Here is a 56,070-nt window from a genome sequence, read left to right as displayed (position 1 = left end):
GCGGCCTTCGCCGTCGAGACCGAGCCGAATGCAACGGCGGGTGGCCGGTTCTGTCCGAAGATTGCGCTGGCGCCCTGTCTTGAGGACGCAGGATGCTGCCATCGAACCCTCGGCGAAATCCGCATTGGAGAGACGCGCATCATAGGTTCTGCAAGTATTGCGTCAGCGGAGCAATGGTCGCGCTGGAATCCATGCCGCGAATGAAATCGAGCACGGTGTTCGACGCCTCGCCATCGACCGCCGTGACCTGATCGAGGAACTTTCGATCCAGCGCCGCGTAATCGGCGACGTCGGTCGAATCCATCACCTGCTCGCTATAGACCTGGCCATCCGCCATCTCCACCGTGACCTGCGCCTGTCGCCTGGGAAAGCGAGCGGTCGCTTCGTCGCTTTCGACGACGCTCACCTTCCTGGCCAGTGAGAGGACTTCGGAGCTGCGCAGGATCTCGGGCCTGAATTCCGCCAGGGACACGCGGCCGAACTTGATGGCCACGGCGATACAATACGGCAGCGAGAACTTGGCTTCTGTCTCGCTTGCCGATTTGAGCGCGGCCGTCAGAGATACCGCGACGTGATAGGTCTCGACCCGGACGTCCTTGATCTGATCGGCCTTCGGCGAATGCTTCCGCAATAGCGAGAACAGCGCGTCCAGAGGCGAATTGGTATGCCCACACGAGGCATAGACCTTATAGAATGCGGTGTCGGACAGCAGCGTCGCTTCGCTCGGCGCCTGGATATCGAAGGCTTCCTCGCGGCTCGTCGCTTTGAGAAATCCCTTGTCGCCGGCGATCGCCTGGGGCGACCCCGTGAAGCCCTTTTGAGCCAGCATCGCGGCATGGATCCCGTTCTGGCAGGCATGACCGACATTCAGGGCCTTGGCATGCGTGCCGAACGACGCCACCAGGCCGCCGGTGAGTGTTGCGGCGATGCCCAGGGCATTGCTCGTTTGCGCCGCAGTGAGCCTCATCAGGGAAGCGGCCGTCGCGGCAGCGGCGAAGGTGCCGCAGGTGCTGGTCGTATGCCAGTAGGCGTAATGGGATGGATTGACCGCCCGGCCCAGCCGGATGAAGACGTCGTATCCGAGGATCAGCGACTTCAGAAAATCGGCACCGGTCGCCTGTCGCGCTTCTCCCAGCGCCAGGGCGACCGGCAGCGTCACGGAGCCGGGATGGCCGATCGCTTGCCGGTGGCCATCGTCCAGTTCCGAGACATGGCCGACGATGCCGTTGACCATGGCGGCGCTGGCGGCCGGATAGAGTCCCTCGGCCCCGATCATGGTGGCCTCCGGCCGACCACCGGTTTGACCGAACACGTTGCGTGCGATGCCGCACGCGTCATAATCGCGTCCGGCCGCCGCGCACCCCAGCCAGTCGATCACGCGGTACTTGATATCGGTGACCAGGCGCTGCGGAATACGGTCCATGTCGCATTCGCAAACGAAGCGCGCGAGATCGTCTTGAAGGGATTGGTCCATCTCAAACCTTCCGGATTGGCTTGCCAGCAGCGAGCCGGTCCTTCTTGGATCCCGTGGCTATGCCGCTCTGTTCCGAGCGGCGGAAATCACGACGAGCCGATCGATAGCTCTCGGGAAACGCCATGTTCCCCCGCGAAAGAGGTTGTTCCGGAAGGCGGCGTCGCAGCCGCCTTCCGAAGGGATGCCCTGCGACCCTCAGGGCAACACCAGCACGAACGTGAGGACAAAGGTCACCAGCGTGCACAGGATCAGCTGGATCGCGTTGCGCTTCACGATCTGGAAGGGTGACACCCCCGCGATGCCGGCCACGGCCACGATCGCGCCGGTCACCGGCGAAAGCGTGCGTCCGATGCCCGTCATGATCTGCAGAGGCAGCAGCATGGCCGCCGCGGGGATGCCCAGCCTGGCCGCGATCTCCGGGATCAGCGCGGCGAAGGAGAAGAACGGCGCGTTTCCGGATCCCATCAGGAAGGCGACGATGCCGATGATGAGGCCCATGACGACGATCATGAAGCCGGCTCCAAGGTTCGCCGTCTCCGCACCGGCGATCAGCGAGTTGACGGCGCCCGTCGCAATCAGCCCCTCTCCGAAGACTTGTCCGGCGACGATCAGCGCCACCACGACGGCGAGCTGCGTTCCCATGCCCTCAAAGAAGTTCTTCAGCCCACCCAGGACTTCGAGCGTATTGCGCCGCCGGGCGAGATCGAACAGCATCGCGATCAGGACGCTGAGGACGATCGCCGTCGGCACGCCGACCTTGATGTCGACGCCGAAGCGGCCGAGCACGATCGGGTTGAACGCCAGCAGGATGGCCAGAGGAATGATCGGAAGCAGGGCGTAGATCTTCGGAACGCCCGTCTGCCCACCGTCCAGTTGCTCATTGCGGAACCGCTCCCGCAGGATCAGATCTTCCGGGTCGGGACCCTCGCGGCGCTCCCAGAACCGTTGCACGAAATAGTGCGACACGAGCATGACGAGCAAGAGCGGGACGTAGATCTGCAGCTGCCAGTTAAAGAAGTACTCGGCCCAGGTTATGCTGGCGGTCTTTGCCGCCAGCAGGCAGTTGGCCGAGCCCGGCCCCAGATCGAAGAAGCGGCTCGACCCGATGATGGCGACCGCCGTCATGCGGGAAACGCCCGCGCGGATCATCACCGGATAGAGGGTCACCATCAGCATCAGCGCCAGCCCGGATGCGCTGGGAATGGCAAATCCGATGAGCTGGCTGACCACGAAGCCCATGCAGGCCAGCAGGTAGGGGGATTTGATGTATCGCAGTGGCCCGCCGACCACGGAATAGAGCGCCTGTCCGGCCGACAAAGTATCCATGTACTTTGAAAAGCCGCCCATCGCCATGATCGACAGGCCAAGTCCGCCAAGATTGTCGGACATGATATTTTCGACGACCAGGAAGATGTCGAAGAAACGACTCCCGGTCGACTTTTCCACGCTGAGGCCCGGATCCAGGTCCAGCAACACGGAGGCACCCAGCAAGACGACGCCTGCACAAAGCAGAACCGCGGTTGCATAGCCCTTTCGAGCGATCATCCAGGCGACCCAGACGATCACGATAATAGACAGTAATAATCCCATGTTGACCCCCCCAGAGAACAACTTCTGAAAGTTGTCCCCGGCGAATACCTACTTCACAGTTTCTTTTGGCGATTCGGCGATGGATTTGTCGGTCAGTTCCTGGCCGATGCCCGGGAGATCGGGAATCTCGTACACGCCGTTCTTCGGCAGATAGTCGTACTTGCAGGTGTTCCTGTTCCCCTCCAGGAGCGCATAGCGGTGCAGTTCGTGGATGCCGAAGTTGGGAATGGCGCATTCCAACTGCAGGGAAGCCGCCGTCATGATGGGCCCGCCGCAGACATGGATCTGGCAGGTCGTATCGTAGATGTGGCCCATGTCGCAGATCTTCTTGGCTTCGCTGAAGCCTCCGCAGGTGCCGAGATCCGGCTGGATCAGGTCAATGATGTGCTCTTCGAAGAAGGGCCGGAATCCCCAGCGCGTGTAGATGCGCTCGCCCGCGGCGATCGGGATGTTGACGTTCTCTTTGACCTGCTTGAGCTGCCCTGGATTGAGCGCCATCACGGGTTCTTCGTAGGCGGAAATGCGAAGGTCTTCGATCATCTTGCCGAAGCGGATGGCCGAGGCGGTGTCGGTCAGCGCATGCGCTTCCACGATGATGTCCATGCCGTCGCCGACGGCCTCGCGGATCGCCTGAAGGCGCTTGTAGCCGACCATGAGGTCGCGGTCGGCGAAGACGCCCGTCAGGTCGCGCGTTTTGGCCCGCCCCTGTTCGTCGATCTCGTTCACATCGACTTTGATGGCGTCGTAGCCCTCGGCCAGCGCCTTTTCCGCCGCCGCCGCGTACTGGGCAGGCGTGGTCAGGATTTCCTTCTTGGCGGCACCGCCCCAGCCGAACTGCAACTGGCTGGCATAGGTGCGCAGCGTGTCGCGGAATTTACCGCCGAACAGCTGATAGCATGGGACGTTCAGCGCCTTTCCCTTGATGTCCCACAGCGCGATATCGATGGCGCTCATGCCGGCCGAGACGACCGTGCCGCCGCCCTGACCCCAGAAGGTCTTCTTCTGCATCTTGTCCCAGATCTTCTCGGTCTGCATGGGATCCATGCCGATCAAGAGGCTGGCGAGATCCTTGGCCATGCCGAAGCCGGCCGAGGCGCCGACACCATAGGCCATCCCGACTTCGCCGAAGCCGGAAATGCCCTCGTCCGTGTTGATCCTCACGACCACGGGACGCCATTTCGCGACGGCGGACTGCAAGGGATTTGCGACGTCTATGACGTCGACACTGACAATTTTCATTCTCTGTCTCCCACCAACGGATGCGACCGGAAAATTCGAATACGCGAGCGGCTCATTGGGCTTGCGTATTAGCTATTATATATAATATATGATTTTGAGACGAGCAACACCGCCGCCGCCTGTCCGCATGTGACAAACCGTCAGGGGCCCTCCAATGACATCCAGCGTCTTCGACTCATCCCTCCTCCAGAACGTCTGGTCGACACCTGAAATGCGGGAGGTCTTCTCCGAGAAGAACCGCATGCAGAAGTGGCTCGACTACGAGGCCGCGCTGGCCATCGAGCAGGGCGCGCTGGGGATCATTCCGCAGGAGGCCGCCGATGAGATCGCCGAGCGCGCCAAGGTCGAGTATCTCGACCACGCCCTCATTCTGAAGGAGACCGCCCGGACCAAGCACGCGCTGGTGCCGACCGTGCGGGGGCTCGAGCACGCCTGCCGCAACGGGCACGGCGAATACGTGCACTTCGGCCCGACCACCCAGGATGTCGTCGATACCGGGCTCATGCTCCAGCTCAAGCAGGCCCATGCGATCATCAAGCGCGATCTCAAAACGATCGGCCAGCATCTCTATAGGCTCAGCGAAGAGCACCGGAACACGCCGATGACCGGCCGCACGCTGGCCTTGCAGGCGCTCCCGATCACCTTCGGGCACAAGGCTGCGATCTGGCTGACGGAGCTATGCCGCCATCATCAGCGGCTGGTCGACCTGGAGAAGCGGACCTTCGTGGGCAGCGTGGTCGGCGCGGTCGGCACCAAGGCCTCCTTCGGCGAGCATGCCGACGAGATCGAGCAGCGCGTGCTGGCGCGGCTGGGCCTCGATGTGCCGGAAATCTCATGGCAGCCGGCGCGCGACCGTTTCGTGGAGTTCGGCGGGGTCCTCGGCATGATCTGCGGCACCCTCGGCAAGATCGGTCACGAGATCCTGCTTCTGGCCCACAACGAGTTCGACGAATTGCACGAGCCGTTCGACCCGGGACAGGTCGGATCCTCGACCATGCCGCACAAGCGCAATCCGGCGGTCAGCGAGAACGCCGTCACCGTGTCGACGGCGCTCAAGGGCAACATCAACCTGCTGCAGGACATGCTGCGCCAGGAGCACGAGCGTGACGGCGCCCATTGGAAGATGGAATGGAAGATCATGCCGGAGATCTGCCTGATGACCTCCATCGTGCTGCAGAACATGGAGTTCGCCCTGGGCGGCCTGCAGGCGAACGAGAAGAAGATGCGGGCGAACATGGACATTCTCGGCGGCTTCATGCTGTCGGAGCGCGTGATGTTCGTTCTCTCCGACAAGCTCGGCAAGCAGACCGCGCATGAGCTCATCTACGAGGCATCGCGGCGCGGAATGGAAGGCGGCGTTTCCTTCCACGATGCGTTGTTCCAGGATGAGCGCATCCGCGCCGTGCTGACCGACGAGGAACTGGCGGCCGTGCTCGACCCGACGACCTATATCGGCCAAGCGCCGCAGGCGACCGATCGCGCTCTGGCCGCCGTCCGCAAGACCGGCTGGCTGGACTGATCCGGTCGGCGGCCTCCGCTTGCACGACCGCCACGGTCTCTCCCAAGGATCGAGCCCCGGCCGGTGGCCGGCGTTCGATCCTGTCGGGAACGGCCGTCAGCGCGCCGTCGACGCGGGTAGTTCACGCCGATAAGAAACTTGCCGCGATCCGATGCGAGCAAGGCGAGGACTTCCGCGATGTCGTCGGTTTCTTCGACGCGACCAAGCGGAACGTATTGGAACCACGCGTCGCCCGAAATTGGAAATTGTTGCCGCAGGGCGTCAGAGTTCGGGGTCGAGATGGGTCCGGGCGACATCACGTTCACGCGGATACCGCTCGACCCAGTTCGACGGCAAGCGTCCGGGAGTAGTAGTCCCGGCCGGCCTTTGCGGCCCCATAGCGCACGTCGAAGGGGAAGGGCATCGTCGCAGCCGTCGACGAGATGTTGACGATCGCAGCAGCCTTCGAATTTCGGAGCGTCGGCAGAACTGCGTTGGTGAGACGCACCGCGCGAGAGGATTGAGGTCCAGGTCGCGCTGCCATTCCTCGCCGGGGATCGTCTCTGACCCTCCAAGAGAGGCCCGCGAACAGAGCCCAGGGGCATCGTCGATTTCGTGGCCGCTGCCCTGGCGGATCCCGACTCGGCTCTTCATAATAACTTGAGCAACACCATGCGCTCCGCTGGCCGGCGCCTTCTGCTTCGCGCTCAAAACGAGGGATCGGTGCGAACCGACATCGACGGGTCAGACCTGTTCGCCTTGATCGTCGCGGCCGGATGGCTCGGCGATCAACCTTCGTTTGCGTCCCCCACCGATCATCTTCGCGACATTATCGTCGGCGCGCTCCTGACGGATGGCTCCAACCGTCGTTGACGGCGCTGATGCGGCCGTGGCGCCAACCAAGGCGACGACACGACGGCGCTGCGAACGCAAGATTCCGCTACCGGTATCAAGGTTTCCTTTTTTGAATAAGGATTTCGCATCGACGCGCTGGAATTCGTCCACCCCGATCTCGTCGACGTCTCGAAAATCGGCAAAGCCCGCCGACAGGACAGGGCAATGAGCCGCGCCGATCCTGAAGCATCGGAAGAGCGGACGATCAGTCATCCAGGACAACTATTCCGAATCGGAATGCGGCAAGTCCGAAATGGCGCTGGACTCAATGACCTCACGGGCTAAAGTTCGAAAATTAGACAAGCCTATAATTTGACCAGACGAGACCGAGTGGTTCATTCCGAGAACGCACAAGACCTTGTTTCGGCCGACACGCAGATCGGCCCGGCACCGTACCGCGTGTTGCGGCTGCAGCCGGATCGTCTGCATGACCTTCATCTCGAAGAGCATGGCAATCCTCTCGGCCTTCCGGTTGTGGTTCTACATGGTGGGCCAGGCGCGGGTCTGTCGCGCAAGCAGCTGACGACCTTCGATCCCGAGGTCTTTCGCATCATCACCTTCGACCAGCGCGGCGCCGGTCGATCCCTCCCCAGCGCCGAGATCACCGATAACACCACGGCCCACCTGATCGCCGATATCGAGTTGATCCGCACCCATCTGGGCATCGAGCGCTGGCTGGTCGCCGGCGGCTCGTGGGGAAGCTGCCTGGCCCTCGCCTACGGCGAGGCTCATCCCGAACGCTGCCTCGGCTTCCGCCTGCACGGCATCTTCCTGGCCGACGACGAAGATATCGACTGGTGGTTCTACGGCTCGCGCAAGATCTTTCCGGACCATTGGGAGGTCTTCGCCGAATTCGTCGCCGAGGAAGAGCGGGACGATCTGCTGGGAGCCTACTATCGGCGGCTGACGTCGGGCGATCCGGACTTGGAGATGGCGGCGGCTCTCAGCCTGCGCGGCTTTTCCGGCAGGACGCAGACCTTTCGCCCCGATCCGGCCCATGTCGAGCGGCTGCTGCAGCCGAAAGCGGCGCTGGCGGTGTCGCGCCTGTTCACCCACTACTGTGTCAACAGGGGCTTTCTGCGGCCCGGTCAGCTGTTGGGCGAGATCGACCGCATCCGCCATTGCCCCGCCGAGATCGTGCAGGCGCGCTACGACACCGTCACCCCTGCCGCAACAGCCTGGAAGCTGCACAAGGCCTGGCCCGAAGCGCAGTTCACGATCGTCACAGAGGCCAATCACCAGTCCACCACCGGTCCGATGGCCGAGGCTTTGAGCGCGGCCGCACGACGTCTCGCGCAACGCTTACGCCAGAAAGATCCGCAATCGTCGAAGGAGCCGAGCCTTGGCTGAGCAGACCATGTCCGTATCGACGACGAGCATCGAGTCCTATGTCGAGATTCGCAGTGCGACCAGCCCGGCCGTGTCGCCCGACGGCGAGGTGATTGCCTATCTCAGCGACGAAAGCGGCTTTGCGCAGATCTGGACGAAGCCGGCATCGGGCGGTCAGGCACGACGGCTGACCGACATGTCGGAGCCGGTCGGTGCGCTCGCCTTCAATCCCCAGGGGAGCGATCTCGTCTTCACGGTCGACGATGGCGGCGACGAGCGGCATCAGATCTGGCTCTTCCCCGACGGCGCCGACGCCCCGCTGGCGTTGACCGAAGACCCAACGACCGTCCATGTCTGGGGATGCTGGTCTCCCGATGGCAGCACCATCGCTTTCGGGTCGAATGCGCGTCTGCGCACCGGCGTGGACATCCACCTGATGGACGTCGCCAGCCGGGCCACGCGCTGCGTGCTGGAGGCCGACGGCTATCGCGAGCCCTTGGCCTTCTTCAAGGACGGCAAGGCCCTGTTGGTGCGCGATTCGCGGCGCGCCTCCAAGGATCAGGACCTCTACCGTCTCGACCTCGAAACCGGTGCCTACGAGCCGTTGCTTCCTCACACCGGACGCGCCTGCTATCCCGTCGCCAAGATGCTCAAGGACGGGAGCGGCCTGCTGGTCGCCACCGATCGACTGCGCGATTTCGTCTCGCTCTACGAGGTTTCCTTCGGCAGCGACGCGCTTCGCCCGGTGATCGAGGGCGAGGACTGCGACGTCGAAGCCTTCGCCGTCTCGCCGGACAACGCGCGATTGGCGATCGTGGTCAACCGTCGGGGCTGGAGCGAACTGATCCTGAAGGATCGTGGAAGCGGGCAGGAAACCGTCCTCGCCGGCCATCCGCAAGGGGTGATCTCGTCGCCGGCCTGGACGCCAGACGGGGGCCGTCTCGTCTTCGCCCTGGACGGCGCCTCGGCGCCGCCCGCCGTCTGGGGCTACGACCTGGCCGCCCAGCGCTTCGAATGCCTGGCCCGTCCCGAAACGCGCGGTGTCGAGTCGGCCGGCTTCGTCGAACCCACCGTCGAGACCCTCGCCAGCTTCGACGGGCTCGAGATCGGCTATTTCCTCTATCGCCCCGGCGGCGAGGCGCCGCCGGAGGGCCATCCCGCGATCGTCATCGTGCATGGCGGTCCCGAAGCGCAGTGGCGTCCGACCTTTCGCGCCGACATCCAATACCTGCTTGCGCAGGGGATCGCCGTCGTGGCGCCCAACGTGCGGGGCAGCACCGGCTACGGCCGCCGCTTTCACGAACTGGATGATCGCGAACGGCGCCTGGACAGCGTCGCCGATCTCAAGGCGGTGCGCCTGGCGATCGGCGAACGGTCGGATATCGACGCGAGCCGCATCGCGGTGTTCGGTCGCTCCTACGGCGGTTTCATGGTGCTGTCGGCGCTCACCGAATATCCGGATCTCTGGCGCTTCGGCGTCGAGTTTTACGGCATCGCGAACTTCCTGACGATGCTGCAGACGACCGGCCCCTGGCGGCGCACGCTTCGGGCCGCGGAGTATGGCGAGCCCGACGAGATGAAGGCGTTGCTGGAGCGCTTTTCGCCGATCAACCGGATCGATGAGATCGCGGTGCCACTGCTGATCGTCCAGGGCATGGACGACCCCCGCGTCCCGCCGGGCGAAAGCGAGATGGTGTTCTCGTGCCTGCGCGGGCTCGGACGAACCGTCGACTATCTGCGCATCCCGCATGCCGGCCACGGCTTCCCGCGCCTGACCGACCAGCGCACCGTCTTCGGCGCGTTCGCCGAGTTCGTGCATCGACACCTTTGATGACGTCGTCGCGGCGGGTGCCCGACCACGAAGGCCAGCCGCACCATCCAGGTCCTTTTCGATGGATCAGCAGAAGGAGAGCAATCCGATGAAAGGCAAAGGACTTTCGATCCCGATCCGCTCCGGCGCCGTCCTGGCCATTGCTGCCAGCCTGGCGTGCGGGATGGCCCCCGCATCGGCGGAAACGCCCGGCAATGCCTTGGTCATGGCGTACAACATTGATGCGATCAGCACCTTCGACCCGGCGCAGATCGGCGAGGTCGTGACCAACGAAATCGTCGCCAACACATGCGACACACTGGTCGACTCGGCGCCCGACGACGCCAGCGAATTCGTCCCCGCGCTGGCCAAGAGCTGGGACGTCTCAGACGATTCGCAAACGATCACGTTTCATCTTCAGGACAATTTGCAATTTCCCTCCGGTGAACCGGCGACGGCGGGTGACCTGGCCTGGAGCATGTATCGCGTCGTCGATCTCGACTTCGGCAACGCCGCGACTCTCAACGAATATGGCTTCACGAAGGACAGCATTCGGGATCTGGTCACCGCTCCCGACGACAAGACCTTGGTGATGAAGCTCGACAAGCCTTATCCGGTCCAGTTGATCCTCGGCGCGATCGCCGCGAACCGCGTCACCGCGCTACTCAACAAGGCCGTCTTGCTCGAAAACGAGATCGACGGCGATCTGGGCAATAAATATCTGACCACGGCGACCGACTGCGTCGGCCCCTATCATCTGGTGGCCTGGAACCCGGGTGAAGCTGTCGTCCTCCAGGCCAACGACGTCTATTGGGGCGAGGCGCCAAAGCTGCCGCAGGTCATCATCCGCCACGTCGCGGAGTCCGGGACCCAGCGGCTGCTTCTGGAAGAAGGCGATGTCGACGTCGCCCGCGACCTGACGCCCGAAGATCTGCAGGATCTGGAGGACAAGGGCGAGGCGCAGGTCGCGCGGGCTCTGAAGCCGCAGCTCTTCTATTGGACCTTCAACAACACGAACGATGTCTTCTCCAACGAGAAGGTGCGTCTCGCGATGCGCTACCTGATCGACTATCAGGGCCTCGCCGATACGGTGATGAAGAATATCGGCACGCCCAGGGCCAGCTTCGTCCAGCTCGGCGCGTTCGGTGCCTTGGACGAGAAGGAGGGCGAGCCCTTCTCGCTCGATCCGGACAAGGCCAAGTCCATCCTGGAAGAGGCCGGCTATCCGGATGGCTTCGAGGCCGACATCATCTTGGGTACCGCGCCCTACGCCGCACCGGTCGCCCAGAGCATCCAGGCCAACGCCGCCAAGATCGGCGTCAAGCTCAACATCGAGCAGATGGCGAACGCGCAGCTCTTCAGCCGCGTACGCGGGCGCGACTTCCAGACGGCGCTGATCGGCTGGATGACCAGCGTCTCCGATGCCCATGGCATGGCGTCCCGGCACATCTTCAACCCCGACAACAGTCTGGAAGCACAGGCGACGCAGTATCCGAGCTGGCGGGCCGGATACTTCTCGGAAAAATCCAACGAGGAGGTCAACACCGCGCTGTTCGAGCAGGATCCGGAAAAGCGCAAGCAGCTCTATCATGACCTTCAGAAGGAAATGATGCAGTCCGGCCCGAACGCCTACATGTTCCAGACCTACGACGTCGCCGGCGTCAGCAACGACCTGAAGGACTGGACGTGGAACGGCTTTCGCGTGTTCTACGATCTGGCCTCCAAGTAACGCAGATCGCTCGACGGCCGGCGGGGGGGTGCGCCGTCGGCCGATCCCACGGCGCCGTGCTGGGCTTGCATTCGCTCCGCCGCGGCGCCAGCCTGCCAGCCAACCGTCCTGCCTTCGTCCGGAGACATGAATGCAGAGCCAGTCGACCCTGAGAGGCTTTCAGATCGCCCTGCCGGGACGGAGCAAGCGGTTCGTCCCGGCGCTGAAGACGTCGGGACGGACCCTTTTGTCAATCCTCGCCACTCTTTTGGGACTGGTGACGCTGACCTTCTTCATCGGCCGCATGCTGCCGCTCGATCCGGTCGTCGCGATGCTGGGCGACAACATTTCCCAGGCGACATACGACGCCATGTACCACAAGCTCGGCCTGGACCAGCCGCTGATCGTCCAATACGCGATGTATGTCGGCAATGTCGTTCGCCTCGACTTCGGCGATGCGCTCATGTCGGGTCGACCGGTCGTCGAAGACATTGCGCGCGTCTTTCCGGCCACGATCGAACTGGCCAGCGTCGCGGTGGTCATCGGCACGGGTCTGGGTATCCCCGCCGGCGTCGTCGCCGCCATGTACCGCAACACGGTGATCGATCATGCCATCCGGATCGCCAGCCTCCTCGGCTATTCGACACCGAACTTCTGGCTCGGCCTGATGGGTCTCCTCGTCTTCTACGCCGGGCTGCACTGGGTCGCCGGGCCGGGGCGGGTCGATCTGACCTATGCCTATTCGATCCCCTCGATCACCGGATTCCTGCTCGTCGACACGGCGATACAGGGCCAGTGGAGCGCGTTCTGGAACGCCGTATCCCACATCATCCTGCCGGCCTCGGTGCTCGGCTTCGGAGCCATGGCCTACATCTGCCGCATGACGCGCAGCTTCATGATCGAGCAGCTCGGTCAGGAATACATCATCAGCGCCCGTGCAAAGGGTCTGTCCTGGGCGCGGACCGTCTGGATCCACGCGTTCCGCAACGTCCTCGTCCAGGTCATCACCGTGGTGGCGCTCTCCTATGCCTTTCTCATGGAAGGCGCCGTGCTCACCGAAACGGTGTTCGCCTGGCCGGGCTTCGGGCGCTATCTCACCAACGCCCTGATGGCCGGCGACATGAACGCCGTCGTCGGCTGCACGCTGCTCGTCGGCATCATCTTCGTCGTGATCAATCTGATCAGCGACGTCCTCTATCGCATCCTCGACCCGCGGACCCGATAGGAGAGGCCATGAGCGATCAATCGATGCCCAGTGCGGCGCGGGTCGGGCCTCTGCGAGGCTGGCTCGCCGCACCGGTTCCGGCCTCCGCGGGCCAGGCCCGTGCGCAGCAGGCCTGGCGAGCCGCCAAGCGGCTCGGAGCGAACGGCTCGGCGCTGATCGGCCTGGCGATCATCCTGCTCGTGATCGGCGCAGCGATCTTCGCGCCGCTGATCGCCACCCACGACATCTATGCGCAGGATCTGACGAACCGCCTGATGCCGCCGTCCTCGGAGCACTGGCTCGGAACCGACGAGCTCGGCCGCGACATCTTCAGCCGCATCGTCTTCGGTTCGCGCATCACCCTCTATACGGTGTTTCTGGCGGCCGCCATCGTCGGCCCTGTGGGACTGCTGGTCGGCACGACGTCGGGGTATCTCGGCGGCTGGGTGGACGTGCTCCTGATGCGCATCGTCGACATCTTTCTGGCGTTCCCGAGCCTCGTTCTGGCGCTGGCCTTCGCGGCCGCGCTCGGACCGGGAATCGAGAATGCCGTCATCGCCATTTCGCTCGCCGCCTGGCCGCCGATCGCCCGCCTGGCGCGGGCCGAGACGCTGACGATCCGCTCCTCCGACTATGTCGCCGCCGTACGCCTGCAAGGCGCGAGCAATGCCCGCATCATCGCCAGCCACGTCGTGCCGATGTGCATTCCCTCGGTGATCATCCGGCTGACCCTAAACATGTCGTCGATCATCCTGACGGCTGCCGGTCTCGGCTTCCTGGGGCTGGGCGCACAGCCGCCGAGCCCGGAATGGGGAGCGATGCTGTCCACCGGGCGCAAGTTCATGATGACGAGCTGGTGGCTGGCGGCCATACCCGGCTGCGCCATCCTGTTCGCCAGTCTGGCGTTCAATCTCTTCGGCGACGGCCTGCGCGATGTTCTGGATCCGCGTGATGGCTGAGCCGCTGATCGAGGTGGACAATCTGAGGGTCGGCTTCCGGGCGGCCCACGGCGTGCAGGAGGCGGTGCGGGGCGTCTCGTTCGCCATCGGCCGCGAAAAGCTGGGCATTGTCGGCGAATCCGGGTCGGGCAAGTCGTTGACCGGCCGCTCGATCATGAAGCTGCTGCCGAGAAAGGCCATGCTGACGGCGGACCGGCTGCGTTTTGCCGGTGTCGACCTGCTGGCGGCCTCCGAGCGGCAGATGCGCCGGATCCGCGGCAACCGGATCTCGATGATCCTCCAGGATCCCAAATATTCGCTCAATCCGCTGATGCCGATCGGCCGGCAGATCATGGAAGCCTACCGTCTGCATCAGAACGCCAGCCGCGGCGAGGCACGCCAGCGCACCCTGGCCATGCTCGAAGCGGTGCACATCCGCGATCCCGAACGGGTTTTCGACCTTTATCCGCACGAAGTCTCCGGCGGCATGGGGCAGCGCGTCATGATTGCGATGATGCTGATTCCAGAGCCCGACATCATCATCGCCGACGAGCCGACCTCGGCGCTCGACGTCACCGTGCGCCGGCAGGTCCTGACCGTCCTCGACGAACTGGTCACGCGTCGTGGCACCGGGCTGATGTTCATCAGCCACGATCTCAATCTCGTGGCCGATTTCTGCGATCGGGTTCTGGTGATGTACGCCGGCCGGATTCTGGAGGATCTGCCGGCCAAGGACCTCGGCAAGGCGCGTCATCCCTATACGCAGGCGCTGCTCGACAGCCTCCCGAGGCTCGACCACCCGGTGGACGAGCTCAAGGTTCCCTCGCGCGATCCGGCCTGGCTGACGGACCCTGTGCCGGGAGCCGCACTGATATGATCGGTTCTGCCAAAAGGCTGCTGGATGTGGTCGGACTGTCCGTGGCCTTCGGTGCCCATGACAGCCGCGTCACCGTCGTCGACGACGTCTCGTTCGCGATTGCCGAGAGCGAGGCTTACGGATTGATCGGCGAATCAGGCTGCGGCAAATCCACCATTCTGCGGGTACTCGCCGGCCTCAACCCCAACTACGAAGGAGCGATCCTGTTCGGCGGGCGGGAGGTTGCGCCCAAGCGCGACAAGGCCTTCTTCCGACACGTGCAGATGGTGTTCCAGGATCCCTACCAGTCGCTGCATCCGCGCAAGATCGTCCAGCAGGTGCTGCGCGAGCCGTTGCGGATCCATCGCCTGGATCGTCAGGAAGAGCGGGTCTCCGAAGTGCTCGATGCCGTGGGACTGGGACCATCCTTCCGCTACCGCTACCCGCACGAGCTCTCGGGCGGGCAGCGCCAACGCGTGGCGATCGCCCGCGCCCTGATCATGGAGCCGAAGCTGCTGCTGCTCGACGAGCCGACCTCGGCGCTCGACGTCTCGGTTCAGGCGGAAATTCTCAACCTCTTGAAGGCGCTCCGGCGCGAGCGGGGCCTCACCTATCTGATGGTCTCGCACGACCTTGCCGTCGTCAGCCATCTCTGCGAGCGGATCGGCGTGATGCACAAGGGGCTCATCATCGAAGAGCTGACGGCCGACGATATCCGACATTCGAAGGCGAGCGATCCTTATACCCGCGAGTTTCTGCAGGCCAGCGTGGAAGCCGTGGCCCGCCACCAGGAGGTCCAGCCATGACGCTGCAGTCGTCTGAAGATCGATCGCAGGCCGCCGACGAATCCGCCGGCGAATGGGAGCGCCTCGTCGATCCCCAGACCGCTGGGTGGTCGAGCGACGGGATCGCCGCCGTCAAGGCGTTCGCGGCCCGGCAGGCGACGGATGCGCTATTGGTGCTGCAGGGCGGCCGCATCGTCTTTTCCATCGGCGATCTCGGCCACAAGTTTCTGTGCCACTCCATCCGCAAGAGCTTCTTGAGCGCCATCGTCGGCGAAGACGTCGCGCGGGGCACCATCGATCTCGAAGCGACGCTGGCCGATCTCGGAATCGACGACAAGCTCGGCCTTGGCGAGGTCGAGAAGCGCGCGACGGTCTACGACCTGCTCACCGCCCGGTCCGGCATCTATCACCCCGCCGGCTACGAAACCGAATGGATGCGGCTGATCAAGGAAAAACGCCACGCCCACGCGCCCGGAACGTTCTGGTGCTACAACAACTGGGATTTCAACGCACTCGGTACGATCTTCGCGCAGCGGACCGGACATAACATTCACCAGGCCTTCGAGGAGCGCATCGCGCGGCCCGTCGGCATGCAGGATTTCGACCTGGGATCGGAGCATCCCGACGGCTGGATGGAGCCCTTCGAGATCAGCGATCATCCGGCCTACCCGTTCCGCATGTCGACGCGCGACCTGGCGCGATTCGGTCAGCTCTTCCTGCAGGGCGGCCGATGCGGCGACCGCCAGGTGTTGGAACGCGACTGGGTCGTGGAGAGCGTCCTGCCCTATTCGCATGCCGGGGCGCGTGGCGCCTATGGCTACATGTGGTGGCTGGAGCGCGACGGCGTCTTCCTTCCACAGGTCGTGACGCCGACAGGCAGCTTCGCAGCGGTCGGCGCGGGCGGTCACTACTGTCTTGTCGTTCCGGCACTCGACATGGTCGTCGTCCACCGGGTCGACACCGACATCGAGGGGCGCAGGGTCGAGCGCGTGGGCGTCGGACGCCTGCTCAAGCTGATCCTCTCCGCCTGCAAGGACTGAGGGACGAGCCGTCGGCGCGGCGCATCGGAGCGAGCCGAGTGTTCCACTCTCCGGCCGTCCGGCTGGGCGACTTCAAAGCGCGACAAGCGCCGGATAGCGCCGGGCCATCTCGGCGGCGAACGCGTCGACGGCCGCGGGCGTGCGGCCGGCCCGGTCGAGCGGCACCAGCAACTCGGCCGCCACGCGCGCCGGACGCTCGGTCATCAGGACGATGCGGTCGGCGAGTTGCACGGCCTCGCGCACATTGTGGGTGACCATCAGCACGGTCACCTGTCGGCTGCTCCAGAGCTCCACCAGCAGCCGGCGCAACCGCTGCGCCGTGGCCTCGTCGAGCGACACGAAGGGCTCGTCCAGATAGAGGATCTCGGGCTGCACCGCAAAAGCCCGCGCCAGGGCCGCCCGGCGCTGCTGGCCGAGCGAGATCTGACCCGGATAGCGGTCGCCGAGATCGCCGAGCCCGACATCGGCGAGCGCCGCCTTCACGAGAGCGTCGCTCGGCTCCGCTGCGCCGCGGGTCGCCAGCGCGACATTCTGCGCCAGCGTGCGCCATGGCAGGAGCCGCGGCTCCTGAAAGGCCGCGCCGAGACGCGCGGTCCGCAACGCGGCGTCGATCTCGCCTTCGTAGTGCTCGTCGAGTCCCATTAGGATGCGCAACGTCGTCGTCTTGCCGCAGCCCGACGGACCGATCAGGCAGGTGAAGGCATTTCGGGGGAGGGCAAACGCCACATCGTCCAGCACCTCGACGGTGTTGCCATCGGCGTCCACATAGTGCTTGCGCCGGATGTGCAGCCGAAGGCGCCGCGGTTCGTGCATCGTCACGTCAGGCGGGCCTCGATCGCCAGCGATAGGCGCGGGCCTCGGTCGGCTGCACGGCCAAGAATTCGATCGCCAGCATGACCGCCACGAACGCCATCGTGTAGCCGAGGATGGCGCGCACGTCGAACATCTGGAAATAGAGGTGGATCTGGAAGCCGACGCCGTTGGAGCGGCCGAGCAGTTCGACCACCAGCACGATCTTCCAGATCAGCGACAGGCCCGAGCGGGCAGCGGCCGCGAGATAGGGCAGAAGCTGCGGCAGCATGATGTCGCGATAGATGCTCTTGCGCGAAAAGCGGTAGACCTGCGCCATCTCCATATAGGCCGGCTCCATCGCCCGCGCGCCCTCGCGCAGCGTTACCGTGACGTTGGGGATCTTGTTGAGCGCCACCGCCAGGATCGCCGCCGTCTCCGACAGCCCGATCCAGATATAGGCGAGCACGATGATGATCAGCGCCGGCGCGTTGAGAAGCAGGATCAGCCACGGCTCGAGCACCGTGTTGGCGCGCTCCGAGCGCCCCATGGCAAGGCCGATCAGCGTGCCGGCCGTCATGGCGATCAGGAAAGCCGCCGCCACCCGCAGCAGCGTGACGCCGAGATGGTAGGGCAGCTCGCCCGAGGCCGCCTCGCGCACGACGAAGCCGAAGACCGAGACGGGATCCGGACACAGGCGCGGACCGAACCAGAGCGTTCCGAGCCACCAGAGCAGAAAGAACGCGGCGATCGAGGCGGCACGGGCCGCCATGATGTCGAACCGCCGAGCGGTCACGCGCCGGCCGATACGGCGCTCGGCGGCTACCGGCGCCGGCCTGGGGCGCGACGCGTCCAACGAGGCGCGCAACGGCTGCTCCAGGCTATCGGATCGACGCATCGGGCCACTCCGAAACTCGCGTCGATCCTGGGACCGATACCGGCCTCTCGACGGTTCTCATCGGCTCAGGAGCCGTGCTTCAGCTCGCTCCAGAAGGTGCCTTCGGCCATCTCGGTGGCCGGACCGACAAGCTTTTCGCCCCCGACCCGGGCCAGATAGCGATAGACGGCCTCGGTGTCTTTCTCCTCGGCGACCACGGGGCGCTCGGGAATGCCCTCGCGGAATCGTCGGCGCAGCGCCTCGAATTCGGCGTCGGTATCGATGTTCATCGTCGGCCGGATCGCGTCCCAGGCCTCGTCGGACGACTTCAGGAGCGCCTTGGCCTCCTGCGAGGCGGCGACGAAGCCTTTGGCGACCTCGCGATGCGCGTTGGCCCAATCCTCGTTGAGGATGTAGCCGACCGCCGAGATGTCGCCCTCGGCGCCGAGTTCGCGGGCCGCCTCCTGGGCAGAGACGATCTGGCAATAGCCGTCCGCCTCGAGCCGGGCGTTGTAGTGCCAGTAGTTCAGCCCCGCGTCGAGTTCGCCCTGGCGCAGCTTCTCTGCCAAGAGCGGTGGCGCGCCGAACACCTGCTCGGTCTCGTCGGTCAGGCTGAAGTCGTATTCGCCCTCGGCCAGCGCCTGCAGCATCAGCCAGCTCTTGTCGAGCGGTCCGCCGGCGATGCCCAGCGTCTTGCCCTTGAGGTCGGACAGCGACTTGATATCGGAGTTGCACGGCACCATGATCGCGCCGATCGAAGAAGAAAACGGCACGAAGGTGAGCGGCGAGCCTTCGGCGCGCTGGCGCGAGGCAAACAGCCAGTCGCCGGTCGTGATCTCGATCTCGCCGGCCTGCATCGCGATCTTGGTGGCGTCGTCGCCACCATAAGTTACGATCTCGAGCTGGAAGCCGTGCTTCCTGTCGAGCCCCCGGTCGACGATGGTCTGGGCCTCCCAGTTGACGGTGCCGAATTTGAGCAGGCCGAGTTTGACCTCCGGCAGGTCCTGCGCGCAAAGCGTCGTCGGCAGGGTGGCGAATACCAAGGCCACGCCGGCTGCTCGGCCGATCGTCCTGAAATCCATGATCTTTCCTCCCTCGGCGACCGCGGCTCACAGTTGCCGTCAGCGCCGCTCGTCCTCGCAGGTAGATCGGCCGTGAAAGCGCCGCCCGTCCGTTCGGACGTGCAAAATTGGAGAGCCTCCCGACTGATTCCTACCAAGCCACCCGCAATCGTTTCCAATCATCGGGCGGGCACCGTAAACCCATCTTCGCAGGCTTAGGTTGAATAGTGCGACGGATCTCAAGCGGGGTCAATCCCCACGCCGGGGCGCGCGCGGCTGCAATCCGCGGCCCGGATCGTAGCCCCAAAGGGCCAGCGCCAGGAACACCGCCAGCATCGCCGCGACGATGCCGGCGGCCATCAGGTCGGCCTTGCCGTAGAGAGCGAAGCGTACGAGCTCCACGGCGTGGGTGAAGGGATTGGCCGAGGCGATCCGCCAGAGAATGACGCTCGATTCCTTCATGCGCCACAGCGGATAGAGCGCCGACGACAGGAAGAAGGACGGGAAGATGACGAAGTTCATCACGCCGGCAAAGTTCTCCAGTTGGCTGATCGTGGAGGACAGGAACATGCCGATCGCGCCGAGCATCAGCCCCGACAGAATGAGCGCCGGCAGCAGCGCGACGTAGCCGAACGCCGGAAAATCGATGCCGAACAGTGCCGCCAACACCAGAAACGCATAGACCTGCAGAACCGAAACGGCGGTTCCCGCCGCGAGCTTCGCCGCCAACAGGAACCATCGCGGCAGCGGCGTCGTCATCAGGACCCGCATCGAGCCCATCTCGCGGTCGTAGACCATCGACAGCGACGACTGCATGCCGTTGAAAAGCTGGATCATGCCGATCAACCCCGGCACGATGTAGACGTCGTAGGTGATGTAGGTCTGGTAGGGCGGCTGGATGGCGATGCCGAGCACCGAGCGGAACCCGGCGGCGAAGACGATGAGCCACACCATCGGGCGCACCAGGGCGGCAAGGAAGCGGCCGCGCTGCTGGATGAACCGCAGCACCTCGCGATAGAGAATGCCCATGAGGGCTCGCCAACGGGTGATCACGGACGCAGGGCCTCCTCCCCCGCCGAAGCGTCGGCACCTGGCGCCGGCCGGCCTGCCGGCTTCGTCAGCTGCTCGAAGGCCGATTCGAGGCTCGCCGTTCCGGCCGCTCGCACGACGCTGTCGGCCGTGCCCTCGGCGACGATGCGCCCACCCGCCAGCACGATCAGATTGTCCTCGGGGCGAACCTCGTCGATGAGATGCGTCGCCCACAGCACGCCCAGCCCGCGCTCCTGCGCCAGATCGTGCACATGGGCGACGATGCGGCGGCGCGATTCGACGTCGAGCCCGACGGTCGGCTCGTCGAGGAGAAGCAGCGACGGCTCGTGGAGAAGCGCGCGCGCCAGTTCGACGCGACGTCGGTGGCCGCCATTGAGGTCGCGCACCTTCTCGCGTACCCGCTCGGCCATGCCCAGCCGGGTGAGCTCTTCGCTGATCCGCCGATCCGCCTGACGGCCCGACAGGCCGCGCAGGGCTGCGAAGTAGCGCAGATTCTGGCGCACGGTGAGGTCGAGATCGAGCGTGGGCTGCTGGAACACCAGCCCCAGCGGCGCAAGGGCGGCGGCACCGGCGGCGCGAAGATCCATGCCGCAGATGGCGATGCGGCCCTGCTGGAGCCCGAGCAGACGCGTCACCAGGCCGAACAGGGTCGTCTTGCCGGCGCCGTTGGGGCCGAGAAGCGCGGTGAAGCGGCCGCGCCCGACCCGTATGGTAATGCCGTCCAGCGCCTGCCGCCGTCCATAGGCGTGCGACACCGCTTCGAGCGTCAGCGCATCGGCGTCGGTGGCGCCTAGGCCTTCTGTTCGCGCCTTTGCGGATAATCGCAATGCCACTTCTGCACGCTCCACCGGGAGTGCCGCAACGCCCAATCAGCGAGGAACGGTTGAGCCCGCATCACGCAGCCCATCAAGCTGGTGCCTTCGGTAAACTGGAAACGCTGTTCCTTGCACGTGTTGGGATCGCCGACCAGGCAGATGGCGACGACGAGTTCGATAACGGGCATCGGGTCTCCTGGCACGGCGCGACGTCTGATCGACACGCGGGAATCGGAATTGTGCGGTGCAGCACGATCCACGCCAGAAGGGCATATGGCGAGCCGCGCTCTCCTGCGCCGCGTTCACTTTAACTTCAGCCGGTTGCGGATCAGCCAATCGAGCCCCCTTTGCCATGACTGGTCCGTGTTGCCGCGAATGTCGGCGTTGAGGGTCTGCTTGATCTCGCCGCTGGCGACGTCGCGCACATAGACCCTGATGTTGAGGACGAGGTTCGAGACCTTCCACACCGTGCCGGTCACCGACCAGTCGGCGCCGAGTTCCTGCGCAAACGTCCGGTCGCACTCGCCGCAGCCTTGACGGTTGCGGGCTTTCGCTTCGTCCGCCACCGGCGCGATGTCGACCAGGCGATAGTCGGCCGCCGCCTCGTAGGCATGGCGCAACTGTTCGCTCAACAGCCGGAGCCGATGGGCCTCGGCCTCCGGCGGTACGGTCGACACGCCGCCCTGGCTGGTATCGATCAGTTCGAAGTCGAACACCGCCACGCTTACGGGTTCGGCGGCACGCCCGGTCGCGGCGCCGACGAGCAGCAGAAAGCCCAGGCCCAACAGATGCCGTCGGTCGAGGAGGTCGAACATACAACCACCTTAGGGGTTGTTGCGGCGCAGCAGCAAGAGCCTCGTCACGACGTCCCGACCGTCCCGGAAAACCGGATTGCGACCGGACCAGAGGCGCACCGTGCTGCTCACTGGATGTTTTTGACAGATCGCCCCTTGCTGCACGCTTCGATTGAAGGCTAGACTTCAAAGAAAACACCCTTTGGGAGAAACCAGCTGGGAGGATGCGCCGATGTGCGCAACGCCTGCGCATCTGCGGGGCGCCGGCTTGCTGTCTGCGCTGGCTGCGGGCCTGATTTGGGCCGCGATCACCCTCGCGGCAGAGGCGGCCGATCTGAGGATCGGATATATCGAGCCGCCGCGTCGGGAGCTCACTTTGTCGCTGCTCGACCGGCCGGCGGACGATCTCGGGCTCGCCGGTGCCCGGCTTGCCATCGCCGACAACAACACGACCGGTCGCTTCACCGGCCAGAACTATACGCTCGAATCCGTCGCCGCGGCGGATCGCGGAGCAGCCGTGAGTGCGGTCGAAACGCTGGCCGAGGCCGGCGTCGACTGGGTGGTGGCCGATCTCGATGCCGGGGCACTTCTGGCGGTGGCCGATGCCGCCGCAGGGCACGACATGACGGTGTTCAACGTCGGGGCGCCCGACGACGAGCTGCGGCTTCGGGACTGCCGGACGAACCTGATCCATGTCGCGCCGAGCCGGGCGATGCTAGCCGACGCACTCGCGCAATATCTCGCCTGGAAGAAGTGGCCGCGCTGGTTTCTCGTGGTCGGCTCGCATCCGGAGGACGAGGCCTATGCGGCGGCGATCCGCCGGGCCGCCCGGCGCTTCGGCGGACAGATCGTCGAGGAGCGCGTCTATCCCGACACCGGCGGCGCGCGCACCACCGATACCGGCCATGTCCAGGTTCAGGAGAAGCTCCCGGCCTTTCTGCAGGATGCGGCCGAGCACGACGTGCTGATCGTGGCGGACGAGAACGAGGTGTTCGGCACCTACGTGCCCTATCACACCTGGGATGCTCGCCCGGTCGCCGGCACCGCGGGGCTGGTGGCCACGGCCTGGAGCCCGGCGCATGAGGAGTGGGCCGGCATCCAGGTGCAGAATCGCTTCATGGACGAGTTCCGCCGCCGCATGCAGGAGGAGGACATGCTGGCCTGGATGGCCGTGCGCATGGTCGGCGAAGCGGCGACGCGCGCCGGCTCGACCGAGCGCCGGGCCATTGCGGACTACATGACGGGGCCGGATTTCGCGCTCGCCGCGTTCAAGGGGCAGGCGCTGACGCTGCGGCCGTGGAACCGGCAGCTGCGCCAGCCGATCCTGCTGGCCGACGGCAAGCAGGTGGTCTCGGTGTCGCCGCAGGAGGGCTTTCTGCACCCGACCTCGTATCTCGACACGCTGGGATACGACCGACCCGAAAGCAGCTGCCATCTGGACTGAAGCGCCGGGCGAAAAAGTGGGAGCCGGTTCTTCGCGAAACCGGCTCGATACGAAAAGGACGCCGCAGCATCGGGACTGCGAATCGCCGGATATTGGCGGTCCGCTCGCCCACCGCGACGGATGAACGACGAGAGCGGCGCCAGCGAGCGCAGCCGAAAGGGAGGAGCTGATGATGACACGCACCACGGGCGCGATCGTCCTTGCCGCGTCGGTTTTTGCCGCACAGCCGGCCGCCGCCTACAAGATCTTCGTCTCCAACGAGAAGAGCAACACGGTCACCGTCGTCGATTCCGAGACGATGGAGGCTGTCGCGAGCTTCGACGTCGGCCAGCGTCCGCGCGGCATCACGCTGGCCAACGGCGGCCAGCCGCTCGCCGAAACCGGCAACCAGCTGCTGGTTGCGGTCGGCGACGACGACACGGTGGAGGTCTACGACACCGACACCTACGAGCGACTCTATACCCTGCCCTCCGGGCCTGACCCCGAGCTCTTCATCGTGCATCCGAGCGGCAACCCGCTCTACATCGCCAACGAGGACGACAACCTCGTCACCGTCGTCGACCTCAAGGAGCGCGCGATGGTGATGGAGATCCCCGTCGGCGTCGAGCCGGAGGGGATGGGCGTGTCGCCGGACGGCGGCATCATCGTCAACACTTCCGAGACGACCAACATGGCGCATTTCATCGACACGGCCTCGCACGAGATCGTCGCCAACGTGCTGGTCGACCAGCGCCCGCGCTATGCCGAGTTCAAGCATGACGGTTCGGAGGTCTGGGTCTCCGCCGAGATCGGCGGCACGGTCAGCGTCATCGACCCGGTAGCACACGAGGTGAAGCACACAATCACCTTCGAGATCCCCGGGCTGCGGCCGGAAGCGATCCAGCCGGTCGGTATCCGGTTCACGCAGGACGGCAAGCGCGCCTTCGTTGCCCTCGGTCCGGCCAACCGCGTCGCCGTGATCGATGGCGAAAGCTACGAGGTTCTCGACTATCTGCTGGTCGGCCAGCGGGTCTGGCAACTCGCCTTCTCGCCCGACCAGACGCTGCTCTTCTCCACCAACGGCGTCTCGAACGACATCTCGGTCATCGACGTCGAAGAGGAGGAGGTGATCGACACGGTCCCGGTGGGCGAGTTTCCCTGGGGCGTGGTGACGACGCCGCAATGAGCCGCGCCGGGCGGCCCTGGGCGTGAAGGACGCTTCTGACAATCTGCAAACGGGAGGACGACAATGAGAAAGGCAATCACCGGTGTTTTCGTCGCCGCGACGATCCTGGCGCTGTCCGGAATGGCCTTTGGCCAGGCCGGGCTGTTGACCGGCGGCGCCGAGGATCTGGCACCGATCACGCTCGCCTCGGGCCAGCCGCTCGCCGAGGCGCCCTACGAATTGGAGGCGGGCAAGTACTACAAGCTCACCATCCAGGCCGACGGCTCGGCCGAACTCGCCATCTCCGGCGCCGAGTTCTTCCGAAATGTGTGGGTCAACGAGGTCGTCATCAACGACATCGAGGTTCGGCCGCTCGGCGTCGATTCGATCGAGTTCGACGACGAGGGCGAGGCGACGATCAGCTTCATTCCGATCCGGCCCGGGCGGTTCGTTCTGCGCATCCCCGGCTCGACCGGCGAGAGCCAGCAGGCCGTCTTCGATGTCAAGGGTTGAGCACCCTCTGGCGGCGGTGGCTTATGCCGTCGCCATCTGCGGGGCCCTCGCCGCGCCGGCCGCCGGACAGGGTGTGCCCGACGATCCCGACTGGCCGTGCCATCAGCGCAAGGTACCGAGCCTGACGCCGGCGGCGGTCTGGACCGGTCCCCCGCTCGACGATGCATCCGGCTGGCGTGACGACAAAAAGGTGGTCGACCTCGTTCGCGAACTCAGCCAGCGGCGCCTGCCGATCGAACAGGCCGAGGCCGAGGTCAGGACTTTTGCCGAGGGCCTCGATCCTGCGGCGCGCAAGGACGGCCTGACGCTGCTGTTCGCCGGACTGTTTCACACCATGAACGGCGAGCGCGGCAAGATCATCGCCGGGATCGAGCGCTATGCCCGGCATCAGAAGGCGCTCGCCGAGCAGATTCGCGAGGAGGCGGCCAAGCTCGACCAGGCGGATACGAATGCCGACACCACGGACGCGCGCGAAAAGCTGCGCTGGGACCAGCGGATCTTCGACGAGCGGCGCAGTTCGCTCAGCTATATCTGCGATGCGCCGCGCCTCGTCGAACAGCGTCTTTTCGCACTCGGTCGGGCCATCGGCGAAGCGATGCCCGACTGACGGCCCGAGCGGCCTTAATCCACGCTCGTGCCGGACGGCGCTGGTTGGCTGTCCTTCAGCGGCAGGCCGGCTTCAGCCCAACCGTCGGTGCCGTCGGGATACCAATGCACCGCGGAATAGCCCAGCGCGACGGCGCGCTTGGCCGCGTTCCACGACATCCAGCAGTCGCGCAGGCAATAGAAGACAAGGTCAGCGCTCTTGTCCTTGCCGGTGGCACGCGCGAGTTCATGGACGAAATAGGCTTCGGTCTCCGGCGAGAGCGCGCCGAAGCCGGTGTTGGCAAGCCAGAGGCTGCCCGGAATGTTCTTGCGCTCCGGAGGATGCCACAGCGTGCCTGCGGGCAGGTCCGGCCGTGGGGGCTGCGGCAGCACGTCGACGAACACCGCCTCGCCGCCCCGCCAAAGGGCCTCGGCCTGGCGGAGGTCGATCACCGTCGCCCCTTCCAGCGTGCCGGGAACCGGCGCGCGATACTCTTCCATCCGATAGGTCGTGGGTTCGGCCGCCTGCTCCCCGGCCCAGGTGCCGCCCGGAACGAGCAGGGCGACAAGCCCCAGCATGGCGAGCCGGAGGGTCACTCGCTTCGCGTGATCGGCTGATCGTGCTCGTCCAGCAGCGGTACGCCGTAGTCGAGCAGGATGTCGTTGATCGCGTCCTGGTTCTCGCGGATCACCCGGTTGAGCGTGCGCTTCCATTCCTGATCGGAGCGTCGCACGCCCATGGTGATGCGGTAGGTCATCCGCGTGCCCTCGTCGCTGTCGAGGAGCGGTGTCACCGTCATCGCCGTTCCGCTTTGCTGGGCGAAATAGCCGGCCATCGGCCCCCAGGCGACGGCGGCGTCGATTTCGCCGGCGGCGAGATCGTCCATCATGTCCTTGACGGGCGACGAGACCCGCGAGTCGACCATCAGGAAATAGGGCTTGGCGTCCGCCATCAGGCCGTGGGTGGCAAGGCTGGTGGCGGGCGGCGTTCGGGCGATGACGCCGATGTGCCTGCCCTTCAGGCGCGGGTCTGCGAGGGAGGCGACGTCGGCCAGCTCCGAATCCGACGGCACGACCAGCACATAGGCCGACCGGTAGTAGGCGTTGGTGTTCTGGACCAATTCGCCGCCCTGCGCGAAGCCCATCACCACGTCGCAGCGATGGTCGCCGAGCGTGTTGCGCTCGAAGCCCATGCCCTGCGGAAAGAAGGTGTAGGACACGTGGCTGCGGCCGAGCTGGTCGGCAACCAGTTCGGCGAGCTTGTTCTCGAAGCCCTCCCCCTTCTCGTTGGAGAACGGCATGTTGGCCGGATCGGCGCAGACGCGCAGGACGTCCGGGTCAACCAGTTCGACATCGGCGCCGAGACCGGCGGACCACGCCGGCACGGCCGCGACGCTCGCCGCCGTCGCGAGGACGGCGGCGAGGAGACGAGGCACCCACCGGGCGCTCGGCGGATCAGCCCATGCAGGCATCTTCCATTTCCTTGAAGGCGTCGCTCTTAGCTTCCTTCTTGGCCGGTCGGCCGCGCGGCAGATCGCCCTGCCCGCGGGCGCGCAGATAGGTATAGATGTCATTGAGGTAGCACATGACGTTCGGGTTATCGCCGAAGGCCGGCATGACGTTGTTGTTGCCGCTGTCGACATGCTGCCGTCCGCCGGCGACGATCCCCATGAAGTCCACATAGGACAACGTCTTTACGCTCTGGACGAGCGCCGGCGCGTAGCTCGAACCGAGCCCGTCCGGGCCGTGGCAGACGTGGCATTCCGAGTGATAGCGACGGAAGCCGGAATAGGTCGGGAAATCGACGGTGCCGTCATCGGCAATGTGGAAGGTCGGAACGCCGTCGGCGTCGAGGTAGTAGCCGCCGTCCTGGTCGACGGCTTCAGGATCGCCGGGTCCGTCGGAATAGGCCGGTGCCGCGCCGAGCGCAGCGGCCGCGACGATGGCGGCGAACAGGGACTGGTACAGCGTCATCGGTTCCTCTTGGTGGCGAAGTCGGGCAGGGGGCAAAAGACCTGCCCACAGGTCATCGAGGCCGACATGCCGCAATCCGTGGTGTCGTCCTGAAAGGATGAGCGGCAAAGGCCGGTCTCCGCCTTTGCCTGATAAGACCGCGTTCGGCGAGTTGCTCCTGGAAGGGGCAAGGACACGCCGGCGGCCCGGCGCTTCCGGCCCATGCCCCGGCGGACGATCCGCCGGGATGCAAAGGCCGGATGCGCGATGCAGACCCGTCTACTGGGTCGAAGCCATCTCGTCGGGCAGCGCGAAGACGGTAAGCTGGCCGCCGAGGTCGGTGTAGTTCTTGAGGCTCGCATAGCCGCCGACCGCGCCGAGACCCGCATTCGGATCGGTCAGGCCGGCCGCCAGGCCGATACCCGCCCAGCCGCCGACGCCCGACAGAACGGCGATATACTGCTTGCCGGCATGTTCGTAGGTCATGACGTTGCCGATGATCCCCGACGGCGTCTTGAACTTGTAGAGCTCGTCGCCGGTCTCGGAGTCGATCGCCTTCAGATAGCCCTCGAGAGTGCCGTAGAAAACGATGTCGCCGGCGGTGGCCAGCGCGCCCGACCACACCGAAAACCGCTCGGCGAGCGACCACTTGATCTCGCCCTTGGTGGCGTCCCAGGCGATGAAGTTGCCCATGCCGCCGTGGCTATCGGGGGCCGGGTACATCGACAGGGTGGCGCCGACATAGGGCTGACCGGCCGTATAGCTGACGCGGAACGGCTCGTAGTCCATGCAGACGTGGTTGGTCGGGATGTAGAACAGCTTGGTCTTCGGCGAGAAGGCCGAAGGCTGCTGGTCCTTGGTGCCGAGCGCGGCCGGGCAGACGCCGGTGGTGTTGGTGTCCTCGCCGCCGGCTTCCGTCGAGTACTGCTCGACCACCTGCGGCCGGCCGTACTGGTCGCTGGACTCGTCCATCACGACCTCGGTCGCCCAGTTGACGGCCGGATCGTACTTTTTGGCCACCAGCAGTTCGCCGGTCTCCCGATCGAGCGTATAGGCGAAGCCGTTGCGGTCGGGATGCACCAGCACCTTGCGGGTCTGGCCGTCGAAATCGAGGTCGGCGAGCATCATCTCGTTGACGCCGTCATAGTCCCACTGGTCGTGGGGCGTCATCTGATAGAGCCAGCGCGCCATGCCGTCGTCGGGATCGCGCGCCATGATCGAGAGCGACCACTTGTTGTCGCCCGGCCGCTGCGTCGGGTTCCAGGTGCCGGGGTTGCCGGTGCCATAGTAGATCAGGTCGAGTTCGGGATCGTAGCTGAACCAGCCCCAGGTGGTACCGCCGCCGATCTGCCACTGATCGCCTTCCCAGGTCTTCAGGGACGAATCCTCGCCGATCGGCTTGCCGAGCGTCGTGGTCTTTTCGGGATCGACCAGCATTTCTGCGTCGGGGCCGGTCGAAAAGGCGCGCCATACCTGCTCGCCCGTCTTGATGTCGTAGGCGGTCAGGTGTCCGCGCACGCCGTATTCGGCGCCGGAAATACCGACGATCACCTTGTCCTTGACGACCATCGGCGCCATCGTCGCCGTCTGGCCCTTGGAGGCGTCGCCATTGGTGACCTCCCAAACCACCTCGCCGCTGTCGGCGTTCAGCGCCACCACCTTGGTGTCGGCCTGCTGGAGGATGACCAGCCCGGGCCGGTCACCGTCGGCCGGGGCATAGCTGACGCCACGGTTGACCGTGTCGCAGCACATCACGCCGATGACGCTCGGATCCTGCTTGGGGGTGTATTTCCACTTGATGACGTTGTCGTTCGCCAGGTCGACGGCGAAGACGTTGTTGGGAAAGGGCGTCGTGAAGTACATCATGTCGCCGATGACCAGCGGCGCACCCTCGTGACCGCGCAGAACGCCGGTCGACATGGTCCAGGCGACCTGCAGGTCGCCGACATTGTCCTTGTTGATCTGATCCAGCTTGGACCATCGCCAGTTTGCGTAATTGCCCGTGGGCATGACCCATTCGGCCGAATTGTCCTGCATCTCGATGAGCTGATCGTTGGCGAGAGCCGCCGTCGTTGCAAACGAGATGCCCGCAAGCAGGCATGCGGAGCGAAGCGCTAGCATTCGCATCGTATCTCCTCCCTGTTGGTCGTACCGGGTCTCCCTCCCGGCATTTTTATATCCACCCGGCTCAGAGCCTTGCAACGGCTGATATGTGAAGCCACGCCCGGTGAGCGATCGATGGGTCTGCGGAGACTAAACGCAAAAGCGAGGAATGGACAACAGTTTTCGAACTTCGCTTGCGCACGCATAGTTTGTGCAATGCAGCATTTCTCCCTCCATAGGTAACCGATAATTGCGGTCTCCCAGCCAAAGACGGTCATTCCTGCGACGCGAAGCTCACACGGCCGTAGCCAGCTTGACAGACCGGTCCTAACCTCCATCAATAAAACACGTTTCCCTGATGTGCTGGGAAATAGGAGGCTGATCTGGATGGTCATCGGAACGGTCCGGTTAGGGCGATTCGAAGCGTCGGCGGTCCGCGGCGTGCGACTTCGACGTCGGGGATATGTCCGGCCGAAAGAGGGTCGCGGCCTGACAACCCTCGATGGAGCCGATCGGCATCGAATCACGCCAAGCATTCCGCAACCGAAGCGCGATCCGGTGATCAGTGCCGGTGGCCGTGCCGCGCTCGGTGGCCCATCGTCCGCTTCGGCGCGGTTCGGCTCGAATGCCTGGCAGCGGGTGACGAAGCAAGCCGCTACAGCCTTGTGCGCCGCCATGCTTGTGCTCGCCGGTCCGGCTGCGGCGCGGGCCGCCGCGTCGCCGCTCGCCGTGACCGAGGTGGCGCCCGGCGTCTTCGTCCACCCGGGTGTCCACGAACTCATGTCGACGGCCAATAGCGGCGCGATCGCCAATGTCGGCTTCGTGGTCGGCGAGGCGGCGGTTGCGGTGATCGATACGGGCGGCAGCGTCGAGGAAGGCGATGCTCTTCTTGCTGCCATTCAGCGTGTGACGGATCTTCCGGTCCGCTACGTCGTCAACACCCACATGCATCCCGACCATGTCTTCGGCAACGCTGCATTCAAGGCGGCAGGGCGCGGGGGAGAGGCCCCTCGCTTCGTCGGTCACGCCCATCTACCCCGGGCCCTGGCGAGCCACGGCGCGCACTATCTGGACGCCAATCGCCCGCTGCTGGGTGACGCCCTGATCGAGGATGTGGCGATCATCGCGCCGGATGTGCTGGTCGCGGACGAGACGGTGCTCGACCTCGGGAACCGACCGTTGCGTCTGAAGGCTTGGCCAACGGCCCATACCGACAACGACCTGACCGTTCTCGACGAAAAGACCGGAACGTTGTTCGCCGGCGATCTCCTCTTCATGGGGCACCTGCCGGTGATCGACGGCAGCCTCCTCGGCTGGCTCGCCGTCCACGACGCCTTGGCGGCGATCGACGCACGGCGTGTCGTTCCCGGCCACGGTCCGGCCGCGGCACCCTGGCCGGAGGCGCTGTCGCCCCAGCGGCATTATCTGGACAGGCTTGCCGAGGCGTTGCGCGCCGAGATCCATCGCGGTGCCGGCATGGTGGAGGCCGTCGCGGCGGTGCCGCCGCCGGATCCTGGTTGGACCCTGGTCGAAGAGTTTCATCGCCGTAACGCGACGGCCGCCTTCGCCGAGTTGGAATGGGAGTAGCCGACGATTTGGGGACCCGCCCGCAAACGCGGGTCGCGCCCCCCGAAGACAAACACACGAAACGGGAGGAATGCCATGTTGAACCGGATGCGCCGGATCGCCGGCATACAGGCCGCCACCGCGCTTGCCGCCGTGCTGATCTTTTCGGACACGGCCGCGGCCGACGAGGCGGACGGCGCCTGGACGGACATCGCCGACAGCCTGTTCGCCGATCGTCCTCTGGCCGCCGACGATCTGGTTGCTCTCGAAGCGCCCTATCGCGCCGAGGATGCCGCGCTTGTGCCGATGACGATCCGCACGGCGCTGCCGGCCGGAGACCGGCGACAGGTGTCGAAACTCGTGCTCGTCATCGACAACAACCCCGCGCCGGTCGCCGCGAGTTTCGAGCTCGGACCGGATACCGGCCTGACCGAGATCTCGACGCGCGTGCGGGTCAACAGCTATACGCCGGTTCACGCGGTGGCCGAGTTCTCGGACGGCTCGCTGCACGTCGCCGAGGTATTCGTCAAGGCATCGGGCGGCTGTTCGGCGCCGATGTCGAAAGACCCCGAGCAGGCGATGGCCAATCTCGGCCAGATGAAGCTGCGACAGTTCGGCCAGACCTCGGGCGAGGCGCCCGCGTCGGCAAGCCAGGCCGAGGCCCAGTTGATGATCCGTCACCCCAACAATTCCGGATTGCAGATGGATCAGTTGACGCGCAACTACATCCCGGCCCATTTCGTGCGCGAGGTGACGATCCGGCAGGGCGACGCGCTCATCTTCCACATGGAAGGTGGCATCTCGCTGTCGGAGGACCCCAATTTCCGCTTCGACTTCGCGCCGAACGGCCAGCCGATCAGCGTCGAGGCGGTCGACACGGAAGACGACGTCTTCACCCGCGAATGGCCCTCGGCAAAGGCCGCGCCGCAAGGCTGAGCCGGTTCGTTCGGCGCCGCTGCGGCGTCAGAAGCAGCGCAGTTCGGCCTCGACCTGGGCATTGCGAAGCTTGTCGATTGCCGTCTTCGACTGCTCGCTGGCGCGAAACAGCACACCGCGCTCGCCATTGATCTGGCCGAGGCTGAGAAACGCCTCGGCCTCCTCGTAGGCGCCATACGGCAGCAGCGTCGAGATGACGTCGATCGAGCACGAGCAGCGATCGAGCGACTGCCGCGTTTCACCGTTCGCCTTCATGCAGCCGAACACGTAGTCGGCGATGACGGTGGTCGGGTAGTCGTTGTCGAAACCCTGAAGCGACGTCGCTTGGCCATACGCCGCGCTCGCCGTCGCCGCGACGATGGCGGCTGCCATCGCGATCGGGTGCCCTCGATGTGTCATGTCTCCTCCCTGTCGAATGTCCGGCGCCGCCCCATTATTGTGTTTGTGAGAAGCCGGATACAGCTCTGGCTTGCATCGGAGCGGCAAGATTGTAAAGCTCCCCAGCCAATAAGCCCAAACGAGCAGCCGGGAGGACATTGGGATGAAGACACGCGCAGCCGTTGCTTTCGAAGCCGGAAAGCCGCTGGAGATCGCCGAAGTCGATCTCGACGGGCCGAAGGAAGGCGAGGTCCTGGTCGAGATCAAGGCGACCGGCATCTGCCACACCGACGATTTCACCCTGTCGGGCGCCGACCCCGAGGGCATTTTTCCCTCGATCCTCGGTCACGAGGGCGCCGGCGTCGTGGTCGACGTCGGCCCAGGCGTGACGACCGTGAAAAAAGGCGATCACGTCATTCCGCTCTATACGCCGGAATGCCGCCAGTGCCCCTCCTGCCTGTCGCGCAAGACCAATCTCTGCACCGCGATTCGCGCCACCCAGGGCCAGGGCCTGATGCCCGACGGCACCTCGCGCTTCTCGCTCGATGGCAAGCCGATCCACCATTACATGGGCTGCTCGACCTTCTCCAACTTCACCGTCCTGCCGGAGATCGCGCTCGCCAAGATCCGCGAGGACGCGCCCTTCGACAAGGTCTGCTACATCGGCTGCGGCGTGACCACCGGCGTCGGCGCCGTGGTCAACACGGCCAAGGTGGAGCCGGGCGCGACGGCCATCGTCTTCGGCCTGGGCGGCATCGGCCTCAACGTCGTGCAGGGGCTCAGGCTGGTGGGCGCCGACATGATCATCGGCGTCGACCTCAACAATTCCAAGAAGGAATGGGGCGAGCGCTTCGGCATGACGCATTTCGTCAATCCGAGCGAGATCGAGGGCGACCTCACCGCCCACCTCGTCAACATGACCAAGCGCGGCGCCGACCAGATCGGCGGTGCCGACTACACCTTCGACTGCACCGGCAACGTCAAGGTGATGCGCCAGGCGCTCGAAGCCTGTCATCGCGGCTGGGGCCAGTCGGTGGTCATCGGCGTGGCGCCGGCGGGCGCCGAGATTGCCACTCGGCCGTTCCAACTGGTCACCGGACGGACCTGGAAGGGCACGGCGTTCGGCGGCGCACGCGGGCGCACCGACGTGCCGAAGATCGTCGAATGGTACATGGACGGCAAGATCGAGATCGATCCGATGATCACCCACACCATGCCGCTCGACGACATCAACAAGGGCTTCGAGCTGATGCACTCGGGCGAATCGATCCGCTCGGTGGTGCTTTACTGAGCGACCGGCGCCATCCGTCCTTCGCTACGGCCTCGGCCGGCATGAAGGACGGACGACCGGCGCGTCAATGACAAGCATGGGAGTTTCGACCATGGAGACCAAATCGCGCTGGGCCGCCCATGGCGGCTCGCAGCTCGTCTGCAGCCACGCCTCCAGCGCCACCGGCACCGAAATGACGTTTGCCGTCTTCCTACCGCCACAGGCGGCTTCCGGCCCCTGTCCGGTGCTGTGGTATCTGTCGGGTCTCACCAGCACCCATGCCAACGTCATGGAAAAGGGCGAATACCGGCGGGCAGCGGCAGAGCTCGGCCTCGTCATCGTCTGCCCGGATACCAGCCCGCGCGGCGACGGCGTCGCCGACGACGAAGCCTACGACATGGGTCAGGGCGCCGGGTTCTATCTCGACGCCACCGAGGCGCCCTGGGCCGATCACTACAGGATGGAGACCTATGTCCGCGACGAACTGCCGGCGCTGATCGCGGAGAACTTCCCCGTCGACACGGCCCGCCAGGCGATCTTCGGCCATTCCATGGGTGGCCACGGCGCCCTCACCTTGGCGCTCAAGAACCCCGAACGCTATCGTTCGTGCTCGGCCTTCGCACCGATCGTCGCGCCGATCGAGGTGCCGTGGGGCCAGAAGGCGCTGCCGCTCTATCTGGGGCAGGACCAGGCGGCTTGGCGCCGCTATGACGCCTGCGCGCTGATCGAGGACGGCGCCCGCTTCGACGCCTTCTTGGTGGACCAGGGTGACGCCGACAACTTCCTGGCTCCACAGCTCCAGCCCGAGCGCCTGGAGAAGGCCTGCCTGAGCGCCGACATCGAGCTCACCCTGCGCATGCAGCCGGGCTACGATCACTCCTACTATTTCATCTCGACGTTCATGGACGATCATCTCGCCTGGCATGCCGAGCGATTGAACTGAAGAACGGTTGATCTGGCGCCGACCTTCAAGGCGGCGTGGACAAATCAGGCTTGGACCTCGCCGTTTTATGTTTTTAATCGAATATCGGTTGATATACGCGACGTGAGCTGGCGGCGGCGTCGAATTTACGCCTTCTGGCGAAACAAGCGCCCCGGCGGAAGACCGGCACGGAGCGCTTGAAATCGTTCATGGGCCGCGCCAAGCGGCAGGTCGTCGGCCTTATGCGCGCCCACGCGTCGCGGCGAACCTTTCAGGGTCCGCCTTACCGATCCGATGGGATGCCGGTCAGCCCGGCCGGTCGAGCCCGAGCAGCGAACGCCACCAGCTCTTCCGTTTCGTCGGGATGAGGTCCTGCGCGGACTGCGGCGGATCGCTCCGCCGCGCCTCGCGCTCCGGCACCCCCGGATTCGGCGCCTTTCAAGCGGCGGCGGCCTCCGCCTTCTTCTTGGCGGTGTGCGCGGCGATGACGTCCATCAGCGCCGGCGACAGGCAGTCATAGGGTTCGAGTCCGAGCTCCTTGAGCCGGCTGCGAACCTCGCTCATCTGTTCCGGCGGATAGCCGGATTCGATGATCGAGGAGACGAAGGCGGCGAATTCGGGCGGAGACCAGCCCTCGGTGTCGGAGAGTTCGGTGTGCACGAAGTCGAGGCCGTAGAACGGGTGCTCCTTGTTCTCGATCCGTCCGTACATGTGCGTGCCGCACGCCTTGCAGGCATGGCGGACGATCGCCGCGCTGGTATCGATCGGCGCCAGCTTTTCCTCATGCGCGGTGACGCGCAACTGATCGCTCGGCACCACGGCGACCATCGAGAAATTCGCACCCTTGGGCTTCCAGCATTTGGTGCATCCACACACGTGGTTGTGCGCGGTCTGCGCGCTGATGGTCACCTCGACCTTGTCGCTGGCGCAGCGGCAATAGAGCTTGCCCCCGGCAAAGCCCGAGGCAGCGGGTTTGACGCCGTTGTCGACCGATGGATGAATGGCGACGGTCATTCTTTTCCTCCCTTTGTTATCAATGGTTTCGCGGTTTCGCGCGGCGGCGGCCGCGTGAACGCGTCACAATCGATATGCTAACATGACGTTGTGGGAGGAGATAGACCTATCGCATAGGTCGCGTCGCCGATACTTCCGCAGAGTGGTCGGAGAAGAAGATCTTCTCAGCGGCCATCGGCAGCCGAGGCCGCTGCCACGCTGTGGGCTGGCCTTGGGCGCAACGGACGCTCTGCGAACCAGCGATGCCGGAGGCAGGGCGATCAGGCGGCCTGACGCGGGTCGGCGATCAGCGGCAGGGCCTCGCGCGCCAGCGGGTCGAGGCCCCCGGCTCCCGCCGCTTCCACATGGTCAAGCAGTTGAGCGCGCATCCGCGGCTCCCAGAACGAGTTGATGTGGCCCGCCACCTCCGCCGACGCCTTGTCGGGCTCGGCGGCGCGGAAGAAGTCGGCCATCTGGTTGGCCATGCGGATCAGCTTGTCGGGCGTCATCGCGCCGCCTCTTTCCGCTGGAGACTGTGCATCACTCGGCCGCCTTCAGCTTGGCGATGCGGCGGGCCCGCAAGGCGCGCTCCTCGTATTCGAGCTGCCAGTCGCTCGGCCCGTTGGAGGGCGATACTTGCACCGCCGTCACCTTGTATTCTGGACAGTTGGTCGCCCAGTCGCTGTAGTCGGTGGTGATGACGTTGGCCTGGGTGTCCGGATGGTGGAAGGTCGTATAGACGACGCCCGGCGACACGCGGTCGGTAATACGCGCGCGCAGCGAGGTTTCGCCCGAGCGCGAGACCACCCGCACATAGTCGTCGTCACGAATGCCGCGCTGTTCGGCGTCATGCGGATGGATCTCCAGCCGGTCGGCGTCGTGCCACAGCGAATTGTCGGTGCGCCGCGTCTGCGCGCCGACATTGTATTGGGTGAGGATGCGGCCGGTGGTGAGCAGCAGCGGGAAGCGCGGCCCGGTCTTTTCGTCGGTCGCGACATATTCAGTGCGCACGAACTTGCCCTTGCCGCGCACGAAGCCGTCGATGTGCATGACCGGCGTGCCGAGCGGTGCCTTTTCGTTGCACGGCCATTGCACCGAACCCTCGCGCTCCAGCAGATCGTAGCTGACGCCGGCAAAGCTCGGCGTCGTCGCCGCGATCTCATCCATGATCTCGGACGGATGGCTGTAGGTCCAGTCGAGGCCCAGCGCCTGGGCGAGCTTCTGCGTCACTTCCCAGTCGGCATAGCCGTTCTTCGGCGCCATCACCTTGCGCACGCGGTTGATGCGACGCTCGGCATTGGTGAAAGTGCCGTCCTTTTCCAGGAACGAGGAGCCGGGCAGGAACACGTGGCCGTAATGCGCCGTCTCGTTGAGGAAGAGGTCGTGGATGATGACGCATTCCATCGCCGCCAGGCCCGCGGCGACGTGCGTGGTGTCGGGATCGGACTGAAGGATGTCCTCGCCCTGGACGTAAAGCGCCTTGAACGTGCCGTCGACGGCGGCGTCCAGCATGTTGGGGATGCGCAGGCCCGGCTCGTTGTCGAGGGTGACGCCCCAGAGCTTTTCGAAGATCTCGCGTGTCGCCTCGTCGGCGATATGGCGATAGCCGGGCATCTCGTGCGGAAAGGAGCCCATGTCGCACGAGCCCTGGACGTTGTTCTGGCCGCGCAGCGGGTTCACGCCGACGCCGGGCCGGCCGATATTGCCGGTCGCCATGGCGAGATTGGCGATGGCGATGACGGTGGTCGAGCCCTGCGAATGCTCGGTGACGCCGAGGCCGTAATAGATCGCCGCATTGCCGCCGGTGGCATAGAGCCGGGCGGCGGCGCGGATGGTCTCGGCCGGAACGCTCGAGAGCGCCTCGATGGCTTCCGGGCTGTGCCGCTCCTCGGCAACGAAGCTCGCCCAGTCCTCGAACTCCGACCAGTCGCAGCGTTCGCGCACGAACGCCTCATTCACCAGCCCTTCGGTGACGACGACGTGGGCCATGGCGGTGAGCACGGCGACGTTGGTACCGGGCCGCAGTGCCAGATGATGGGCCGCCTCGATATGCGGCGAACGCACCAGGTCGATGCGGCGCGGGTCGACGACGATCAGCTCGGCGCCCCGGCGCAGCCGCTGCTTCAGCCGCGAGGCGAACACCGGATGGCCGTCGGTGGGGTTGGCGCCGATCACCATGACGACGTCGGATTGCTCGACGGAATCGAAGTCCTGCGTTCCGGCGGACGTGCCGAAGGTGGTCTTCAGGCCGTAGCCGGTCGGCGAATGGCAGACGCGGGCGCAGGTGTCGACATTGTTGTTGCCGAAGCCGGCGCGCACCAGCTTCTGCACCAGATAGGTCTCCTCGTTGGTGCAGCGCGAGGAGGTGATGCCGCCGGTGGCACCCTTGCCGTACTTATCCTGGATCGCCTTGATCCGGTCCGCCGCGAAGGTGAGCGCCTCGTCCCAGGAGACCTCGCGCCACGGTTCGTCGGTCGTCTCGCGGATCATCGGGTTGAGGATGCGGTCCTTGTGGGTGGCGTAGCCCCAGGCGAAGCGGCCCTTCACGCAGGAATGGCCGCGATTGGCCTTGCCGTCCTTGTAGGGCACCATGCGCACGACCTCTTCGCCGCGCATCTCGGCCTTGAACGAGCAGCCGACGCCGCAATAGGCGCAGGTGGTGACCACCGAATGCTCCGGAATGCCGATCTCGACAACGGATTTCTCGTTCAGCGTCGCCGTCGGGCAAGCCTGGACGCAGGCGCCGCACGAGACGCACTCGGAGGAGAAGAAATCCTCCATCATCGACGGGGCGACGCGGCTGTCGAAGCCGCGACCGGCGATCGTCAGCGCCAGCGTGCCCTGCACCTCGTCGCAGGCGCGCACGCAGGCCGAACAGACGATGCATTTGGATGGATCGTAGTCGAAATAGGGGTTCGAGCGGTCGACCGGCAGATGCAGCGGATTGTTGTGCCCGGCGCTGTCGGCAAAGACGTGGTTCTGCCCCTGATAGCCGTAGCGCACCTCGCGCAGGCCGACGGCGCCGGCCATGTCCTGAAGGTCGCAGTCGCCATTGGCCGAGCAGGTCAGGCAGTCGAGCGGGTGGTCGGAGATATAGAGCTCCATCACCCCGCGCCGGATCTTTTTCAGCCGCTCGGTCTGGGTATGGACCACCATGCCCTCGCCGGCCAGCGTCGTGCACGAGGCCGGCGTGCCGTTCCGTCCTTCCACCTCGACCAGGCAGAGCCGGCACGAGCCGAACGCCTTCAGCATGTCGGTGGCGCAGAGCTTGGGAACGGCAATGCCGGCCTCGGCGGCTGCGCGCATGATCGACGTGCCCTCCGACACGGTGACGGACTGCCCGTCGATCGTCAAAGAAACGGTCTTCTCCGCCTTCGAAGCAGGGGTGCCGAAATCTCTTTCCTCGACCAGTCCCATGATGGCTCCTATTCGGCCGCTTGTTGCCTGCGGGTGAAGTCTTCGGGAAAATGCCGGACCGCGCTCATCACCGGAAACGAGGTGAAGCCGCCGAGCGCGCAGAGCGAGCCGTAGCGCAGCGTCTCGCAGAGGTCGGACAGAAGGACGACGGCGGCCTCGCCGTCGCGATCGATGCGGTCGATCACCTCCATGCCGCGCACGGAGCCGACGCGGCAGGGCGTGCACTTGCCGCAGCTCTCAATGGCGCAGAATTCCATGGCGAAGCGCGCCTGCGCCCGCATGTCGACGGTGTCGTCGAAGACGACGATGCCGGCATGGCCGATCAGCCCGCCCTTGGCGGTGAAGGCCTCGTAGTCGAACGGCGTGTCGAACAGGGCGGGCGGGAAATAGGCGCCGAGCGGACCGCCGACCTGGACGGCGCGCACCGGCCGGCCGTTCGCCGTGCCGCCGCCGATGTCGTTGACCAGTTCGCCCAGCGTGATGCCGAACCCGGCCTCGAACAGGCCCGGATAGCGGACGTTGCCGGCCAGCTGGATCGGCATCGTGCCACGCGAGCGCCCCATGCCGAAATCACGGTAGAAGCCAGCGCCCTTTTCGAAGATGACAGGCACCGAGGCGATCGAGATGACGTTGTTGACGGCGGTCGGCTTGCCGAACAGGCCCTCATGAGCGGGCAATGGGGGCTTCGCCCGCACCTGGCCGCGCTTGCCTTCGAGCGAATCGAGCAGCGCCGTCTCCTCGCCGCACACATAGGCTCCCGCGCCGACCCGCACCTCCATGTCGAAGGCGTGGTCCGACCCCAACACCGAGGGGCCGAGCAGCCCCGCCTTGCGGGCGAGGACGATCGCCTTTTCGAGGACGGCGATGGCATGGGGATATTCGGAGCGGGTGTAGAGGTAGCCCTTGGTCGCCCCGATCGCGATGCCGGTGATGATCATCCCCTCGATGACGACGAAGGGATCGCCCTCCATGATCATCCGGTCGGAAAAGGTGCCGCTGTCGCCCTCGTCGGCGTTGACGACGACGTATTTACGCGGCCCGGGCGCCTGACGAACCGTGTTCCACTTCACCCCGGTCGGAAACCCGGCCCCGCCCCTACCCCGCAAGCCGCTTTCGGTGACCTGGTCACAGATCGCCTTGGCATCCACCGCGAGAGCGGCCTCCAGGCCCTTCAGGCCGCCATGGGCGCGATAGTCGTCGAGCGACAGCGGGTCGGTGATGCCGCAGCGGGCGAAGGTCAGACGGCTCTGCGCCTTCAGGAATGGGATCTCCTCGGTAAGGCCGTGATGAAGGCGATGCGGCTCGCCACGTAAAAAACCGGCCTCGAACAGCTCCAGCACGTTGTCCGGCGTCACCGGACCGTAGGCGACGCGGCCGGCGGCCGTCTCGACCTCGACCATCGGCTCCAGCCAGTGCAGTCCGCGCGAGCCGGTGCGCACGATGGTGATGGCCTCGCCGCGCAGGCTGGCGACGGCGGCGACGGCGTCGGCCACGATTTCGGCACCCACCGATTCGGCCCCGGCATCGCAGGCGACGAAGAGGCGGACGCTCACCGCCGGCACTCCGCGATCAGCGCGTCGAGGCGTTCGGCCGTCAACCGCCCGTGCAACTTTCCGTCGATCATGGCCGAGGGCGAAAACGAGCAAAGGCCGAGGCAGTAGACCGGCTCCAGCGTCACGCCCTCGGGACTGGTCTCGCCCCAATCGACACCCAGCTGTTCGCGCGCTCTCTCGGCGAGCGCGACGCCGCCCATCGACTGGCACGACTCCGCCCGGCACAGCCTGACGACGTGACGACCAACCGGCTTATCCTTGAAATCATGATAGAAACTGACGACGCCGAACACCTCGGCGCGGGTCAGGTTGAGCGCCCGGGCGATCGTCGGGATAGCCTCGGTCGGGACGTAGCCCAACTGCTCCTGCACTGCGTGCAGGATCGGCAGAAGCGGACCTTCGAGATGCGAATGAGCGGCAACGATCTCCTCAACCGCCCCGCAATGCTCGTCTTGCGCAGGCTGATAACTCACTCCTGATCCTCCCAACCAGAAGTTTAACATGCCGGTCTATGACTGTCATCCACCCGCCGGAGGCGGCCGTTCAAAGCGGCGTGCGCACGATCAGAAACACTACGGGATCGGCGTCCCGGGTCGAGATCGAGCGGGTCGCCGGCAACATCAGAACCATCGGGCCGGCTCCGGCAGGGGTGGGACCGACACGAACCGGCCGGCTGCGCCACTCCCAACCTATGTCGTCCCCGCTTTCGGCCGTGGACACCCCTTCCGCGGCCGCCGGCAGTCCCGATCCGACGTCGACTGGCGGTTCACTCCGCCGCCAGCGGGGTTGCCCGGCACTTGGCGAAGCCGTCGCCGATGATGTCCTGCGGCAGATTGCGGCCGATGAAGACGATCCGCGTCACCCGCTCTTCTCCATCCTTCCAGGCACGCTGATGGTCTCCTTCCAGCAGCATGTGGACACCCTGGACGACATAGCGCTCATCGTCCCCGACGAAGGAGACGATTCCCTTCATCCGCAGCATGTCGATGCCGAACGCCTGGGTCGTGGCCTGTATCCAGGGAAAGAACTTGGCCGGGTCGAGCGGCTCGCGCTCGACCAGCGAGAAGCTCTTCACGTGAGCGTCGTGCTCATGGTCGTGCTGCTCTTGAAGAAATTCGGGCTCGACCTCGAGAACGCGGTCGAGATCGAAGGCCCTTCGATCCAGAAGGCCCGCGATGTCCAGATCGCAATGCTGCGAGCGCAGGATGCTCGCCGTCGGATTGATGCGCCGGATGCGCTCCTCGACGGCCGCCAATCCGCTCTCGTCCACGAGATCGGCCTTGTTGAGAATGATCGTGTCGGCGAAGGCGAGCAGTTCCTGGGCTTCATGCGCCCGGTCGATTTCGCCGAGAAGGTGTTTGGCATCGACCACCGTGATGATGGAATCGAGCCGGGTCTTGGCACGAATGTCCTCGTCGACGAAGAAGGTCTGGGCGACCGGCGCGGGATCGGCCAGGCCGGTCGTCTCGATGACGATGCCGTCGAAGCGGCCGCGCCGGCGCATTAGGCTTTGGATGATGCGGATCAGGTCGCCGCGCACCGTGCAGCAGATGCACCCGTTGTTCATCTCGAAGACCTCCTCGTCGGCGTCGATGATCAGATCGTTGTCGATGCCGACCTCGCCGAACTCGTTGACGATGACGGCGAACTTCTTGCCGTGAGGTTCAGAGAGGATGCGGTTGAGAAGCGTGGTTTTGCCGGCGCCGAGATAGCCCGTCAGCACGGTGACAGGGGTCGGCAGAAGCGTTGTCGTGGACATTCTATACCTCGCAATTGTGGGGGGTCGGCATACAGCCAACCGGCCACATGCCCTCCGAATGATACGTTATTACGTGACGATCTCGTTGACAAATGTCATAACATTACGCAGGTTGTCGCCATCAACACCGTGGACGCGATGCCCGCCCAGGCAGCCGCTCGTTCGGCGGATCACGGTGTCTTCAAGGAAAGCGAAGGGTGCAATGAGGCCGCTCTACGGACCCGTGCCGGTGACGGTGTTGACCGGATTCCTCGGCTCGGGAAAGACGACCCTCCTGAATGGCATTCTCGCCGACCCGCGCATGGCGGGCACGGCCGTCGTGATCAATGAATTCGGCGCCGTTTCCATCGACCATGACCTCGTCCGCAAGGGATCCGAGACGGTCTCGCGCACGACCACGGGATGCATCTGCTGCACGGCGAGCAGCGATATCCGCACTTCTCTGCACGAATTGCACGTCGCACGCCTGCATCAGGAGATCCCGGCGATCTCACGCGTGGTGATCGAGACCACCGGGCTCGCCGATCCGGCGCCGATCATCAACAGCCTCATCGCCGGAGGCGCACCCGCCATGGGCCTTCGCGACCACGCCGTCGCGCGCCATTTCTATCTCGCAGGCGTCATTACGGCGTTTGATGCAATCAACGGCCGTGTGGCCCTCGACGGCTTTCTCGAAGGTTGGAAACAGATCGCCTTTGCCGATCATGTGATCCTGACGAAGACCGATCTGGTCCATGGATGGAACGGATGGGCCGACGAACTTCGCGATCTGAATCCAGCGGCGCGCTTCCACGACCGGCATGATCGGGCGTTCGATCTGCCCGCATTGTTCGGCAACAGCAGCTATTCCATGTCCGGCAGGGCAGAGGACGTGGTGGGATGGCTGGCGATGGAAACGCTGGCGTCTCATCCTGAGCACGCCCACGATGTCAATCGGCATGGAGACGGGGTCGAGGCCTTCAGTCTGGTCCACGAGCAGCCCCTCGATCCTCGCGCCGTCGAATTCTTCCTCCAGGTCATAACCAGCAACGCCGAGTCGGGCCTTTTGAGATTGAAGGGCCTGTTCGCTCTGGACGACGATCCGGATCGTCCGCTGGTGGCGCATGCCGTCCAGCACCAGCTCTATCCGTCGTGGCGCCTTCCCGCGTGGCCGAACCAAGACCGGCGAACCCGGGCCGTCCTCATCGGACGCGACATGCCGGCCAAGCAGATCCGCGACTTGTTCGCGGCTCTCGCGCCACGGCCCGCCGGCAAGCGAAGGAGGCGGGCTTGAGCGATCCGTTCGTCAACCCTCTGGCGCGCGGTGGAGCCAATGCCGTGAACAGTGTGCGAGCGATCAAGCGTTGGACACGAGATCGGCTCGGCCTGGCCGAAGACGTGGTCGTTTCCGTCAACGAACTCGCCTGCCACCTGCCCGGGTGTCCGCCAAAGGAGACCGTGATCCTGGTGATGCGATCCCGCGATCAGACGCTGCAGGTATCGATCCACAAGCCGGTCCTCGACGTCGTGCAGGCCGACGTCGATCACGCCCTTTTTGCGGCGGCGCGCTTCGATGGCGAACTGCGGCTCCCATGGCGCGATTGAACCCGCCGGCATCGATGTTGATCGGAATGGGTCGACAAGCAATCGCTTAGCAAACAATTAGATTGTAATGTTATTTCATAACATATAGTATGGCGCTGATGAATTGGACCTCGCATGACACCCCCTGACGCCTTCCTGTCCTCGATGATCGCGCGGCCGGCGTTCCACCGCCTTCTCGGCGCACTCGCCGTCCTGGCCGCCCTGTGGCTCGCGATCCTCTGGGCGGTAGCGCTGCCATGAACCCTTCTGCAATCCGTTTCGACAACGTCACCGTCGCCTACGACCGGCATCCCGCCGTGCATCATCTGTCGGGCGTATTCGAGCCCGGAAGCCTCACGGCGGTGGCGGGGCCGAACGGAGCCGGCAAATCGACGCTGCTCAAGGCCCTGATGGGCGAACTGCCGGCGGCGGAGGGAAAGATCGACCGCGGCGGGTTGTCGGTGCGCGATCTCGGCTATCTGCCGCAGGCCGCCGAGATCGATCGACAGTTCCCGCTGAGCGTCGCCGACACCGTCATGCTGGGCGCCTGGCGGCAGACCGGCGCCTTCGGCGGTGTGACGCGGGCGATGGCCCGGCAAGCCCGCGAGGCGCTGTCGGCCGTCGGGCTCGAGGGCTTCGAAGGGCGCTCTATCCGCGCCCTGTCGGCCGGCCAGTTTCAGCGCGTGCTCTTCGCCCGGCTGCTGCTTCAGGACGCCCGCGTCATCATCCTCGACGAACCGTTCACGGCGATCGACGCCCGCACCACCCGCGACCTCCTCGATCTCGTGGTGCGCTGGCATGGCGAAGGGCGCACGATCATCGCCGTCCTGCACGATTTCGATCAGGTGCGGGCGCACTTTCCGAATACCCTGCTTCTCGCGCGCGAGCCGATCGCCTGGGGCGCGACCGAAGAGGCACTGTCGCTGCGCAACCTCCTGCGCGCTCGCGCCATGGCCGAAGCCTGGGACGAGCAGGCGGGCATCTGCACGGTCACGCCGGAGCAGGCCGCATGACCGCCTATTCGTTTCTGGTCGAGCCGTTCGTCGACTATGGCTTCATGCGGCGTGCGCTCGTCGCCTCGATCGCCCTCGGGCTCGGCTCCGGACCGGTCGGCGTGCTTCTGATGCTCAGGCGCATGAGCTTGGTCGGCGATGCCATGAGCCATGCGGTGCTTCCGGGCGCCGCCGTCGCCTTCCTGATCGTCGGCAATTTGTCGCTGCTCGCCATGGGGCTGGGCGGCCTCGTCGCCGGCCTCAGCGTCGCCCTGCTTTCAGGGCTAGTTAGCCGCACCACGACGCTGAAAGAGGATGCGAGCTTTGCCAGTTTCTATCTGACCTCGCTGGCGCTCGGCGTGCTGATCGTCTCTCTGCGCGGATCGAACATCGATCTCCTGCACATCCTGTTCGGAACGATCCTGGCGATCGATGCGCAAGCCATCTTTCTCGTCGGCGGCATCACGTCGCTCACCCTCGTCACCCTGGCGCTGGTCTATCGTCCGCTGGTGGCCGAGTGCTTCGATCCCGGCTTCCTGCGCGCGGTAGGAGGGCGCGGTCCGGTCTACCACTTCGTGTTCCTGTTTCTGGTGGTGATCAACCTGGTCGCCGGCTTCCAGGCTCTCGGCACGCTGATGGCCGTCGGCATGATGATGCTGCCAGCGGCGATCGCCCAACTCTGGGCGCGCAACTTGCCTGCCATGATCGCCGTCGCCGCCATCAGCGCCGCCGTCGCCGGCTTCGTCGGGCTACTCGCCTCCTATCACCTGAGCTTCGCTTCCGGGCCGACGATCATCCTGACCGCCAGCCTGATCTACGGCGCCTCGCTCTTCGTGGCCCCGTCCGGGGCCCTGTGGCGCCTCGTCAGACGCCCGCATCTGGCGGGCTAAGATCCAAGGAGAATTCCAATGAAAACAACATTTTTCGCTTTGGCCGGAACGGCCATGCTCAGCATGGCCCTGGCCGCGTCGGCTCAAGCCAAGACGATCGACGTCGTGGCGAGTTTCATGGTGCTCGCCGACGTCGTCAAGAACGTCGGCGGCGACCATGTGGACGTGAAGAGCCTCGTGCCGGCGAACGGTGACCCGCACGACTACGAGCCCTCGCCCGAGGACGCCAAGGCGGTGAAGGCCGCCGCGGCGACCTTCATCAGTGGCGAGGATCTCGAGAGCTGGTTCCAGCGCCTGGCCAAGGCGGCTGGCACGACCGATGAGCCGATCGTCGTCTCCGACGGCATCAAGACGCACGAAATGGAAGAAGACGGCGAAACGATCACCGATCCGCACGTCTGGAACAGCGCGGCCAACGTCCTGATCTGGGTGGACAACATCGAAAACGCCCTGGTCGAAGCCGACCCGGAGGACGCCGACGCCATCCACAAGAGCGCCGACGCCTACAAGGCGAGGCTGAAAGAGCTCGACGCCTCGATCAAGAACGAGATCGCCGCGGTTCCGGAGGAGAAGCGCAAGGTGCTGACCAGCCATGACGCCGTCGGCTACTACGGCGAGGAATATGGCGTCACCTTCCTGTCGCCGCTCGGCCTATCCACCGAGACGGAGGCCTCTGCCGCCGACGTTGCAGAGTTGATCGAGCAGATCAAGGCGGAGGGTGTGCAGGTCTACTTCATCGAGAATTCCAACGACGCGCGCCTCGTCAAGCAGATCGCCGATGCGACCGGCGCCGAACCGGGCGGCGAACTCTACCCCGAGGCCCTGTCGGAGGCCGACGGACCGGCGCCGACCTATATCGAGATGATGCAGTACAACACCGACCAGATCGTCGGCGCGATCTCGAAATAGACCGTGGCCCGGGCTGGCCGCGATCGCGACGCCCCGTCCTTGTCGCAGTCGGCCCGCGCCGCATTCAGACGGGTTCGCCGGCGTGGATCGGTCAAGACCGCAACGACCGCGCCATCGACGCCGCGCGGCACGGACGCTTCGTCACCCCCCGCGACGGTTTGTGGGCGGCTGAAACCCGAACCGAACTCGGCGGAGCCGGAGCGCAGAAGCGCCGTTGCGCCACGCCTCCGCGCTGACGAGCGAGAGCTGATCGCACCGATCGTCGCGCCCCCGAATGCCGGCCGCGCCGAACATGACCAGAAGCGATGGAACGAGCGCGACCGGACGACTTGACAGCCGGCTATCGTCAACATTATTGATATGTTATACCTTTACATATCAGAAAAGCCATGACTCGAAATCCCATCGACCAACGCCTGCCCGTCACCGTGCTCTCGGAGACGGTCAACGCGGTCGATGCCTGGCTCGGCTCGTTGCCCGGTCACGCCTACGCCAACGTCCGCCAGCCACCCGGTCAGCACCTTGAATCTCGCCCACATGATCCCGCTCTCGGCGGTGTGGGCGGGGCCGGAACGGGACGAGCATCTCGCAGCACCGCCCTTGCTGTTCAGCAAGACCGAAGGCTCGACCCCGTTCCGGTTTTCCCTTCATGTGGGCGATGTCGGCCACACGCTGGTCGTCGGCCCGACAGGTGCCGGCAAGTCCGTGCTGCTGGCGCTCATGGCCTTGCAGTTCCGGCGCCAAGGCGCGCGCAGGCCTCCCGGTATGGATCGGGATCCGGCTTCGTGCGGGCGACGTCCTCGCGCGAGATGATGACCCTGAAGGCCGCCAAGACACCGAGGGCGTCGAGATTTGCGCGGTGGATATGGCGCTCGGCCGTGGACACGCGGGCCTGCGGACATTGCTCCGCGTCGAGCCGCAGGATCATCGCCAAGGCCTCGGGCCGGGCAAGGCCGGGGTGAAGACGCGACAGATAATGATCTTCGATCGCGGCGATCCATTCGCCGAGCGGCATTGCCAGGCCGGAGCGCGCCAGAAACTGCCAGACCGTTGGTAGGCTGGCTCCGAGAAGAGCGGTGTTCTCCTGCGGTGAAAGCGTCACCCCGCGTCCCGCCGTCACCGTGCGGATCGCCTCGTAGTGGAGCGGCTCGCTGTCGATGAGAACGCCGTCGCAATCCCACAGGACCGCATCAGGTCGATGCCAGGGGTCGTTCCGCTCCTTGCCTGTGTCGAGGAGGTTCATGCTGCGCTCCAACGGAATGGGGCCAATGAGGGGGCCGTTGCCTTGGGGCCGGGCTGGGTGCATTTGACGGCCGCGACGCGGTTGGCGAGACGCAGCGTCTCCTTCAGGTCCAAGCCCTGGTGAAGACCCGCCATGAAGCCTGCGTGAAAGGCATCTCCCGCGCCGGTGGTGTCGGTTACGTCGCAAGTTTCTGCCGGGACCGTGACCACTGTGTCGCCATCGGTTCCGACCGCTCCATCGCCGCCCTGGGTGGCGACGACGATCGATGGCCCGGCTTTGGTGAGGCGCAGGATGGCCGACACGGTTTCCGGCTCTCCCGCCAGATCGCGCAGGATCTCGGCAGGGGCGACGAGGTGTGTGACGAGGGCCAGCAGACGAGCGTCGTCGGGCGAGCGCTGTTCCAGATCACTGACCACGGGCCGGCCGAGATCGCGCATCTGTCGGGCTAACACGAGAAAGGCCTGCCGTTCGAAGCCGTCGCCATAGAGAATCCCGATCTCTTCGAGATCGATGGCACCGATCGGCAGCGGCTCGCGCATGAGAGCGGGATCGCGGCGCATCAGGATGGTCCGCTGATGCCGCAGTCGATCGACTGCCACGATGGCGGACATCGTGCGGCCCGCGGCGATGGCGATATCGGGAACGACGACGCCGGCGTCCCGCAGGGCGTCGCGCGTGAACTTGCCGGCTTCGTCCCCGCCGAAGCGGCCGACGAACACCGTCGGCAGGCCGAGATGCGACAGCGTGGCTGCAACGTTTGCCGCCTGCCCGCCGGCGAAGCGGCGCCAATCCTCGCAGAAGACCTTACCGTCGACGGTTAGGCCGTCGACGAAGAGAACCTCGTCGGCGATATTGTTGCCCACCACAAGGGCTGCTCCGCACTGCCAAGTTGCCGTCTGGCCGATCATGCCGGTCTCCCGAAAAAGGCGCCGTAGGGGGAAGTTGAAGAGCCTCGCCGAGCGTGTCGAAGGCGAAACCGTGCCCGTCGATGGGCGACAGGCCGGGCGCGACCGTCACGGGGCGATCCACGAGGTTGAAGAGCGCCACGACCGCGTCGTCGCCATGGCGTCGTTCGAAGGCGACCGTATCGTCGCCGAAATCCCGGAACTCGATCGAACCGGCCACCAGGGCCGGCTGCGATTTGCGCCATCGCAGGAAACGGCGGTTGGCGGATAGGACGGAGTTGGGATTCTGGTCCTGCGCATCGAAGGCGCGCGCCCGATGCTGCGGCGGGATCGGCAGCCAAGGCTCGGCCGAACCAAACCCTGCATGCGGGTCGGCGGCACGCCAGGGCATTGGGGTACGGCAACCGTCCCGGCCCTTGTAGGCGGGCCAGAAATGCCTGCCGTAGGGATCCTGCAGATCGGCGAAAGCGATGTCGGCTTCCAGCAGGCCCAGTTCCTCGCCCTGATAGAGGCAGACCGATCCGCGCAGGGACGTCAGCAGGGCAAAGATCATGCGGGCGAAGGCCTCGCCGTTCTCGGCTCCGGGCGGCCCCCAGCGGCTTTGGACACGGACGACATCGTGGTTGCTGAAGGCCCAGCACGGCCAGCCCTGCCGAATGGTCGCATAGGCGCTCTCGAGCACGCCCTGGAGCCCCGCCTTGTCGAAAGGCGCCGACAGGACGTCGAATGTATAGCCCATGTGCAGGCCGGCGCCGGCCCGGGTGTATTGCTCCAGGATCTCGAACGCGTCGTCCGCGGCGATCTCGGCGATGGTTGTCTCGCCGCCGGCCTGCTCGATCATGTGCCGGTAGCGCCGCAGAAAGTCGACGGTTTCGGGGCGCGACTTGTCGGAGACGTGGCGCTGCAGATTGTAGGGGTTGATCCGCGGGATGCCGTCCTCGCCCTTCGGGCGCGCCATGATGGCAGCCCGCTCCCGTGCGGAGCGTGCTGGGTTGTCCCTCAGGCTCTGGTCGTGATGGTAGAAATTGACGCTGTCGAGCCTGAAGCCGTCGACCCCGCGCGCCAGCCAGAAGCGCGAGATGTCCATCACGGCCGCCTCGACCGCCGCCTCGGCGAGATTGAGCGCCGGCTGTTGCGGCAGGAACTTGTGAAGATAGTACTGGCCCCGTTCCGGCGCGAACGTCCAGGCCGGCCCGCCGAACAGCGAGAGCCAGTTGTTGGGAGGCGAACCGTCGGCCTTGGGATCCGCCCAGACATACCAGTCCGCCTTCGGCCCGATCCGCCCGGTGCGGCTCTCCACGAACCACGGATGGATATCGGACGTATGGCAGAGAACCTGGTCGATGAGCACCTTCAGACCGAGGTCGTGAGCGACCGTCACCACCGCATCGAAGTCGTCGAGGGTGCCGAAAATCGGATCGACGGCGGTGTGGTCCGATATGTCGTAGCCGAAGTCACGCATCGGCGACGCAAAAAAAGGCGATATCCAGATCGCATCCACGCCCAGGGACGCAACGAGCGGCAACCGTTCGGCGATCCCGGCGAGGTCACCCAGTCCGTCGCCGTTCTTGTCCATGAAGCTGCGCGGATAGATCTGATAGATCGTCGCGCCTCGCCACCAGTCGGTTTCACGCGCGATCATGTGCGATCCTTTCCGCGGGATTGCGCCAGCACCGTGTCGTAGAGCGCTGCGGTCTGGCCGGCGATGGCCTCCCACGAGCAGGTCCGCACCACATGGTCGCGGCCGGCCGCTCCCAGCGAACGAGCCCTCTCGCGATCGGAGAGCAGCGTACCGAGGGCCGCCACGAGGTCGCGGACATAAGCGCCGGGATCGCTGGGGCGCTCGTGCTGATCATCCAGCGTCAAGGGCACGAGCAGGCCGGTCAGGCCGTCGCCGATCTGCTCGACGTTTCCCGCGACACCCGCGGCGACGACGGGGGTTCCGGCCGCCATCGCTTCGAGGTTCACGATCGCGAACGTTTCGTAGACCGACGGGCAGCAAAACACCGTGGCCGCCGCATACAGCGGAGCCAGCGCTTCGCCCGACACCCCGTCGAGCCAGAAGGTCCCCCGCCGCTCGCGGGTGAGCGCGGCGTAGCGCCGCTTCAGTTCCTCGCGATAGTCCGGTGTATCGGCCTGTCCGGCGCAGACGACGAACTGCACGCCGTCAGGCAGCAGGCGCATGGCTTCGATCAGATATTCGAGGCCCTTCTGCCGTGTCAGACGGCCGACGAAGAGCACGATCGGACGGTCCCGATCGATCCCATAACGCGACATCAGATCAGCATCCGCATCGGGGCGGAAGGTCGAGACATCGACACCGTTGTGGATCACATGGATCCGCTCCGCGGCGACGTCCATATGCCGTAGCACGTCGTCGCGCGCCGAATGGGACACGGTGATGATGGCGTCCGCGGCTTCCACCGCCACTCGTTCCATCCAGCTGCCGAGGCGATAGCCGCCGGTCCCGACTTGCTCGCGCTTCCAGCCGCGCATGGGCTCCAGCGAATGGGTGGTGATGACGAGCGGCTTTTCGTAGAGCAGCTTCGACCATAGGCCTGCCGGCATGACGTACCAGTCGTGACAATGCACCACGTCGCCGGCGGGCTGCTGTGCGAGGATGCGGGTGCATCGCTCCAGCGCATCGATGCTGCGGCGATGCCGTTCATCCGGCAAGGGACCGAGATCCCGGCCGGGAAAGCCTTTTACGCGGAGCCCGGCGCAGTCGATCTCCTGGGTGCCGAAACATTCTGAGCTCGACCCCGATAAGCGTCGAAAGCGCCGCCGAAAGATGATCGACATGGACGCCCGCGCCGCAGTAGACGTCCGGCGGATAGGTCTTGGAGAGCATCGTCACGCGGGTCATGATCCGAGCCCTCTCGCCCGTGCGGTCTGCGACTGCGGATCGACGACGACCTTCATCGCCGCGCCCAGTTCGCCAAGGCGCCTCGTCTCGAACTCCATGCCGAGCAGCGACAAGGCCTTGCCCATCTACGACGGAGCAAAGCGATGGGTCACGATGCTCCCGGTCGGAATCCGGCCGGAAGCGATCAGGTCGACGGCCGCCGCGAAGCTGTTTTGAAGGCTGTCGATCGAGCCGATCAGGCGCAAGGAGCGATCCGCGACGAGCCCCGCCTCCACCTCGATCGGGTGAGACTTGAGCCTGATCGTCAGAACCTGCCCGCCGCGCGCCATCAGTGACAGCAGACGCCCCGTGAGGCTGCCGCTGGTGTCGACGGCGATATCGAGCGGGGTGGGATCGTTCGGATACGGAGCGAGCACATCCTCGAGAGTCGAGGCCCAGCGCCACTGCGGGGGCAGCACTCCCGTCAAGACGCTTCGGCGCAACGCCGACCGTTCCACGACCGTGCCGCTCAACCCCCTGGTCGATAGCGCCCATGCGTAGAGGACGCCGAGGGGGCCGCCGCCCACCACCATTGTGCGGTGGGCGAGGTGGACGTCGAGGCACGCGACGCCGGTTAGCGCGCAGCTCAACGGTTCGGCCAGGGCCGCCGCGGCGAAGTCCATGTCGTCGGGAATGCGATAGACGAAGCGTTCGGCGCAGCGATAGGACGGAGCGAAGGTCCCGTCGTGGCTGACGCCGGCCTCGGTGCCGTCTTTGCGCTCGCAATGGTTGGGGCGATTGGTCCGGCACATCCGGCAAAAGCCGCAATGAAACGTGGGATCGATGACAACGCGATCCCCGACCCCGACCGAGGCGACGGCACTGCCGATCCGCGCAACGACGCCGGCAGATTCGTGCCCCAGCACCACGCCCGTTCTGGCGTGGTATGCGCCGGACAAAATGGCGATATCGGTGCCGCAAATCCCGGTGGCGTGGATCTCGACGACGACTTCATCGGGGGCCGGCAGGCCGGGCTCGGGGGCCTCGCCCAAAGACAGCATCCAGGGTTCGGTGAAACGCAGGGCTTTCATGACGCGCCTCCTCTAGTCTTACTGCGTCATAAACGGAGTGATTGCTGAAGATGGGCCCTGGCGCAGCAGGGACATCGGAGCTGGTTGCGGGCGAGCGCCAACGGGCCGATAAGGAAAAAGCAAAGGCCGCCGGCAGCCCGTGAGGGATCGTCACACACGATGATCAGATTGCGCATTGACAACTGTAACGATACACGTTACACGATGCTGTGATTTTAAGCTTCCGCCATAAGGGCCTGCGCGCCTTCTACGAAACAGGGACAACGCGCGGGATTCGAGCTGACCATGCCCGCAAGCTGGGGATGATCCTGGCCGCACTCGATGCAGCCAAAGAGCCGCAAGACGTCGATCTGCCGGCTTTGCGGCTCCATCCGCTGAAGGATGACCTGAAGGGCCATTGGTCAGTTTGGGTGAATGGCAACTGGCGCGTCACATTTCGCTTCATCGGTCCCGATGTTGAGCTTGTCGATTACCGGGACTACCACTGAGGGCCATCGCATGATTCACACCCATCCCCATCCAGGTGAAACGCTCAAAGAGATGGTGTTCGAACCATTGGAGTTGTCCGTCACCGAAGCGGCGGAGCGGCTGGCGATCTCGCGCGTTGCCCTTTCGCGCGTGCTCAACGGCAAGGCGGGGATCAGTCCTGATCTTGCCTTGCGTCTCGAAAAGGCTGGCGTCAGCACGGCCCGCTTTTGGGTCACGCTTCAGGCCAACTATGACCTATGGGTCGCCATGCAGCGCGCTCAGCCCGCCGTGAAACCCCTCCAGGAAAAGGCCGCCTGACATGGGCATGACCGCTCACGAACGGGCGGCCTTTGAACGCCTGCTCAAGATCGCCCGCAGCGACACTGGGCAGTCGCGCAAGGTTGCGAATTTCATCTTGGCCTGGTGGAACGCCGATTCCCTCGGCGGCTTCGATCTAGCCGAGCTGTTTGGCGTAGACGAAGAGATCGCCGCGGATATGGCCACGGTTTTCGTCTGCTTGTCCCGCAATGCAATGGCCTTCTATCCGACTGCATATCGGGCCGAAATCGAGGCAATCATCGAAGCATGGCGCCCCGAGGTGTGGGCGCACAGCCAGCAACCGTGACGACCAATGACGCAGGTCAAAGGCCAGTTCCAGAGCTGTGATGGAGGCAGAGCGCAAGCCGCCTTCAGAGGCCGCGCCGGCGACTGCGCTGTGCGGGCGGCCGCCATTGCCACACAGCGCGACTATCGCAGCACCTATGACGAGCTGTTCGCTCGCCAAAGAGCCTTCAAATGTCGTCTGTGAAGAATGGCTGAGGGGTTGATTAGGCAAGGGATTTCAGGTTTGGCAAGTATCGAATATTGCAAGAAAGCCGGGTGACAAGCTCGGCTTTCTTGCGTTTTCGGATTCCTCTGAGCGTTGGATCGTGATTCGATTGCTCCGCCGTCAGCGGAGGATCAGGCGATGTCGAAGCCCCGGGATGAACGCCAGCGGGACCTGTTCCGACCCGCTCTCGCCGAGATCATCGACATGGGTCATCTGCTGGTGCGGCTAGCGGGCGAGATCGACTGGGCCTTCATCGAGAAGCGGTTCGGCGAAGTGCATCACGCCGGCGTTGGCCAGCCGCCGCTGCCAGCGCGCCTGATGGCCGGATTGCTGATCCTCAAGCACATGCATTCTCTCTCCGACGAGGTGCTGTGCGCCCGCTGGCTGGAGAACCCTTATTACCAGTTCTTCTGCGGCGAAGAGGTGTTTTGCCACGACAGGCCGTTCGACCGTTCGTCGCTGACGCACTGGCGCCAGCGACTGGGCGAGGAGCGCCTGACGGCGCTGCTTCAGGAGAGCCTGTCGGTGGCGCACCGCACCGGCGCCCTTCAAACCCGCGATCTGGAGCGCGTCGCCCTCGACACCACCGTGCAGCCCAAGGCAGTCGCCCATCCGACCGATGCCCGGCTGATCCACAAAGCGATCGACAAACTCGCGGCCCTGGCCAGGAAGACCGGCGTCAGGCTGCGCCAGAGCTACGTGCGTGTGACCAAGCGGGCCGCCATCATGGTTGGGCGCTACCGCCACGCCAAGCAGTTCAACCGAGCGGCCCGAGAACTCAAGTTCCTGCGCACCCGGCTCGGCCGCGTGATCCGCGACGTCCGCCGCAAGATCGCTGGCGATGCTACGCTCGAGCAGCGGTTCGCCGGGCTCTTGTCCCTGGCCATGCGAATCCGGCACCAGGACCAGCGCCGGCGCGGGCCGAAGGTCTATTCGCTGCACGCTCCGGAGGTGGAATGCATCGGCAAGGGCAAGGCCCACCGCCCTTATGAGTTCGGCTGCAAGGTCTCGGTCGCCACCCCAGTCACCCGGCCCAAGGGCGGCCAGTTCGTCCTCCATGCAAAGGCCTTGCACGGCAATCCGTTCGACGGCCACACCCTTGGTCCGGCCGTCGCCGACATGGAAAGGATCACCGGCCTCGAGGCCAAGCGCATCCATGTCGACCGCGGCTATCGCGGCCACAACCATTCCAACCGCTTCCGGGTCTGGATCACCGGCCAGGTCCGACGAACTACTGCCGCCATCAAGCGTGAGATGAAGCGCCGCGCCGCCGTCGAGCCCGTCATCGGCCATCTCAAGGCCGAGCACCGCATGGAGCGCAACCATCTCGCCGGCCGAACCGGCGACCAGATCAACGCCGTCCTCGCCGCCGGCTACAACTTCCATCTCCTTCTGCGCTGGTTCGCCAGGCTTTGGCGTGTCTGCTTTCGGGCGCTCTTCGCCAAAGCCCTGTACGCCGCCGCAGTAGCCTAGACTAACCGTCCACTCCGCAATCAAACTTCACGGACGACTCAAATGCCGAAGTCGAAAGGCGGCCGTGAAGCGCAGGACCGCGAGCCCGCGCCAAGGTGTTTGGAAGGAGGCCATGCAAGAGCACATGCTCGAGGCCGGCGCCCAATGGATCGCGCTCGCCGGGATTGGGAGCGACGTTGTGCGCATACGCGACGTGGCCTCTCGCGGGCCGCGTGGTCGCCTCGTCATGAACCTGGCTCGGCACTACGCGGCGATGATTGATGGCGTGGTTCTCGGCACCTGGCCCCAGCATCCCGAAAAGCGAGTCTATGGCATTTGGCTTATGGCCACCACCAGCGCAGCCGGGGCCTAAGCATGTCCAGGCGCGCGCCCTCGGGCCCCTATGCATTATTGGGACACAGATTCACGGTCTCATGACTGTCATCGGAGACGCTGGATGCACCAGTACTACAGTTGCATATTTATTTGAATGATGATTCTCTGCCGGTTTGGTTAGTTTGGCAGGGAGTGGTCATAATGTCTGTCGCGGAATGGACAGGGACGCTGATTGATTGGCGGCGGGCGTTGGAGGAACT

55 protein-coding genes and 3 pseudogenes are annotated in these 56,070 nt (G+C 65.2%); 30 read left to right on the top strand and 28 right to left on the bottom strand.

Annotated elements, in window-relative coordinates:
* Positions 1 to 139 precede the first annotated feature (139 nt).
* From SMD10_RS13150 to SMD10_RS13140, 3 genes are all read right to left on the bottom strand, one after another.
* On the bottom strand, positions 140 to 1,474 hold the full coding sequence (locus SMD10_RS13150) for an MmgE/PrpD family protein (protein ID WP_331686150.1): 1,335 nt from the start codon (positions 1,472 to 1,474) through the stop codon (positions 140 to 142).
* A gap of 195 nt (positions 1,475 to 1,669) precedes the next feature.
* Entirely contained in the window at positions 1,670 to 3,064 is a 1,395-nt protein-coding gene (gene dcuC / locus SMD10_RS13145; protein ID WP_331686149.1) for a C4-dicarboxylate transporter DcuC, read from the bottom strand.
* 48 nt (positions 3,065 to 3,112) lie between these two features.
* On the bottom strand, positions 3,113 to 4,303 hold the full coding sequence (locus SMD10_RS13140) for a mandelate racemase/muconate lactonizing enzyme family protein (protein ID WP_331686148.1): 1,191 nt from the start codon (positions 4,301 to 4,303) through the stop codon (positions 3,113 to 3,115).
* A 154-nt stretch (positions 4,304 to 4,457) separates the two neighbouring features.
* Here SMD10_RS13140 and purB point away from each other — a divergent pair, with 154 nt between their 5' ends.
* A complete protein-coding gene (gene purB / locus SMD10_RS13135) occupies positions 4,458 to 5,822 on the top strand; it encodes an adenylosuccinate lyase (RefSeq protein ID WP_331686147.1) in 1,365 nt (454 codons plus the stop codon).
* On the opposite strand, the pseudogene SMD10_RS25585 reads toward purB, so the two are convergent.
* Positions 5,750 to 6,345 (bottom strand): annotated as a pseudogene (locus tag SMD10_RS25585) (SDR family oxidoreductase). The gene purB and the pseudogene SMD10_RS25585 sit on opposite strands and share 73 nt — an antisense overlap.
* 71 nt (positions 6,346 to 6,416) lie before the next feature.
* Here SMD10_RS25585 and SMD10_RS13125 point away from each other — a divergent pair.
* From SMD10_RS13125 to SMD10_RS13085, 9 genes are all read left to right on the top strand, one after another.
* Positions 6,417 to 6,674 (top strand): SbtR family transcriptional regulator, encoded by a 258-nt coding sequence (locus SMD10_RS13125; protein ID WP_331686145.1) that lies wholly within the window; start codon positions 6,417 to 6,419, stop codon positions 6,672 to 6,674.
* Between the two features lie 351 nt (positions 6,675 to 7,025).
* On the top strand, positions 7,026 to 8,045 hold the full coding sequence (pip, locus tag SMD10_RS13120; protein WP_331686144.1) for a prolyl aminopeptidase: 1,020 nt from the start codon (positions 7,026 to 7,028) through the stop codon (positions 8,043 to 8,045).
* Positions 8,038 to 9,855, top strand: coding sequence for a S9 family peptidase (locus SMD10_RS13115; protein ID WP_331686143.1), 1,818 nt, complete (start codon positions 8,038 to 8,040; stop codon positions 9,853 to 9,855). The genes pip and SMD10_RS13115 overlap by 8 nt, the downstream gene beginning before the upstream one ends.
* Positions 9,856 to 9,943: 88 nt before the next feature.
* Complete coding sequence (locus SMD10_RS13110) at positions 9,944 to 11,563, top strand: ABC transporter substrate-binding protein (protein WP_331686142.1); 1,620 nt, start codon at positions 9,944 to 9,946, stop codon at positions 11,561 to 11,563.
* Between the two features lie 130 nt (positions 11,564 to 11,693).
* Entirely contained in the window at positions 11,694 to 12,767 is a 1,074-nt protein-coding gene (locus SMD10_RS13105; protein WP_331686141.1) for an ABC transporter permease, read from the top strand.
* An 8-nt stretch (positions 12,768 to 12,775) separates the two neighbouring features.
* The gene (gene nikC / locus SMD10_RS13100; protein WP_432757238.1) at positions 12,776 to 13,705 is read left to right on the top strand and encodes a nickel transporter permease; all 930 of its coding nucleotides are present in this window, start codon (positions 12,776 to 12,778) and stop codon (positions 13,703 to 13,705) included.
* A complete protein-coding gene (locus tag SMD10_RS13095) occupies positions 13,698 to 14,561 on the top strand; it encodes an ABC transporter ATP-binding protein (protein WP_331686140.1) in 864 nt (287 codons plus the stop codon). The genes nikC and SMD10_RS13095 overlap by 8 nt, the downstream gene beginning before the upstream one ends.
* The gene (locus SMD10_RS13090; RefSeq protein ID WP_432757237.1) at positions 14,558 to 15,346 is read left to right on the top strand and encodes an ABC transporter ATP-binding protein; all 789 of its coding nucleotides are present in this window, start codon (positions 14,558 to 14,560) and stop codon (positions 15,344 to 15,346) included. The genes SMD10_RS13095 and SMD10_RS13090 overlap by 4 nt, the downstream gene beginning before the upstream one ends.
* Positions 15,343 to 16,365, top strand: coding sequence for a serine hydrolase domain-containing protein (locus SMD10_RS13085; RefSeq protein WP_331686139.1), 1,023 nt, complete (start codon positions 15,343 to 15,345; stop codon positions 16,363 to 16,365). Before SMD10_RS13090 ends, SMD10_RS13085 begins: the two co-directional genes overlap by 4 nt.
* A gap of 72 nt (positions 16,366 to 16,437) precedes the next feature.
* Here SMD10_RS13085 and SMD10_RS13080 read toward each other — a convergent pair whose 3' ends face one another.
* The 7 genes from SMD10_RS13080 to SMD10_RS13050 form a co-directional block, all read right to left on the bottom strand.
* The gene (locus SMD10_RS13080; protein ID WP_331686193.1) at positions 16,438 to 17,178 is read right to left on the bottom strand and encodes an ABC transporter ATP-binding protein; all 741 of its coding nucleotides are present in this window, start codon (positions 17,176 to 17,178) and stop codon (positions 16,438 to 16,440) included.
* Positions 17,179 to 17,185: 7 nt separating this feature from the next.
* On the bottom strand, positions 17,186 to 18,052 hold the full coding sequence (locus SMD10_RS13075) for an ABC transporter permease (RefSeq protein ID WP_331686138.1): 867 nt from the start codon (positions 18,050 to 18,052) through the stop codon (positions 17,186 to 17,188).
* A gap of 65 nt (positions 18,053 to 18,117) precedes the next feature.
* Entirely contained in the window at positions 18,118 to 19,113 is a 996-nt protein-coding gene (locus SMD10_RS13070) for an ABC transporter substrate-binding protein (RefSeq protein WP_331686137.1), read from the bottom strand.
* A 228-nt stretch (positions 19,114 to 19,341) separates the two neighbouring features.
* Positions 19,342 to 20,142, bottom strand: a complete 801-nt coding sequence (locus SMD10_RS13065; RefSeq protein ID WP_432757241.1) for an ABC transporter permease — start codon at positions 20,140 to 20,142, stop codon at positions 19,342 to 19,344.
* Positions 20,142 to 20,969, bottom strand: a complete 828-nt coding sequence (locus SMD10_RS13060; RefSeq protein ID WP_432757236.1) for an ATP-binding cassette domain-containing protein — start codon at positions 20,967 to 20,969, stop codon at positions 20,142 to 20,144. The genes SMD10_RS13065 and SMD10_RS13060 overlap by 1 nt, the downstream gene beginning before the upstream one ends.
* The gene (locus SMD10_RS13055) at positions 20,933 to 21,145 is read right to left on the bottom strand and encodes a hypothetical protein (RefSeq protein ID WP_331686136.1); all 213 of its coding nucleotides are present in this window, start codon (positions 21,143 to 21,145) and stop codon (positions 20,933 to 20,935) included. Before SMD10_RS13055 ends, SMD10_RS13060 begins: the two co-directional genes overlap by 37 nt.
* Positions 21,146 to 21,259: 114 nt before the next feature.
* Positions 21,260 to 21,772 carry a DUF3280 domain-containing protein gene (locus SMD10_RS13050; RefSeq protein ID WP_331686135.1) on the bottom strand — a complete coding sequence of 171 codons (513 nt, stop codon included), beginning with the start codon at positions 21,770 to 21,772 and terminating at the stop codon, positions 21,260 to 21,262.
* Positions 21,773 to 21,983: 211 nt separating this feature from the next.
* On the opposite strand from SMD10_RS13050, the gene SMD10_RS13045 reads away from it, so the two are divergent.
* From SMD10_RS13045 to SMD10_RS13030, 4 genes are all read left to right on the top strand, one after another.
* Positions 21,984 to 23,195, top strand: a complete 1,212-nt coding sequence (locus tag SMD10_RS13045) for an ABC transporter substrate-binding protein (protein ID WP_331686134.1) — start codon at positions 21,984 to 21,986, stop codon at positions 23,193 to 23,195.
* Between the two features lie 172 nt (positions 23,196 to 23,367).
* Positions 23,368 to 24,360, top strand: coding sequence for a YVTN family beta-propeller repeat protein (locus tag SMD10_RS13040; RefSeq protein WP_331686190.1), 993 nt, complete (start codon positions 23,368 to 23,370; stop codon positions 24,358 to 24,360).
* A 63-nt stretch (positions 24,361 to 24,423) separates the two neighbouring features.
* The gene (locus SMD10_RS13035; RefSeq protein ID WP_331686133.1) at positions 24,424 to 24,852 is read left to right on the top strand and encodes a cupredoxin domain-containing protein; all 429 of its coding nucleotides are present in this window, start codon (positions 24,424 to 24,426) and stop codon (positions 24,850 to 24,852) included.
* Positions 24,839 to 25,459, top strand: a complete 621-nt coding sequence (locus SMD10_RS13030) for a hypothetical protein (protein ID WP_331686132.1) — start codon at positions 24,839 to 24,841, stop codon at positions 25,457 to 25,459. Before SMD10_RS13035 ends, SMD10_RS13030 begins: the two co-directional genes overlap by 14 nt.
* A 14-nt stretch (positions 25,460 to 25,473) precedes the next feature.
* Here the strand turns inward: SMD10_RS13030 and SMD10_RS13025 are convergent, their stop codons facing one another.
* The 4 genes from SMD10_RS13025 to SMD10_RS13010 form a co-directional block, all read right to left on the bottom strand.
* On the bottom strand, positions 25,474 to 26,016 hold the full coding sequence (locus SMD10_RS13025) for a PQQ-dependent catabolism-associated CXXCW motif protein (RefSeq protein ID WP_432757240.1): 543 nt from the start codon (positions 26,014 to 26,016) through the stop codon (positions 25,474 to 25,476).
* A 14-nt stretch (positions 26,017 to 26,030) separates the two neighbouring features.
* Entirely contained in the window at positions 26,031 to 26,909 is an 879-nt protein-coding gene (locus SMD10_RS13020) for a substrate-binding domain-containing protein (RefSeq protein ID WP_331686130.1), read from the bottom strand.
* Positions 26,893 to 27,411 carry a c-type cytochrome, methanol metabolism-related gene (locus SMD10_RS13015; RefSeq protein ID WP_331686129.1) on the bottom strand — a complete coding sequence of 173 codons (519 nt, stop codon included), beginning with the start codon at positions 27,409 to 27,411 and terminating at the stop codon, positions 26,893 to 26,895. The genes SMD10_RS13020 and SMD10_RS13015 overlap by 17 nt, the downstream gene beginning before the upstream one ends.
* A gap of 258 nt (positions 27,412 to 27,669) precedes the next feature.
* Positions 27,670 to 29,511 (bottom strand): methanol/ethanol family PQQ-dependent dehydrogenase, encoded by a 1,842-nt coding sequence (locus tag SMD10_RS13010; RefSeq protein ID WP_331686189.1) that lies wholly within the window; start codon positions 29,509 to 29,511, stop codon positions 27,670 to 27,672.
* Positions 29,512 to 30,168: 657 nt separating this feature from the next.
* Between SMD10_RS13010 and SMD10_RS13005 the strand changes: the two genes are divergently transcribed.
* Positions 30,169 to 31,080 carry a quinoprotein relay system zinc metallohydrolase 2 gene (locus SMD10_RS13005; protein WP_432757239.1) on the top strand — a complete coding sequence of 304 codons (912 nt, stop codon included), beginning with the start codon at positions 30,169 to 30,171 and terminating at the stop codon, positions 31,078 to 31,080.
* Between the two features lie 75 nt (positions 31,081 to 31,155).
* Entirely contained in the window at positions 31,156 to 31,995 is an 840-nt protein-coding gene (locus SMD10_RS13000; protein WP_331686127.1) for a quinoprotein dehydrogenase-associated SoxYZ-like carrier, read from the top strand.
* 27 nt (positions 31,996 to 32,022) lie between these two features.
* On the opposite strand, the gene SMD10_RS12995 is transcribed toward SMD10_RS13000, so the two are convergent.
* Positions 32,023 to 32,394, bottom strand: a complete 372-nt coding sequence (locus tag SMD10_RS12995) for a hypothetical protein (RefSeq protein ID WP_331686126.1) — start codon at positions 32,392 to 32,394, stop codon at positions 32,023 to 32,025.
* Between the two features lie 142 nt (positions 32,395 to 32,536).
* Between SMD10_RS12995 and SMD10_RS12990 the strand changes: the two genes are divergently transcribed.
* Positions 32,537 to 33,664, top strand: a complete 1,128-nt coding sequence (locus tag SMD10_RS12990; protein ID WP_331686125.1) for an S-(hydroxymethyl)glutathione dehydrogenase/class III alcohol dehydrogenase — start codon at positions 32,537 to 32,539, stop codon at positions 33,662 to 33,664.
* 91 nt (positions 33,665 to 33,755) lie between these two features.
* Positions 33,756 to 34,586 (top strand): S-formylglutathione hydrolase, encoded by an 831-nt coding sequence (gene fghA / locus SMD10_RS12985; RefSeq protein ID WP_331686124.1) that lies wholly within the window; start codon positions 33,756 to 33,758, stop codon positions 34,584 to 34,586.
* 417 nt (positions 34,587 to 35,003) lie between these two features.
* Here the strand turns inward: fghA and gfa are convergent, their stop codons facing one another.
* From gfa to SMD10_RS12955, 6 genes are all read right to left on the bottom strand, one after another.
* Positions 35,004 to 35,579: an S-(hydroxymethyl)glutathione synthase gene (gene gfa, locus SMD10_RS12980; protein ID WP_331686123.1), complete on the bottom strand. Its 576-nt coding sequence runs from the start codon at positions 35,577 to 35,579 to the stop codon at positions 35,004 to 35,006.
* 260 nt (positions 35,580 to 35,839) lie between these two features.
* A complete protein-coding gene (locus tag SMD10_RS12975) occupies positions 35,840 to 36,067 on the bottom strand; it encodes a formate dehydrogenase subunit delta (RefSeq protein WP_331686122.1) in 228 nt (75 codons plus the stop codon).
* A 31-nt stretch (positions 36,068 to 36,098) separates the two neighbouring features.
* Positions 36,099 to 38,975, bottom strand: a complete 2,877-nt coding sequence (gene fdhF / locus SMD10_RS12970; protein WP_331686121.1) for a formate dehydrogenase subunit alpha — start codon at positions 38,973 to 38,975, stop codon at positions 36,099 to 36,101.
* An 8-nt stretch (positions 38,976 to 38,983) separates the two neighbouring features.
* The gene (locus tag SMD10_RS12965; RefSeq protein ID WP_331686120.1) at positions 38,984 to 40,528 is read right to left on the bottom strand and encodes a formate dehydrogenase beta subunit; all 1,545 of its coding nucleotides are present in this window, start codon (positions 40,526 to 40,528) and stop codon (positions 38,984 to 38,986) included.
* Entirely contained in the window at positions 40,525 to 41,001 is a 477-nt protein-coding gene (locus SMD10_RS12960) for a formate dehydrogenase subunit gamma (protein WP_432757235.1), read from the bottom strand. Before SMD10_RS12960 ends, SMD10_RS12965 begins: the two co-directional genes overlap by 4 nt.
* 293 nt (positions 41,002 to 41,294) lie before the next feature.
* Positions 41,295 to 42,287, bottom strand: coding sequence for a CobW family GTP-binding protein (locus tag SMD10_RS12955; protein ID WP_331686119.1), 993 nt, complete (start codon positions 42,285 to 42,287; stop codon positions 41,295 to 41,297).
* A gap of 202 nt (positions 42,288 to 42,489) precedes the next feature.
* On the opposite strand from SMD10_RS12955, the gene SMD10_RS12950 reads away from it, so the two are divergent.
* The 7 genes and pseudogenes from SMD10_RS12950 to SMD10_RS12920 all read left to right on the top strand — a co-directional run.
* Entirely contained in the window at positions 42,490 to 43,560 is a 1,071-nt protein-coding gene (locus SMD10_RS12950; protein WP_331686187.1) for a CobW family GTP-binding protein, read from the top strand.
* Positions 43,557 to 43,871, top strand: coding sequence for a hypothetical protein (locus SMD10_RS12945; protein ID WP_331686118.1), 315 nt, complete (start codon positions 43,557 to 43,559; stop codon positions 43,869 to 43,871). Before SMD10_RS12950 ends, SMD10_RS12945 begins: the two co-directional genes overlap by 4 nt.
* A 114-nt stretch (positions 43,872 to 43,985) precedes the next feature.
* Positions 43,986 to 44,111 carry a hypothetical protein gene (locus tag SMD10_RS12940; RefSeq protein ID WP_331686117.1) on the top strand — a complete coding sequence of 42 codons (126 nt, stop codon included), beginning with the start codon at positions 43,986 to 43,988 and terminating at the stop codon, positions 44,109 to 44,111.
* Positions 44,108 to 44,863: a metal ABC transporter ATP-binding protein gene (locus SMD10_RS12935; protein WP_331686116.1), complete on the top strand. Its 756-nt coding sequence runs from the start codon at positions 44,108 to 44,110 to the stop codon at positions 44,861 to 44,863. The genes SMD10_RS12940 and SMD10_RS12935 overlap by 4 nt, the downstream gene beginning before the upstream one ends.
* A complete protein-coding gene (locus SMD10_RS12930) occupies positions 44,860 to 45,732 on the top strand; it encodes a metal ABC transporter permease (protein WP_331686115.1) in 873 nt (290 codons plus the stop codon). The genes SMD10_RS12935 and SMD10_RS12930 overlap by 4 nt, the downstream gene beginning before the upstream one ends.
* A gap of 18 nt (positions 45,733 to 45,750) precedes the next feature.
* On the top strand, positions 45,751 to 46,641 hold the full coding sequence (locus tag SMD10_RS12925) for a metal ABC transporter solute-binding protein, Zn/Mn family (RefSeq protein WP_331686114.1): 891 nt from the start codon (positions 45,751 to 45,753) through the stop codon (positions 46,639 to 46,641).
* Positions 46,642 to 47,066: 425 nt separating this feature from the next.
* Positions 47,067 to 47,382 (top strand): annotated as a pseudogene (locus SMD10_RS12920) (conjugal transfer protein TrbE); the annotation flags it as partial.
* On the opposite strand, the gene SMD10_RS12915 reads toward SMD10_RS12920, so the two are convergent.
* The 6 genes and pseudogenes from SMD10_RS12915 to SMD10_RS12890 form a co-directional block, all read right to left on the bottom strand.
* Positions 47,360 to 47,884, bottom strand: coding sequence for an HAD family hydrolase (locus tag SMD10_RS12915; protein WP_331686113.1), 525 nt, complete (start codon positions 47,882 to 47,884; stop codon positions 47,360 to 47,362). The pseudogene SMD10_RS12920 and the gene SMD10_RS12915 overlap by 23 nt on opposite strands.
* Complete coding sequence (locus tag SMD10_RS12910) at positions 47,881 to 48,750, bottom strand: carbohydrate kinase family protein (protein WP_331686112.1); 870 nt, start codon at positions 48,748 to 48,750, stop codon at positions 47,881 to 47,883. Before SMD10_RS12910 ends, SMD10_RS12915 begins: the two co-directional genes overlap by 4 nt.
* Before the next feature lie 38 nt (positions 48,751 to 48,788).
* Positions 48,789 to 50,431, bottom strand: a pseudogene (locus tag SMD10_RS12905) (alpha-glucosidase).
* Positions 50,428 to 51,591 (bottom strand): glycogen synthase, encoded by a 1,164-nt coding sequence (gene glgA, locus SMD10_RS12900; protein ID WP_331686110.1) that lies wholly within the window; start codon positions 51,589 to 51,591, stop codon positions 50,428 to 50,430. The pseudogene SMD10_RS12905 and the gene glgA overlap by 4 nt, the downstream one beginning before the upstream one ends.
* Positions 51,592 to 51,651: 60 nt before the next feature.
* Positions 51,652 to 51,780: a hypothetical protein gene (locus SMD10_RS12895; RefSeq protein WP_331686109.1), complete on the bottom strand. Its 129-nt coding sequence runs from the start codon at positions 51,778 to 51,780 to the stop codon at positions 51,652 to 51,654.
* Entirely contained in the window at positions 51,781 to 52,686 is a 906-nt protein-coding gene (locus SMD10_RS12890) for an alcohol dehydrogenase catalytic domain-containing protein (protein ID WP_331686108.1), read from the bottom strand.
* A gap of 248 nt (positions 52,687 to 52,934) precedes the next feature.
* Between SMD10_RS12890 and SMD10_RS12885 the strand changes: the two genes are divergently transcribed.
* The 5 genes from SMD10_RS12885 (at position 52,935) to SMD10_RS12865 (ending at position 55,847) form a co-directional block, all read left to right on the top strand.
* Positions 52,935 to 53,213: a type II toxin-antitoxin system RelE/ParE family toxin gene (locus SMD10_RS12885; protein ID WP_331686107.1), complete on the top strand. Its 279-nt coding sequence runs from the start codon at positions 52,935 to 52,937 to the stop codon at positions 53,211 to 53,213.
* Positions 53,188 to 53,511, top strand: coding sequence for a HigA family addiction module antitoxin (locus SMD10_RS12880; RefSeq protein WP_331686106.1), 324 nt, complete (start codon positions 53,188 to 53,190; stop codon positions 53,509 to 53,511). Before SMD10_RS12885 ends, SMD10_RS12880 begins: the two co-directional genes overlap by 26 nt.
* A 7-nt stretch (positions 53,512 to 53,518) precedes the next feature.
* Positions 53,519 to 53,818: a DUF7673 family protein gene (locus SMD10_RS12875; protein WP_331686186.1), complete on the top strand. Its 300-nt coding sequence runs from the start codon at positions 53,519 to 53,521 to the stop codon at positions 53,816 to 53,818.
* 342 nt (positions 53,819 to 54,160) lie between these two features.
* Complete coding sequence (locus tag SMD10_RS12870) at positions 54,161 to 55,495, top strand: IS5 family transposase (RefSeq protein ID WP_331686105.1); 1,335 nt, start codon at positions 54,161 to 54,163, stop codon at positions 55,493 to 55,495.
* Between the two features lie 112 nt (positions 55,496 to 55,607).
* Positions 55,608 to 55,847 (top strand): hypothetical protein, encoded by a 240-nt coding sequence (locus SMD10_RS12865; protein ID WP_331686104.1) that lies wholly within the window; start codon positions 55,608 to 55,610, stop codon positions 55,845 to 55,847.
* The last annotated feature ends 223 nt before the right edge of the window (positions 55,848 to 56,070 follow it).

The organism is Consotaella aegiceratis, from assembly GCF_036541425.1.
In the GTDB taxonomy this organism is placed as follows: domain Bacteria; phylum Pseudomonadota; class Alphaproteobacteria; order Rhizobiales; family Rhizobiaceae; genus Consotaella; species Consotaella aegiceratis.
This window is presented reverse-complemented; position numbering and strand designations above follow the sequence as displayed.

Coding starts and splice junctions, on each gene's coding strand:
- SMD10_RS13150 (WP_331686150.1), bottom strand. CDS start 1,474: ATGGACCAATCCCTTCAAGACGATCTCGCGCGCTTCGTTTGCGAATGC.
- SMD10_RS13020 (WP_331686130.1), bottom strand. CDS start 26,909: ATGCCTGCATGGGCTGATCCGCCGAGCGCCCGGTGGGTGCCTCGTCTC.
- SMD10_RS12950 (WP_331686187.1), top strand. CDS start 42,490: ATGAGGCCGCTCTACGGACCCGTGCCGGTGACGGTGTTGACCGGATTC.
- SMD10_RS12870 (WP_331686105.1), top strand. CDS start 54,161: ATGTCGAAGCCCCGGGATGAACGCCAGCGGGACCTGTTCCGACCCGCT.
- SMD10_RS13140 (WP_331686148.1), bottom strand. CDS start 4,303: ATGAAAATTGTCAGTGTCGACGTCATAGACGTCGCAAATCCCTTGCAG.
- nikC (WP_432757238.1), top strand. CDS start 12,776: ATGAGCGATCAATCGATGCCCAGTGCGGCGCGGGTCGGGCCTCTGCGA.
- SMD10_RS12995 (WP_331686126.1), bottom strand. CDS start 32,394: ATGACACATCGAGGGCACCCGATCGCGATGGCAGCCGCCATCGTCGCG.
- SMD10_RS12865 (WP_331686104.1), top strand. CDS start 55,608: ATGCAAGAGCACATGCTCGAGGCCGGCGCCCAATGGATCGCGCTCGCC.
- SMD10_RS13080 (WP_331686193.1), bottom strand. CDS start 17,178: ATGCACGAACCGCGGCGCCTTCGGCTGCACATCCGGCGCAAGCACTAT.
- SMD10_RS12940 (WP_331686117.1), top strand. CDS start 43,986: ATGACACCCCCTGACGCCTTCCTGTCCTCGATGATCGCGCGGCCGGCG.
- SMD10_RS13050 (WP_331686135.1), bottom strand. CDS start 21,772: ATGTTCGACCTCCTCGACCGACGGCATCTGTTGGGCCTGGGCTTTCTG.
- SMD10_RS12990 (WP_331686125.1), top strand. CDS start 32,537: ATGAAGACACGCGCAGCCGTTGCTTTCGAAGCCGGAAAGCCGCTGGAG.
- SMD10_RS13105 (WP_331686141.1), top strand. CDS start 11,694: ATGCAGAGCCAGTCGACCCTGAGAGGCTTTCAGATCGCCCTGCCGGGA.
- glgA (WP_331686110.1), bottom strand. CDS start 51,591: ATGTCGATCATCTTTCGGCGGCGCTTTCGACGCTTATCGGGGTCGAGC.
- SMD10_RS13030 (WP_331686132.1), top strand. CDS start 24,839: ATGTCAAGGGTTGAGCACCCTCTGGCGGCGGTGGCTTATGCCGTCGCC.
- SMD10_RS13005 (WP_432757239.1), top strand. CDS start 30,169: ATGCTTGTGCTCGCCGGTCCGGCTGCGGCGCGGGCCGCCGCGTCGCCG.
- SMD10_RS12895 (WP_331686109.1), bottom strand. CDS start 51,780: ATGGGCAAGGCCTTGTCGCTGCTCGGCATGGAGTTCGAGACGAGGCGC.
- gfa (WP_331686123.1), bottom strand. CDS start 35,579: ATGACCGTCGCCATTCATCCATCGGTCGACAACGGCGTCAAACCCGCT.
- SMD10_RS12955 (WP_331686119.1), bottom strand. CDS start 42,287: ATGTCCACGACAACGCTTCTGCCGACCCCTGTCACCGTGCTGACGGGC.
- SMD10_RS13040 (WP_331686190.1), top strand. CDS start 23,368: ATGACACGCACCACGGGCGCGATCGTCCTTGCCGCGTCGGTTTTTGCC.
- SMD10_RS13055 (WP_331686136.1), bottom strand. CDS start 21,145: ATGCCCGTTATCGAACTCGTCGTCGCCATCTGCCTGGTCGGCGATCCC.
- SMD10_RS13010 (WP_331686189.1), bottom strand. CDS start 29,511: ATGCTAGCGCTTCGCTCCGCATGCCTGCTTGCGGGCATCTCGTTTGCA.
- SMD10_RS13015 (WP_331686129.1), bottom strand. CDS start 27,411: ATGACGCTGTACCAGTCCCTGTTCGCCGCCATCGTCGCGGCCGCTGCG.
- SMD10_RS12915 (WP_331686113.1), bottom strand. CDS start 47,884: ATGAACCTCCTCGACACAGGCAAGGAGCGGAACGACCCCTGGCATCGA.
- fghA (WP_331686124.1), top strand. CDS start 33,756: ATGGAGACCAAATCGCGCTGGGCCGCCCATGGCGGCTCGCAGCTCGTC.
- SMD10_RS13000 (WP_331686127.1), top strand. CDS start 31,156: ATGTTGAACCGGATGCGCCGGATCGCCGGCATACAGGCCGCCACCGCG.
- SMD10_RS12930 (WP_331686115.1), top strand. CDS start 44,860: ATGACCGCCTATTCGTTTCTGGTCGAGCCGTTCGTCGACTATGGCTTC.
- purB (WP_331686147.1), top strand. CDS start 4,458: ATGACATCCAGCGTCTTCGACTCATCCCTCCTCCAGAACGTCTGGTCG.
- SMD10_RS13075 (WP_331686138.1), bottom strand. CDS start 18,052: ATGCGTCGATCCGATAGCCTGGAGCAGCCGTTGCGCGCCTCGTTGGAC.
- SMD10_RS13095 (WP_331686140.1), top strand. CDS start 13,698: ATGGCTGAGCCGCTGATCGAGGTGGACAATCTGAGGGTCGGCTTCCGG.
- SMD10_RS13070 (WP_331686137.1), bottom strand. CDS start 19,113: ATGGATTTCAGGACGATCGGCCGAGCAGCCGGCGTGGCCTTGGTATTC.
- dcuC (WP_331686149.1), bottom strand. CDS start 3,064: ATGGGATTATTACTGTCTATTATCGTGATCGTCTGGGTCGCCTGGATG.
- SMD10_RS13110 (WP_331686142.1), top strand. CDS start 9,944: ATGAAAGGCAAAGGACTTTCGATCCCGATCCGCTCCGGCGCCGTCCTG.
- SMD10_RS13025 (WP_432757240.1), bottom strand. CDS start 26,016: ATGCTGGGGCTTGTCGCCCTGCTCGTTCCGGGCGGCACCTGGGCCGGG.
- SMD10_RS13045 (WP_331686134.1), top strand. CDS start 21,984: ATGTGCGCAACGCCTGCGCATCTGCGGGGCGCCGGCTTGCTGTCTGCG.
- SMD10_RS12925 (WP_331686114.1), top strand. CDS start 45,751: ATGAAAACAACATTTTTCGCTTTGGCCGGAACGGCCATGCTCAGCATG.
- SMD10_RS13035 (WP_331686133.1), top strand. CDS start 24,424: ATGAGAAAGGCAATCACCGGTGTTTTCGTCGCCGCGACGATCCTGGCG.
- SMD10_RS13085 (WP_331686139.1), top strand. CDS start 15,343: ATGACGCTGCAGTCGTCTGAAGATCGATCGCAGGCCGCCGACGAATCC.
- SMD10_RS12975 (WP_331686122.1), bottom strand. CDS start 36,067: ATGACGCCCGACAAGCTGATCCGCATGGCCAACCAGATGGCCGACTTC.
- SMD10_RS13090 (WP_432757237.1), top strand. CDS start 14,558: ATGATCGGTTCTGCCAAAAGGCTGCTGGATGTGGTCGGACTGTCCGTG.
- SMD10_RS12875 (WP_331686186.1), top strand. CDS start 53,519: ATGACCGCTCACGAACGGGCGGCCTTTGAACGCCTGCTCAAGATCGCC.
- fdhF (WP_331686121.1), bottom strand. CDS start 38,975: ATGGGACTGGTCGAGGAAAGAGATTTCGGCACCCCTGCTTCGAAGGCG.
- SMD10_RS12935 (WP_331686116.1), top strand. CDS start 44,108: ATGAACCCTTCTGCAATCCGTTTCGACAACGTCACCGTCGCCTACGAC.